Source organism: Paenibacillus sophorae (genome assembly GCF_018966525.1).
In the GTDB taxonomy this organism is placed as follows: Bacteria; Bacillota; Bacilli; order Paenibacillales; family Paenibacillaceae; genus Paenibacillus_AQ; species Paenibacillus_AQ sophorae.
In genome coordinates this window covers 4,716,582-4,773,812 of record NZ_CP076607.1, presented here as the reverse complement: position 1 = coordinate 4,773,812, position 57,231 = coordinate 4,716,582, and the positions used below count along the sequence as shown (strand labels likewise).

The 57,231-nt window shown below is 49.9% G+C and carries 63 protein-coding genes, 1 pseudogene and 1 riboswitch (2 of these 65 running past the window's edge); of the genes and pseudogenes, 54 read left to right on the top strand and 10 right to left on the bottom strand.

Annotated features, from left to right (window positions below; all coding sequences use genetic code 11):
* A protein-coding gene (locus KP014_RS23170; protein ID WP_036589490.1) for a metal ABC transporter permease crosses the window boundary here: on the top strand, positions 1-676 show its 3' portion. 128 nt of this gene lie to the left of the window's left edge; the window shows 676 of its 804 coding nt (coding positions 129-804); its start codon lies off the left edge, out of view; the stop codon is at positions 674-676.
* An 85-nt stretch (positions 677-761) separates the two neighbouring features.
* On the top strand, positions 762-1,475 hold the full coding sequence (locus KP014_RS23165) for a cytochrome c biogenesis CcdA family protein (RefSeq protein WP_036589488.1): 714 nt from the start codon (positions 762-764) through the stop codon (positions 1,473-1,475).
* Positions 1,476-1,481: 6 nt separating this feature from the next.
* On the opposite strand, the gene splB is transcribed toward KP014_RS23165, so the two are convergent.
* Positions 1,482-2,552 (bottom strand): spore photoproduct lyase, encoded by a 1,071-nt coding sequence (gene splB / locus KP014_RS23160; RefSeq protein WP_425517288.1) that lies wholly within the window; start codon positions 2,550-2,552, stop codon positions 1,482-1,484.
* A gap of 205 nt (positions 2,553-2,757) precedes the next feature.
* On the opposite strand from splB, the gene mntR reads away from it, so the two are divergent.
* The 3 genes from mntR (at position 2,758) to KP014_RS23145 (ending at position 6,023) form a co-directional block, all read left to right on the top strand.
* Positions 2,758-3,183 (top strand): transcriptional regulator MntR, encoded by a 426-nt coding sequence (gene mntR / locus KP014_RS23155; protein WP_036589484.1) that lies wholly within the window; start codon positions 2,758-2,760, stop codon positions 3,181-3,183.
* A 133-nt stretch (positions 3,184-3,316) separates the two neighbouring features.
* On the top strand, positions 3,317-4,969 hold the full coding sequence (locus KP014_RS23150; protein WP_036589481.1) for a family 10 glycosylhydrolase: 1,653 nt from the start codon (positions 3,317-3,319) through the stop codon (positions 4,967-4,969).
* Positions 4,970-5,048: 79 nt separating this feature from the next.
* Positions 5,049-6,023: a patatin-like phospholipase family protein gene (locus KP014_RS23145; RefSeq protein WP_036589480.1), complete on the top strand. Its 975-nt coding sequence runs from the start codon at positions 5,049-5,051 to the stop codon at positions 6,021-6,023.
* A gap of 32 nt (positions 6,024-6,055) precedes the next feature.
* On the opposite strand, the gene KP014_RS23140 is transcribed toward KP014_RS23145, so the two are convergent.
* Complete coding sequence (locus KP014_RS23140; RefSeq protein WP_090834141.1) at positions 6,056-6,403, bottom strand: hypothetical protein; 348 nt, start codon at positions 6,401-6,403, stop codon at positions 6,056-6,058.
* A 7-nt stretch (positions 6,404-6,410) separates the two neighbouring features.
* On the bottom strand, positions 6,411-7,355 hold the full coding sequence (locus tag KP014_RS23135; protein WP_090834195.1) for a DUF1385 domain-containing protein: 945 nt from the start codon (positions 7,353-7,355) through the stop codon (positions 6,411-6,413).
* Between the two features lie 227 nt (positions 7,356-7,582).
* On the opposite strand from KP014_RS23135, the gene KP014_RS23130 reads away from it, so the two are divergent.
* From KP014_RS23130 to KP014_RS23115, 4 genes are all read left to right on the top strand, one after another.
* A complete protein-coding gene (locus tag KP014_RS23130; RefSeq protein WP_036590206.1) occupies positions 7,583-8,074 on the top strand; it encodes a YqhR family membrane protein in 492 nt (163 codons plus the stop codon).
* A 75-nt stretch (positions 8,075-8,149) separates the two neighbouring features.
* The gene (locus tag KP014_RS23125) at positions 8,150-9,220 is read left to right on the top strand and encodes a M24 family metallopeptidase (protein ID WP_036590204.1); all 1,071 of its coding nucleotides are present in this window, start codon (positions 8,150-8,152) and stop codon (positions 9,218-9,220) included.
* Between the two features lie 93 nt (positions 9,221-9,313).
* Positions 9,314-9,871, top strand: a complete 558-nt coding sequence (gene efp / locus KP014_RS23120; protein WP_036590201.1) for an elongation factor P — start codon at positions 9,314-9,316, stop codon at positions 9,869-9,871.
* Positions 9,872-10,074: 203 nt separating this feature from the next.
* Positions 10,075-11,328 carry an aspartate kinase gene (locus KP014_RS23115; protein ID WP_036590199.1) on the top strand — a complete coding sequence of 418 codons (1,254 nt, stop codon included), beginning with the start codon at positions 10,075-10,077 and terminating at the stop codon, positions 11,326-11,328.
* Positions 11,329-11,529: 201 nt separating this feature from the next.
* Here the strand turns inward: KP014_RS23115 and KP014_RS23110 are convergent, their stop codons facing one another.
* Positions 11,530-12,390, bottom strand: coding sequence for a YitT family protein (locus tag KP014_RS23110; RefSeq protein WP_051499513.1), 861 nt, complete (start codon positions 12,388-12,390; stop codon positions 11,530-11,532).
* Positions 12,391-12,649: 259 nt separating this feature from the next.
* On the opposite strand from KP014_RS23110, the gene KP014_RS23105 reads away from it, so the two are divergent.
* The 34 genes and pseudogenes from KP014_RS23105 to KP014_RS22940 all read left to right on the top strand — a co-directional run bounded on the left by KP014_RS23105 (position 12,650) and on the right by KP014_RS22940 (position 44,913).
* Positions 12,650-12,913 (top strand): YqhV family protein, encoded by a 264-nt coding sequence (locus KP014_RS23105; RefSeq protein WP_407944236.1) that lies wholly within the window; start codon positions 12,650-12,652, stop codon positions 12,911-12,913.
* Between the two features lie 82 nt (positions 12,914-12,995).
* Positions 12,996-13,994 carry a stage III sporulation protein AA gene (spoIIIAA, locus tag KP014_RS23100; RefSeq protein WP_090834143.1) on the top strand — a complete coding sequence of 333 codons (999 nt, stop codon included), beginning with the start codon at positions 12,996-12,998 and terminating at the stop codon, positions 13,992-13,994.
* Entirely contained in the window at positions 13,987-14,505 is a 519-nt protein-coding gene (gene spoIIIAB / locus KP014_RS23095; protein ID WP_036599434.1) for a stage III sporulation protein SpoIIIAB, read from the top strand. The genes spoIIIAA and spoIIIAB overlap by 8 nt, the downstream gene beginning before the upstream one ends.
* 13 nt (positions 14,506-14,518) lie before the next feature.
* Positions 14,519-14,722 carry a stage III sporulation protein AC gene (spoIIIAC, locus tag KP014_RS23090; protein WP_025335735.1) on the top strand — a complete coding sequence of 68 codons (204 nt, stop codon included), beginning with the start codon at positions 14,519-14,521 and terminating at the stop codon, positions 14,720-14,722.
* Between the two features lie 8 nt (positions 14,723-14,730).
* Positions 14,731-15,120: a stage III sporulation protein AD gene (gene spoIIIAD, locus KP014_RS23085; RefSeq protein WP_036599432.1), complete on the top strand. Its 390-nt coding sequence runs from the start codon at positions 14,731-14,733 to the stop codon at positions 15,118-15,120.
* 48 nt (positions 15,121-15,168) lie between these two features.
* The gene (gene spoIIIAE / locus KP014_RS23080) at positions 15,169-16,551 is read left to right on the top strand and encodes a stage III sporulation protein AE (RefSeq protein ID WP_036599431.1); all 1,383 of its coding nucleotides are present in this window, start codon (positions 15,169-15,171) and stop codon (positions 16,549-16,551) included.
* 22 nt (positions 16,552-16,573) lie between these two features.
* Positions 16,574-17,335, top strand: a complete 762-nt coding sequence (spoIIIAF, locus tag KP014_RS23075) for a stage III sporulation protein AF (RefSeq protein WP_051500376.1) — start codon at positions 16,574-16,576, stop codon at positions 17,333-17,335.
* A gap of 45 nt (positions 17,336-17,380) precedes the next feature.
* Positions 17,381-18,022, top strand: coding sequence for a stage III sporulation protein AG (gene spoIIIAG / locus KP014_RS23070; RefSeq protein ID WP_036599430.1), 642 nt, complete (start codon positions 17,381-17,383; stop codon positions 18,020-18,022).
* Positions 18,023-18,086: 64 nt separating this feature from the next.
* Positions 18,087-18,989, top strand: a complete 903-nt coding sequence (locus KP014_RS23065; RefSeq protein WP_036599429.1) for a SpoIIIAH-like family protein — start codon at positions 18,087-18,089, stop codon at positions 18,987-18,989.
* 246 nt (positions 18,990-19,235) lie between these two features.
* The gene (gene accB / locus KP014_RS23060) at positions 19,236-19,754 is read left to right on the top strand and encodes an acetyl-CoA carboxylase biotin carboxyl carrier protein (protein ID WP_036599428.1); all 519 of its coding nucleotides are present in this window, start codon (positions 19,236-19,238) and stop codon (positions 19,752-19,754) included.
* Between the two features lie 16 nt (positions 19,755-19,770).
* The gene (gene accC, locus KP014_RS23055) at positions 19,771-21,114 is read left to right on the top strand and encodes an acetyl-CoA carboxylase biotin carboxylase subunit (protein ID WP_036599426.1); all 1,344 of its coding nucleotides are present in this window, start codon (positions 19,771-19,773) and stop codon (positions 21,112-21,114) included.
* A gap of 112 nt (positions 21,115-21,226) precedes the next feature.
* Positions 21,227-21,643 (top strand): Asp23/Gls24 family envelope stress response protein, encoded by a 417-nt coding sequence (locus KP014_RS23050; protein WP_036599424.1) that lies wholly within the window; start codon positions 21,227-21,229, stop codon positions 21,641-21,643.
* A gap of 74 nt (positions 21,644-21,717) precedes the next feature.
* Entirely contained in the window at positions 21,718-22,257 is a 540-nt protein-coding gene (amaP, locus tag KP014_RS23045; protein ID WP_036599422.1) for an alkaline shock response membrane anchor protein AmaP, read from the top strand.
* A 15-nt stretch (positions 22,258-22,272) separates the two neighbouring features.
* The gene (locus KP014_RS23040; protein WP_036599420.1) at positions 22,273-22,503 is read left to right on the top strand and encodes a DUF2273 domain-containing protein; all 231 of its coding nucleotides are present in this window, start codon (positions 22,273-22,275) and stop codon (positions 22,501-22,503) included.
* Between the two features lie 319 nt (positions 22,504-22,822).
* Positions 22,823-23,275, top strand: a complete 453-nt coding sequence (gene nusB, locus KP014_RS23035; protein WP_036599435.1) for a transcription antitermination factor NusB — start codon at positions 22,823-22,825, stop codon at positions 23,273-23,275.
* Positions 23,276-23,382: 107 nt separating this feature from the next.
* Positions 23,383-24,240 carry a bifunctional methylenetetrahydrofolate dehydrogenase/methenyltetrahydrofolate cyclohydrolase FolD gene (gene folD, locus KP014_RS23030; protein WP_036599418.1) on the top strand — a complete coding sequence of 286 codons (858 nt, stop codon included), beginning with the start codon at positions 23,383-23,385 and terminating at the stop codon, positions 24,238-24,240.
* 10 nt (positions 24,241-24,250) lie between these two features.
* Positions 24,251-25,636 carry an exodeoxyribonuclease VII large subunit gene (xseA, locus tag KP014_RS23025; RefSeq protein WP_090834145.1) on the top strand — a complete coding sequence of 462 codons (1,386 nt, stop codon included), beginning with the start codon at positions 24,251-24,253 and terminating at the stop codon, positions 25,634-25,636.
* Complete coding sequence (gene xseB / locus KP014_RS23020; protein ID WP_036593475.1) at positions 25,605-25,865, top strand: exodeoxyribonuclease VII small subunit; 261 nt, start codon at positions 25,605-25,607, stop codon at positions 25,863-25,865. Before xseA ends, xseB begins: the two co-directional genes overlap by 32 nt.
* Entirely contained in the window at positions 25,852-26,817 is a 966-nt protein-coding gene (locus KP014_RS23015; RefSeq protein WP_090834146.1) for a polyprenyl synthetase family protein, read from the top strand. The genes xseB and KP014_RS23015 overlap by 14 nt, the downstream gene beginning before the upstream one ends.
* A gap of 89 nt (positions 26,818-26,906) precedes the next feature.
* Entirely contained in the window at positions 26,907-28,811 is a 1,905-nt protein-coding gene (dxs, locus tag KP014_RS23010) for a 1-deoxy-D-xylulose-5-phosphate synthase (RefSeq protein ID WP_090834147.1), read from the top strand.
* 37 nt (positions 28,812-28,848) lie between these two features.
* Positions 28,849-29,784, top strand: coding sequence for a TlyA family RNA methyltransferase (locus KP014_RS23005; protein ID WP_090834148.1), 936 nt, complete (start codon positions 28,849-28,851; stop codon positions 29,782-29,784).
* A gap of 65 nt (positions 29,785-29,849) precedes the next feature.
* Complete coding sequence (locus KP014_RS23000; protein ID WP_036601245.1) at positions 29,850-30,323, top strand: hypothetical protein; 474 nt, start codon at positions 29,850-29,852, stop codon at positions 30,321-30,323.
* A gap of 28 nt (positions 30,324-30,351) precedes the next feature.
* A complete protein-coding gene (ahrC, locus tag KP014_RS22995) occupies positions 30,352-30,798 on the top strand; it encodes a transcriptional regulator AhrC/ArgR (RefSeq protein ID WP_036601243.1) in 447 nt (148 codons plus the stop codon).
* 490 nt (positions 30,799-31,288) lie between these two features.
* Positions 31,289-33,031, top strand: coding sequence for a DNA repair protein RecN (recN, locus tag KP014_RS22990; protein WP_036601241.1), 1,743 nt, complete (start codon positions 31,289-31,291; stop codon positions 33,029-33,031).
* A gap of 122 nt (positions 33,032-33,153) precedes the next feature.
* Complete coding sequence (gene spoIVB, locus KP014_RS22985) at positions 33,154-34,266, top strand: SpoIVB peptidase (RefSeq protein ID WP_090834150.1); 1,113 nt, start codon at positions 33,154-33,156, stop codon at positions 34,264-34,266.
* Between the two features lie 198 nt (positions 34,267-34,464).
* On the top strand, positions 34,465-35,286 hold the full coding sequence (spo0A, locus tag KP014_RS22980) for a sporulation transcription factor Spo0A (RefSeq protein ID WP_036601238.1): 822 nt from the start codon (positions 34,465-34,467) through the stop codon (positions 35,284-35,286).
* Between the two features lie 183 nt (positions 35,287-35,469).
* Entirely contained in the window at positions 35,470-36,444 is a 975-nt protein-coding gene (locus tag KP014_RS22975; protein WP_036601236.1) for a tyrosine-type recombinase/integrase, read from the top strand.
* A 716-nt stretch (positions 36,445-37,160) separates the two neighbouring features.
* Positions 37,161-37,529: a hypothetical protein gene (locus KP014_RS22970; protein WP_216700410.1), complete on the top strand. Its 369-nt coding sequence runs from the start codon at positions 37,161-37,163 to the stop codon at positions 37,527-37,529.
* 479 nt (positions 37,530-38,008) lie between these two features.
* Positions 38,009-38,884: a helix-turn-helix domain-containing protein gene (locus tag KP014_RS22965; protein WP_036601227.1), complete on the top strand. Its 876-nt coding sequence runs from the start codon at positions 38,009-38,011 to the stop codon at positions 38,882-38,884.
* 1,025 nt (positions 38,885-39,909) lie between these two features.
* Positions 39,910-40,629 carry a hypothetical protein gene (locus KP014_RS22960; RefSeq protein ID WP_036601224.1) on the top strand — a complete coding sequence of 240 codons (720 nt, stop codon included), beginning with the start codon at positions 39,910-39,912 and terminating at the stop codon, positions 40,627-40,629.
* Positions 40,630-40,983: 354 nt separating this feature from the next.
* Positions 40,984-41,697: a RusA family crossover junction endodeoxyribonuclease gene (locus tag KP014_RS22955; RefSeq protein WP_036601222.1), complete on the top strand. Its 714-nt coding sequence runs from the start codon at positions 40,984-40,986 to the stop codon at positions 41,695-41,697.
* 80 nt (positions 41,698-41,777) lie between these two features.
* The gene (locus KP014_RS22950; RefSeq protein ID WP_036601219.1) at positions 41,778-42,509 is read left to right on the top strand and encodes a hypothetical protein; all 732 of its coding nucleotides are present in this window, start codon (positions 41,778-41,780) and stop codon (positions 42,507-42,509) included.
* 433 nt (positions 42,510-42,942) lie between these two features.
* Positions 42,943-43,071 (top strand): annotated as a pseudogene (locus KP014_RS22945) (sporulation initiation factor Spo0A C-terminal domain-containing protein); the annotation flags it as partial.
* Positions 43,072-43,467: 396 nt separating this feature from the next.
* Complete coding sequence (locus KP014_RS22940) at positions 43,468-44,913, top strand: FAD-dependent oxidoreductase (protein ID WP_036601217.1); 1,446 nt, start codon at positions 43,468-43,470, stop codon at positions 44,911-44,913.
* A gap of 146 nt (positions 44,914-45,059) precedes the next feature.
* Here the strand turns inward: KP014_RS22940 and KP014_RS22935 are convergent, their stop codons facing one another.
* The 5 genes from KP014_RS22935 to KP014_RS22920 all read right to left on the bottom strand — a co-directional run bounded on the left by KP014_RS22935 (position 45,060) and on the right by KP014_RS22920 (position 47,109).
* Positions 45,060-45,233 (bottom strand): sporulation histidine kinase inhibitor Sda, encoded by a 174-nt coding sequence (locus KP014_RS22935; protein WP_090834153.1) that lies wholly within the window; start codon positions 45,231-45,233, stop codon positions 45,060-45,062.
* 231 nt (positions 45,234-45,464) lie between these two features.
* Positions 45,465-45,794, bottom strand: coding sequence for a LytTR family DNA-binding domain-containing protein (locus KP014_RS22930; protein ID WP_036601215.1), 330 nt, complete (start codon positions 45,792-45,794; stop codon positions 45,465-45,467).
* A 21-nt stretch (positions 45,795-45,815) separates the two neighbouring features.
* Positions 45,816-45,935 (bottom strand): cyclic lactone autoinducer peptide, encoded by a 120-nt coding sequence (locus KP014_RS29425; protein ID WP_425517229.1) that lies wholly within the window; start codon positions 45,933-45,935, stop codon positions 45,816-45,818.
* A gap of 5 nt (positions 45,936-45,940) precedes the next feature.
* The gene (locus KP014_RS29420) at positions 45,941-46,456 is read right to left on the bottom strand and encodes an accessory gene regulator ArgB-like protein (protein ID WP_175491849.1); all 516 of its coding nucleotides are present in this window, start codon (positions 46,454-46,456) and stop codon (positions 45,941-45,943) included.
* 2 nt (positions 46,457-46,458) lie between these two features.
* The gene (locus tag KP014_RS22920) at positions 46,459-47,109 is read right to left on the bottom strand and encodes a hypothetical protein (RefSeq protein WP_036601212.1); all 651 of its coding nucleotides are present in this window, start codon (positions 47,107-47,109) and stop codon (positions 46,459-46,461) included.
* Positions 47,110-47,250: 141 nt separating this feature from the next.
* On the opposite strand from KP014_RS22920, the gene KP014_RS22915 reads away from it, so the two are divergent.
* The 9 genes from KP014_RS22915 to KP014_RS22875 all read left to right on the top strand — a co-directional run bounded on the left by KP014_RS22915 (position 47,251) and on the right by KP014_RS22875 (position 55,868).
* Complete coding sequence (locus KP014_RS22915; protein ID WP_036601211.1) at positions 47,251-47,769, top strand: DinB family protein; 519 nt, start codon at positions 47,251-47,253, stop codon at positions 47,767-47,769.
* A gap of 23 nt (positions 47,770-47,792) precedes the next feature.
* The gene (locus tag KP014_RS22910; protein ID WP_036601208.1) at positions 47,793-48,047 is read left to right on the top strand and encodes a putative signal transducing protein; all 255 of its coding nucleotides are present in this window, start codon (positions 47,793-47,795) and stop codon (positions 48,045-48,047) included.
* Positions 48,048-48,521: 474 nt separating this feature from the next.
* A complete protein-coding gene (locus KP014_RS22905) occupies positions 48,522-49,532 on the top strand; it encodes a LacI family DNA-binding transcriptional regulator (RefSeq protein ID WP_036601205.1) in 1,011 nt (336 codons plus the stop codon).
* Positions 49,533-49,639: 107 nt separating this feature from the next.
* On the top strand, positions 49,640-50,944 hold the full coding sequence (locus KP014_RS22900) for a sugar ABC transporter substrate-binding protein (protein ID WP_036601203.1): 1,305 nt from the start codon (positions 49,640-49,642) through the stop codon (positions 50,942-50,944).
* Between the two features lie 78 nt (positions 50,945-51,022).
* Positions 51,023-52,369: a carbohydrate ABC transporter permease gene (locus KP014_RS22895; protein ID WP_051500470.1), complete on the top strand. Its 1,347-nt coding sequence runs from the start codon at positions 51,023-51,025 to the stop codon at positions 52,367-52,369.
* Positions 52,366-53,199 (top strand): sugar ABC transporter permease, encoded by an 834-nt coding sequence (locus KP014_RS22890; protein ID WP_036601200.1) that lies wholly within the window; start codon positions 52,366-52,368, stop codon positions 53,197-53,199. Before KP014_RS22895 ends, KP014_RS22890 begins: the two co-directional genes overlap by 4 nt.
* A 169-nt stretch (positions 53,200-53,368) precedes the next feature.
* Positions 53,369-53,470, top strand: a riboswitch (purine riboswitch).
* A 120-nt stretch (positions 53,471-53,590) separates the two neighbouring features.
* The gene (locus tag KP014_RS22885) at positions 53,591-54,589 is read left to right on the top strand and encodes an aromatic ring-hydroxylating dioxygenase subunit alpha (RefSeq protein WP_036601196.1); all 999 of its coding nucleotides are present in this window, start codon (positions 53,591-53,593) and stop codon (positions 54,587-54,589) included.
* A gap of 38 nt (positions 54,590-54,627) precedes the next feature.
* Positions 54,628-54,870: a ferredoxin gene (locus KP014_RS22880; RefSeq protein WP_036601193.1), complete on the top strand. Its 243-nt coding sequence runs from the start codon at positions 54,628-54,630 to the stop codon at positions 54,868-54,870.
* Entirely contained in the window at positions 54,867-55,868 is a 1,002-nt protein-coding gene (locus KP014_RS22875; protein WP_036601190.1) for an NAD(P)/FAD-dependent oxidoreductase, read from the top strand. The genes KP014_RS22880 and KP014_RS22875 overlap by 4 nt, the downstream gene beginning before the upstream one ends.
* A gap of 168 nt (positions 55,869-56,036) precedes the next feature.
* Here KP014_RS22875 and KP014_RS22870 read toward each other — a convergent pair whose 3' ends face one another.
* Positions 56,037-56,606, bottom strand: a complete 570-nt coding sequence (locus KP014_RS22870; protein WP_036601188.1) for a thymidine kinase — start codon at positions 56,604-56,606, stop codon at positions 56,037-56,039.
* Between the two features lie 231 nt (positions 56,607-56,837).
* On the opposite strand from KP014_RS22870, the gene KP014_RS22865 reads away from it, so the two are divergent.
* Together KP014_RS22865 and KP014_RS22860 are read left to right on the top strand one after the other, a co-directional pair.
* Positions 56,838-57,047, top strand: a complete 210-nt coding sequence (locus tag KP014_RS22865) for a hypothetical protein (protein ID WP_036601186.1) — start codon at positions 56,838-56,840, stop codon at positions 57,045-57,047.
* A gap of 26 nt (positions 57,048-57,073) precedes the next feature.
* Positions 57,074-57,231: the 5' end (the start) of an ABC transporter ATP-binding protein gene (locus KP014_RS22860; RefSeq protein WP_036601184.1), read on the top strand. The gene runs 1,585 nt beyond the window's last position; 158 of the gene's 1,743 nt are visible here — the first part of the coding sequence; the start codon lies at positions 57,074-57,076; its stop codon lies beyond the right edge, outside the window.

The following is a 57,231-nucleotide window of genomic DNA, read 5'->3' as shown; positions in this document are numbered from 1 at the left end:
CCATGTCACGATCGCCGGGGTGGCGCTCGGATTTTTGACCGGCTTTTACCCGCTGGGGGCGGGACTGATCTTTGCCGTCGCAGCTTCTTTCGGGATAGAGAAGCTCCGTAAAGCCTACAAAAGCTACGCGGAACTATCGATCGCCGTTATTATGTCGGGCGGTGTGGCGCTGGCCTCATTATTTTTTACCTTGGGAAAAGGATATAACGCCGATGTCATCAGCTACCTGTTCGGAAGCATTTATACGCTTGACAATACCGATCTTCTGGTCGTCGGCATCGTAACCCTTGTGGTGGTAACCGTGATGTCGGTGTTTTTCAAGGAATTCTTTCTGCTCAGCTTCGAGGAGGACGCCGCCAGCGTCAGCGGACTGCCAGTTAAGATGCTTAATGTGCTGATCACGGTTCTGACGGCACTCGTCATCAGCACCGCGATCAAAATCGTCGGCTCTCTGCTCGTATCCGCGCTCCTGACTATTCCGGTGGCGATCAGCCTGCTGCTATCGCGCAGCTTTAGGATATCCGTTATTTTATCGGTTGTTATAGCGGAAATCGCCGTTGTCATCGGGCTGGTCATCGCAGGGATCTGGAATCTGGCGCCGGGCGCAACGATTGTTCTGCTGCTGATTGCCCTCCTCGCGCTGACACTGGCTGGTAAAAAGGGAATTCGCCTGTAGAATCTGCCGGGAAGGATGGGAATGCAGCAGCAAAAACCGGAAGCCCGAGGGCTCCCGGCAAAGTGACTGAAGGAGAGATGCCGCTGTGTCCAACATTAACGCGGGAATCGCTTTGGCCGCCGGACTGGCTTCATTCATTTCCCCCTGCTGTCTGCCGCTGTATCCTTCTTATTTATCATACATAACCGGGCTGTCGGTGCAGCAGCTAAGAACGGGAGAACAGAGAAGGGAAGCTCGTCTTCGCACACTCAGCCATACACTGGCGTTTATTCTGGGGTTTTCGGCCGTTTTTTATACGCTAGGCTTCGGCGCCGGAGTATTTGGGCAGTTTTTCATCGAACAGCGCGAGCTGATCCGCCAATTGTCTGCCATCCTGATCATTGTGATGGGACTGTTTCTACTGGGCATTTTTCAGCCCCGCTTCCTTATGCGCGAGCGTAAGCTGGAATTCAGCCGGAGACCGACGGGGTATATCGGCTCCTTCATTTTCGGCATCGGCTTCTCCGCCGGCTGGTCGCCCTGCATCGGTCCGATCCTGACGGCGATTATCGCCCTGTCGGCGAGCGAACCGGGAACCTGGCTGAAGCTGATTACGGCGTACAGCATCGGGTTCGCGCTGCCTTTTTTCGTGCTGGCCTTTTTCGTTGGGGGGGCGAGGCGGCTGCTGAAGTATTCGGGTCCCCTGATGAAAATCGGCGGAGCGCTGATGGTCTTGATGGGCATCCTGCTGTTTACGGATCAGATGTTCCGCATTACCATTTGGCTGCAGGGTATTACTCCAGGTTGGCTTAAGTTCTAGGGAAGCTTAAGTAAAATAATCGATCCGGCCTGCCGGAAAATGCTCAAAAATACGCTCTGTGATAAATTCGCGCAGGGCGTTTTGCTGTTCGTCGGGATAGACGTATTTATTTTGCCCCCAGCGGCCCCATTTCTTTTTGCGTTTCTCTATATCCATCTCGAGCTTGGTCTTTGGATAGCGCTTCTCAATGACTGCTTTGGCTGTCTTGGTGAACCGGTGCTGGATCATTTCGAAGGTCAGGTCTTTCCCAGCTTCGGGAGGGAGCGCCTGCGCGAGCTTCGCCAGCAGTTCGGCATAACCTTCCTGCCAGCCGTCATACCAGATGATCGGCGCGATGATGAATCCCAGCGGATAACCCGCGCGGGCCACTTGTCCGGCAGCCTCTATCCGTTCCTCGAAACGCGCGGTGGCCGGCTCAAAATTACGGATGACATAGCCCGCGTTGACGCTAAACCGGATGCGGGTATGATGGTTATGCGCGATGCCCAGCAGCGGCTGAACATGCTGGAATTTGGTTACAAAGCGCAGCCTGCCCAGCGGCTCCTCAGCCATGAATGCAATAAGTTCCGCAAGCGAGCCGGTAATATGTTCAACCGCAAGCGGGTCCGAGGTACAGGCTGCCTCAAAGGTCGTAATTTCGGGCGCGCGCTCCTCAATATAACGTTTGGCCGCAGCTATGATGTCCCCGGTGTTGACATAAATACGAATATACGGCTTGGCTCCAAGCGTTGTTTGCAAATAACAATAATGGCAATGTCCCATGCAGCCGGTGGCGATGGGAATGGCATAGTCCGCGGAAGGCTTGGATTGATCGAATTTAAGGGTCTTGCGCACGCCGACGACAAGAGTCCGCTTGGCGATTTTGTACTGCTCCAGTTCGCCTTCACCGGGAAGATTGGTAATCCGATTGTGCGAAGTGGTCATACGATAAGGTATACCATGATCCCGCACCCATTCCATGATCTGCTCTCCCTTTGGGTAAGAAAGCGCGTCTGGCTCGAAATATACCAGTTCCGGAATAAACAGGCTCGTCGGTTTCCTTGGCGTTTGGGCGGCTCTACGCTCTGGCGTCAGCACAGTCATGAACTCACACACACTCCTTTTCAAAAAGGGATATGCTTATTTTGCCGAATCCGATTGTCCAAAAATCCTGGCAATACTGTGCAGACTGGGCGCAGCTCATGTGTGCTTTCGACTTGCCAAGCTTGGGGAGAAACATGTATCATTGTTAGAACAAGGTTTGGTCTTCGGGCCATGGTCAATATAGAAAAGAGGTAATTGCATGCCAACACCCAGCATGGAGGATTATTTGGAGCGCATATACAAGCTGATTGATGAAAAAGGATATGCGCGGGTATCGGATATTGCCGAGGGTCTGGAAGTACATCCCTCTTCCGTTACCAAAATGATCCAAAAACTGGATAAGGACGAATATCTCATCTATGAGAAATATCGTGGGCTCGTCCTGACCACTAAAGGAAAAAAAGTAGGGAAACGTCTGGTGGACCGCCACAAGCTGCTGGAAGAGTTTCTCACGATAATTGGCGTCCAGGAGCAGAATATTTACCGGGATGTCGAGGGAATTGAGCATCATTTAAGCTGGGATTCCATTACATGCATTGAGTCGCTCGTGGAATTTTTCCGCCGCGATGAGAGCAGAATTCAGCTGTTAGATCAGATTCATCAGGAATTATACAGCGAATCTTGAGCACAAACCGGAAACGGATATTGTCCTTAAATGGGACGGTAGATCCGTTTCTTTTGTTTTTTCCGCAACCTTTTCCATTTTTCCTCGTCCAAATTTGTAGCATGTTACATAACCGGAGGTTTGGGGAGGAATTATGAAACTGAAGAATTGGGTCATCGGAATGCTGCTTGTCGTTCTCTGTGTACCGCTGCTGTCTTCCGGCGCCGCCCGCGCGGCATCGATGGTCATTACGTTGGAGCTTGACGGAATGACGCTTGCCAGCGACGTGCCTCCGTATATTACTTCTAAGAATGTTACAATGGTCCCGCTTGGGGTGATCAGCAAAGGTCTTGGCGCGCAGGTGGGGTGGAATCAGAGCAGCAAGACCGTTACGATCGTCAAGGACGACAATGAGCTAAAGCTCACGGGGGGTAAAAAAACGGCAGTGGTCAACGGATCCTCCGTTGCTTTGGATAATTCGGTCGTGATCAGGCAGGGGCGGATTATGGTGCCGATTCGGTTCGTAGCGGAGAATCTCGGACTTCAGGTTATATGGAATAAAGCCGCAAAGCAGATTTCGCTATATACAGGCGCTGAGCCGCCGCAAGCCAGCGATCCGGTAAATCCACAGGCACCATCCGTACCGGCCGTACCCATACCCGTTGTTCCGAAGCCAACCGTTCCGAGTATTCCCGGCGCAGTCTCCAAAGAGATGAAAGGGGTTTGGATATCCAGCATATTCAATCTGGACTGGCCCTCTGCGTCTTCGATAGGGAAGATCGATCAGCAGAAAAAAGAGTTCAACAGCCTGCTCGACAAGCTGAAGGCGATCGGCTTCAATGCCGTATTCGTGCAGGTGCGACCAAGCGGTGACAGCCTGTACCCGTCTACGCTTGTTCCCTGGTCCAAGGTGCTGACCGGCACCCAGGGCAAAGACCCGGGCTATGATCCGCTCCATTTTATGATCGACGCGGCGCATGAACGGGGGATGCAGTTTCATGCCTGGTTTAATCCGTTCCGGGCGGCGACGGACGCTTCTACGGCCTCGCTTGCCGCCAATCATGTCGCCAAGGTGCATCCGGAGTGGATTGTTAAGGCGGACGGGAAGCTGTACATTAACCCGGGAATCCCGGAGGCGCGTCAGAGCATCATCGATACGGTACTTGAAGTTGTGAGAGGCTATTCTATCGACGGCGTTCATCTGGACGATTATTTCTACCCGTCTCCCTCTTTTGATGATGACAGCACATTCAATACCTACAACACCAATAATATCGCAAGTAAAGCCGATTGGCGGCGTGATAATATCAACGACTTCGTCCGTGAGCTAGGGGTTCAGATCCATAGGCTCAAGCCCGAAGTATCGTACGGAATCAGCCCCTTCGGCGTCTGGCGCAATATTAAGATGGACAGCACCGGTTCGGATACGACGGCAGGCGTGTCCGCATATGACGATATTTACGCCGACGTCCGGACTTGGATCAAGCAGGGCTGGATCGATTATGTCGCTCCGCAAATTTATTGGAGTCTTTCCTATGACACAGCCAGATACGACAAGCTGGTGGAATGGTGGGTGAACGAGGTTCGGAATACGGGCGTGAAGCTGTATATCGGCCAGGCGGCCTACAAGGTGGGTGCCGCAAACCAAAGTGCGGAATGGCAGAGCGGCGAACAGATTATCAACCAACTGAAATTCAACGATAAATACGCCGAAGTGCAGGGCAGCATCATGTTCCGGGCAAATGATATTGTGGTTCGCAATCCATCGGACTTAAGCAGTTTGCTGACCTTTTATTTTAAGTCCTGATCCGGCTTCCCAGGCATTAAATATCCCCCGTGCTCATAGATAAGCAGTATAAGTCTATGGGAACGGGGGATTGCCGTTTATGGAAATCAATGCGGTGTTTGAAGGAGGGGGCGTAAAGGGCATTTCGCTTGCGGGAGCGGTTCAGGCATCAGAGGACGCGGGTGTTACGTTTGGCAGGGTAGCAGGCACCTCCTCAGGCTCCATCGTCGCCGCGCTGCTTGCAGCCGGGTACAGCGGGGAGGAAATGAGCAGAATTATTCAGGGCACCTCATTCCGATCTTTTTTGAAACGGTCTCCCGTCTTCAATACAAAGCTGATCGGCCCGGCCCTGCGGGTCATGCTGAAAAAGGGGCTTTACTCGGGAGAGGCGCTGGAATCATGGATTCGCGGCATTTTACAGCAGAAGGGAATTGTTTCGTTTCGTGATCTTCCTCCGGGCAAGCTGTCGATCATCGCTTCCGACATTACTGATGGCCGGCTTGTTGTTCTGCCTGAGGGACTTGAGGAGTATGGGATCAACCCCGATTATTTTGAGGTGGCCAAGGCGGTGCGCATGAGCTGCAGCATTCCATATTTCTTCGATCCCGTGATGCTGCGCAGGAGCGGAAAAGCGGCGGAGGGAAAGTCTTTTACCGAACAGTTTGCCTACATGGTGGACGGAGGATTGCTGAGCAATTTTCCGATGTGGCTGTTTGAGGAAAAAGAACCCGGCGGGCAGGGGGCGGTAAAGGTTCCGGTTGTCGGCTATCAGATGGTCGGACGCACAGCACCCCAGGCCCATCGGATCACAGGGCCGTTCAGTATGCTTCAGGCACTGGTCGGAACGATGCTGTCGGCGCATGATGAGCGCTATATCGAGCAGGAAAAGATCGTCCGCACCGTCAAAATTCCCACACTCGGCATCGGTACGGTCCAATTTGAGCTGACTCCTGAAGAGAGTACCGCGCTTTACAATTCCGGATACCATGCGGGAAAGGAGTTTTTCCGGAAGTGGCGGCCGGGCTGGCTTGAGAAGCGGCTGATTGTTAATAAAAAAGCGTCCTCGCATTCTTGATGAATGCGAGGACGCCGAGTAAAGTGCCTAAATCAGTGATATTTGGGCAATTGTTCGTCTTCGTTCTTCCCTTTGCTGCCTTCAATGACCCGAAATGGATAGGTTTTGCGTTTGCCGGCGGGCGGCTGGCTCTTTCGCATGCCTGCGACCTTCGCCAATGTCTTCTGCGAAGGCTTTACCTTGATTTTGGGCTGTCTGCGGCTGCCGCTTCCGGCAAACCGGCGGGGCGGAAACTTATAGAGCAGAAACAAGACAAGGAACAGAACGACGGGAACGACAAAGCCTTTCAGCGAATTAAGGCCACTTGTTGCCAAACCCGATACGAGACCGAAAACCGCTAGCAGTACTGCGCTCCAAAAAATCAAAGCATGCCGTTTCATAGGCCACTCATCCTTTCGCAGGGTCCAATATGCCTCCGGTTACACTTGATTGTTGAAATCCTTTTGCTTCTATTGCCGCATCCAATTCACGCATGCGGTTGAAGGACGCGATCGATACTTCCACCTGATCGTCCTTCGGTTCTTTCGTTGTAAGCAGCTGCAGCCATAGTCCGGGGTAGCCGAGATAGCGCAGCCCTGGAAGTTCGCGTACGGCGTTGGTGCCCTTCAGCACTTCAAAGGAAACACCGATTACGAGTGGCAGCAGGATAAGCCGCTGTACGATCCTCTCCACCAGGTCATGCCAAGGCACAACGGAGTAAATAATAACGCCGAGCACAATCGTCAGCATCATGAAGCTGCTGCCGCAGCGGTAATGCAGGCGGCTGTACTTCTGTACGTTCTCTACCGTCAATTCGTCGCCGGCTTCGAACGCGCTGATGACCTTATGCTCTGCGCCGTGATACTGGAACAATCTTTTAACCACAGGGGTCTGGGAGATGATCCACAGGTAAACAAGCAGCAGGATCAGCTTAATGGCCCCTTCAATGAGGTTGTGCAGAACGTAGTTCTTGAATGCATTGCCGAACAAAAAATGTTCTACAAATACGGGAACGAGGGTGAAAATAATTTTGCCGATAATGAAGGACAAAATGCCCATGACGGCTACGCCCAGCATCATACCAAGACTCCAGCCCTCTTCTTTCTCCTTATGTTTCTTCTGCTTGGCGAGTTCCTCCGTCTCCGTCTCGTCTTCCGCATAAGCCTCGGCGGAATAATTCAAATGCTTGGAGCCTTTGGCGCTGGCATCTATAATACTGACAAGGCCGCGGAGCAGCGGAATCTTGCGCAGTTTCACAACCCAGCTCTTCTCGCTTCTCGGCACCTCCAAAAAAGTAATTTCCTGATTCTTCCGTCGTACGGCTGTCACATTGACATGCTTGCCGCCGAACATAACGCCTTCGATGACGGCCTGACCGCCGTAACTCGGAGTTTCCTGAGACAACCAATTCACCTTCCCGTAAAAATGTAGTGTGCTGCTGTTCTATATTCTTCATTGTAACTAATTTTTGTTAACATTTCTACTTGGAACGATCTTTCCTGCGCATACTAGTCTGTAAGCAGGATCAGCGGCCAATTGTGAGGCCTATATCTATAGTAGAAAGAGGAGAGTGCGTCTAAATGGGCAATGCAGCGAGTCAGCAGCGGCAGAAGACGAATCCGCTGTTTTTTGCGATTGAGACGGGTTTTTTTGCAGGCCTCATCTGGGGCGGATTGCATTGGATATTCTATGTGCTTCAATTTACGAAGGTAATTCCGGGCTTTCTGGGCGAGCCGATCTTTCAACATAAATTCCTGGTGACGGTTGCCGGGCAGCTGGCAGGGTATCTTCTGTTCATCGGCTTCTCGGTTCTTTGTTCTATCTTGTATGTTCTGGTTTTCCGCAAAATTAAAGGGCCTTGGGCTGGTATGATCTATGGAATCGTATGGTGGTCAGTGCTAATTCTGGCCTGCTCATGGCTTTTCCTGATGCAGCGGCCTTTTCGGCTTCCCTGGGATTCGTTAATCAGTGAATTTTGCCTGTTCCTGCTATGGGGACTGTTCATTGGCTATACGGCCGCGACCGAATACACGGATGAGCGCAAGAGGGACAGCAGTACGGGAATGGCCTGACGATCAAAAAAACTTCTCAGTTGGCATGGCCCTATGTTACAATACAATGTGGCTATTTTCGAGAGGAGAATGATCATGGGCAACAACCGGGTCTCCAAACTGCGGAAGGTAGTGCAGGATCGCGGTCTGGATGCGATGTTAATCACAAGCGGCATCAATCGCCGCTATTTGAGCGGATTTACCGGTTCATCCGGCTATGTGCTGATTACGGTCGACGAGAGCTATTTGCTGACCGATTTCCGCTACATGACCCAGGCTTCGGAACAGACGAAGGGGCTTAAGGTGGTGCAGCACGGACCAAAGTTTATTGACACGGTCCGCGAGCTGCTGCCGAAGGGCGGGCAGGCCCGCCTTGGCTTCGAGCAGGACGACGTTTCTTACGGCGCCTATACGTCATACGCGGAAGCGCTGAAGCCGGCCGAGCTCGTTCCGGTATCTCAAGCAGTGGAGAAGCTTCGCATGTTTAAGGATGAAGATGAGCTTGCCGTGATGAGAAAAGCGGCGGATCTTGCGGACGATACGTTCCGGCACATTTTGAATATGATCAAGCCGGGCATGACCGAGCGGGACGTCGATCTGGAAATGGAATTCTATATGCGAAGCCATGGGGCGACCGCATCGTCCTTCGATACGATTGTAGCTTCCGGAGAACGCTCCTCCATGCCGCATGGCGTTGCGAGTCAGAAGGTCATTCAGAACAATGAGTTCGTGACGTTCGACTTTGGCGCGCTGCTGGACGGCTACTGCTCCGATATCACGCGGACGATCGCGCTGGGCAGCCCTGACCCTAAACTTAAAGAAATTTACGACATCGTGCTGGAGGCTCAGCTGTACGCGCTGGAGCATATTAAGCCGGGCATGACCGGCAGGGAATGCGACGCTTTGTCACGGGATATTATTACCCGCTACGGTTACGGAGAGCAGTTCGGGCATAGTCTTGGCCACGGCCTTGGCATGGAAGTTCATGAGTGGCCGCGCTTGTCGAAGCTTAGCGACGATGTGCTTCAGCCGGGCATGGTTGTAACCGTCGAGCCGGGCATTTATGTGCCGGGACTCGGAGGCGTCCGCATCGAGGATGATGTAGTCGTAACGGAGACAGGCGTCGAGAGATTGACCCATTCGTCCAAGGACTACACCGTTCTCTAAATTTCGGTTAAACCGCCCTGCTAGGTTACGGCCGAAATAGTTTAATTGTTCTCATAAGGACAAGTTATTATCGAATTCAGGAGGGGTTTATTAGTGATTTCCGTAAACGATTTTAAAACAGGTCTGACCGTTGAGGTGGACGGCGACATCTTTACCGTGCTGGACTTCCAGCATGTTAAACCGGGTAAGGGCGCGGCGTTCGTCCGTTCCAAGCTGAAGAACCTGCGCAACGGCAACACCGTTGAACGTACTTTCCGTGCGGGCGAGACGATCGGCCGCGCCGTCATCGAGAACCGCGCCGTTCAATATCTGTATGCCAGCGGCTCCGAGCATGTGTTCATGGACAACCAAACCTATGATCAGTTCAGTCTTGAAGCCAGCCAGCTTGAATGGGAACTGAATTTCCTCAAGGAGAACATGACGGTTAACATCGTCAGCTACCAAGGTGAGCTTCTCGGCATCAATTTGCCGACCAGCGTTGACCTCAAGGTCGTTGAAACAGAGCCAAGCGTTAAGGGAAATACCGCTCAAGGCGCGACCAAGTTTGCCAAGCTGGAGACCGGCCTGTCCGTTCAGGTTCCGCTCTTCATTAACGAGGATGACGTTCTCCTGATCGATACACGCGAAGGCAAGTATATTTCCCGCGCGTAAGCCCGCTTCGTTTTGTTACCGCACGATACCGGCCTCCCCGCATGGATGCGGGGAGGTTTTGGCGTTCACGAGCCTTAAGATATGTCGCTATTTTTTGCAAAATAATTAACGCATCCGGTCACTTTCGTATTATACTGTGTAAAAGCGGGAAACCGAATGTATTAACTGCTACATAGAATTTGAATTAGGGAGTGAATGAGGCTTTGTCACTTTATGTCATGAAATTCGGAGGCAGCTCCGTAGGCGATACCGAGCGCATGAAGCGGGTTGCCAAACGCATCGCAGACAAGCAGGATGAGGGCCATCGCTGTGTCGTGGTCGTCTCCGCCATGGGGGACACGACCGACGATCTGATCGATCAGGCCAAGCTGCTCAGCAGCGAGCTGCCTGCGCGCGAGATGGACATGCTGATGACGACAGGGGAGCAGATCTCCATTGCGCTGCTGTCCATCGCCCTTAGCGGCATTGGACGGGACGCTGTGTCCTATACCGGCTGGCAGGCCGGCTTCCGCACGGATGAGACGCACGGACGGGCGCGGATTAACGAGATTGTGCCCCGTCGGGTGCTGGAAGCGCTGGAGAAAGACAAGATTGTGATCGTTGCCGGTTTTCAAGGGATGACGATTGACGGCGAGATTACGACGCTCGGACGCGGCGGCTCCGATACGACGGCGGTTGCGCTGGCTGCGGCGATCAAGGCGGATGTGTGCGAGATTTATACCGACGTTGATGGCGTATATTCCACGGACCCGCGCATCGTGAAGAACGCGCGCAAGCTTAAGGAAATCTCATATGACGAAATGCTGGAGCTCGCCAATCTGGGCGCCGCCGTGCTGCATCCGCGCGCGGTGGAATACGCAAAGCGTTACCAGGTGAAGCTGGTTGTGCGGTCGAGCTTTAATTATAATGAAGGCACTGTGGTGAAGGAGGAAGCAAGCATGGAGCAGGGAGTGGCGGTAAGCGGCATCGCTTACGACAAAAATGTGGCTCGGATCAGCATTTCGGGAGTGGCCGACGTTCCCGGCGTACTGGCCCGGGTGTTCGGAAAGCTGGCCGATGAAGGCATCAACGTGGACATCATCGTACAGAGCGGCGTTCTGAACGGGGAAGCGGACTTCTCCTTCACCGTCTCGCTAGACGAAATGGAAAAGGCCAAGGAGGTTATTCGGCAAATCAGACATGAATTGCCATACCGCGAGGTAACATCCGAAGATAATCTGGTCAAGATCTCCATCGTCGGTGCAGGTATGGTCAGCCATCCCGGTGTAGCGGCGCAGATGTTCGACGTAATTTCAAGTCTTGGAATCAGCATCAAGATGGTCAGCACCTCCGAGATCAAGGTATCTTGCGTTGTGGAATCCGGCAAGCTGAAGGAGATTATCCAGGCGCTTCATACGGCCTATGGGCTGGATACCGACCAGCAGGTATTTGTAGGTGGTCCGCAGGATCGCCGGTAGTCTACCATCAAAGCTTGATAAAGGCTTGATGCGGAATAATCCTCAGATTTCTATACAGCAAGCAATAACAAGGGACTGCCCCGCGAGCCAAGGCTTTCGGAGCAGTCCCTTGTTTGCTTCCCCTTACCGCTGAGTATTTCTCATATCGACTGAACAAGGCCCAGCGCTTCGGCTTGGCAAGCCGGGTAATGGAAGCTGCCTTTATGCCAGCCGTTTGAACCTCCCCAGAATTTCCACTGTCTCCAGCACATTGACGAATGCGGTTGGATCGACCGCAACAACCACCTTGCGAAGCTCCGCAAGCTCGTACCGCGTGGTGACCGTCATCAGCATCGTGTTGCCTTCATGGCTGTATCCCCCTTCCGCATTGACGACGGTCACGCCATGCGGAAGCCGGTTCAGCTGCGTGACCATCTCATCCTTTCGCTTCGTAACGATGAAGCAGGTCAGTTTGACATGCCGGATATGAATGATGTCAACCACCTTGCTCTTCACAAAGGTACACAGCATGGCGTACAGCGCCGAATCCCAGCTTTTCATAAAGCCAAGGGTCAATATGATCACCCCGTCCATAATGAACAGCACCGTTCCCATCGGCACATCCCGCTTGCGCGTGATGATGGAGCCCAGAATATCGAACCCTCCGGACGATCCGCCCGCACGTAAAGAGAAACCGACGCCTCCCGCAATAATAACCCCGCCGAAGATGCTGGCGAGAATCGGATCTTTGGTCACCTGCACCTGGGGAATAATCGTCAGAAACCAGGTCGTGCTGGCGACACAGAGCATGCTGAGGCAGATGTATTTTTTCCCTACGGCAACGAAGCCCCAGAGCAGAATCGGCAGATTGATGCCGAAATAGATGAGCGAAATATACTTGGGATTGGTCAAGTAACCGATGACGGACGCCGTTCCTGCCACTCCTCCACTGAGGAGCTGATGCGGGATTAGGAACAGCTTGAGACCGGCGGCGACCAGCAGGGCGGAAAGAACGACAATCGCTGCTTCTCTGGCCGTTTTGGTAAGACTCTCAAAAGTGTTGGCTACTGCTTGATGACGCATGTGCATGGAAGTATTCCTTTCTTTATCATGACTTGGTTATCATGTTTGCTAAAAAATATTTTATCATACTGATGAGATTTTTCTATCACTTTTTTCACTATGGCTTCTTTTCATATATAGTGGATTCCCGCACCCTTTTTTATGCCGGTTTCTTGTTGTCTAAAGCGGGACAATCCCGCATATCTATGGATATAACAGCCGGAACCGGCGGCTTTCGGAAGACACGCCGAAATTTCGGGCAGAGGGGGCTATAACAAAGGTGGACAAGTATGTAAGCTGGATGGCTATTCTACGGATGCTGTCGGGCAGCGTGGAAATCACTGCTGCGCTGATCATGCTGCGATTGAACCAGGTGGATAAGGCGCTTGCGGTTAATTCGGGGCTCGCGCTGGTCGGCCCGACCGTGCTGATTCTGACGACGGCCATCGGACTAACGGGCATGGCGCAGGATCTCTCTCCCAGCAAGCTGGCCTGGGTGGGTATAGGCGTGGCGTGTCTCTTAATCGGCATTTTGAAAAAATGATAGATTGGTAGTCATATTGCGAACGTACAAGCATAGATATGGAATAAAGCATTCCATAGAGGACAACTTGGGGGTACGGCTTATGGCCAACGAATGGCTTCAATTATTTCCGGAAAAAGTGAAAGCCGCGCTTTCCCGGCTCCCGCTTATGCTGCTGGAGACGGTGGAAGAAATCCGCATCAGGGAAGGACGTCCGCTGGAAATCAATTATGCAGGCAAATACCATTTTGTAGACGCTGCCGGGCGGCTGACCCTGGAACCGGAGGAGGCATACACACCGGACCGCGAAGACAGCCACCGGATGCTTGATCTGATCAGCAACCACTCACTGTATACGATGGAAGAAGAGCTCCGCAAGGGATTCATCACCATCCCGGGCGGACACCGCATCGGACTCGCCGGGCGGGCGGTTCTGAGCGGCGGCAGCGTAGGCCATCTGCGGGACATCGGCGGATACAACGTCCGGATCGCAAGAGAGATTCCCGGAGTCGCCGACCGGCTTCTGCCGCATCTCTTGGACTGGAGCCGCCAGCGGGTCATGCACACGTTGATTCTGTCCCCGCCCCAGCACGGGAAGACAACGCTGCTCCGTGATCTCGCCCGGCAGATTTCCGCCGGGAGCAAGGGTGGGAGGGAAGGGCGCAGGCCCGGTCTCAAGGTAGGCATCGTGGACGAGCGTTCCGAGATCGCCGGAAGCCGAAGGGGGCTTCCCGCCTTCGACATCGGCCCGCGCACGGATGTGCTGGACGGCTGTCCCAAAGCCGAGGGCATGATGATGATGATTCGCTCCCTCTCGCCGGATGTGCTGATTGCGGACGAAATCGGCCGGCCTGAGGATGCCGAGGCGGTAACCGAGGCGCTGCACGCCGGAATTACGGTTCTGGCGGCCGCGCACGGCCGGGAAGTGTCCGAACTGGCTCTAAGGCCCGGTCTGGGCAGGCTTATCGAGCTGGGGATGTTCGAAAGGTATGTCATCCTCCGCCGGTCGGCGGGAGAACTCTCCTTCCGCGTGCTGGACGGCCGCAAACGCTCGCTCCCGGTATACCCCGGACAAGACAAAGGAGGCGAAGCCCATGCTTAAGCTTCTCGGCGCCGCGATGATCCTGCTCGCGGCTACGCTGGCGGGCTTCAGGCGGGCCGGCCAGTACGCAGACCGGCCCCGGCACATCCGCGGTCTTATCGCCGCGCTTCAGCGCCTGGAGACCGAGATCATGTACGGTTATACGCCGCTGCCGGAAGCGATGAAGCGGATCGCCGTCCAGTCGAGGGAGCCGCTGCGGGGTTTCTTCGCCGCAGCCGCCGATAGAATGTGCGCGCCGTGTAACGAGAGCGCGCAAGAAGCGGTGGGCCGGGCGATGGAAACGCACTGGAAGGCGACCGCGATGAAAGCGCCGGAGCAGGAAATTCTCCGGCAGCTCAGCTGCACCCTGGGCACCAGCGACCGAAGCAATCAAGCGAATCATATTGCGCTGGCGCTGCAGCAGCTGAAGCAGGAGGAGATTTCGGCCCGCGAGGACCAGGCCAAGTACGAAAAAGTGAGTAAAAGCCTGGGACTGCTGCTGGGGGCGCTCATCGTCATTTTGATCTTTTAGCGAGGTGCCAGGAATGAATATTGAAGTCAACGCGATCTTTCAAATTGCCGGCATCGGCATCATTATCGCCATGATTCATACCGTGCTCAAGCAGATGGGCAAAGAGGACATTGCCCACTGGGTGACTGTCATCGGCTTTGTCGTCGTGCTGTTCATGGTCATCCGGATGCTGGATGGACTGCTGCAGGAAATTAAGACGATCTTTCTTTTTCAATAGGCCGCGCTATGGAAATCATTCAAATCGTAGGAATCGGGCTGATGTCAACCGTTCTCATTCTTGTGCTGAAAGAACAAAAGCCGATGTTTGCTTTCTTGCTGGCCGCTGCTACGGGCATACTCATCTTCCTGTTTCTGATCGGCAAAATCGGCGGCGTCATATCCACGCTTCAGCGGCTTGCGGAGTCTTCGGGTATGGAGACCGTATATCTGAAGACGGTGTTTAAAATCATCGGCATCTCTTATATCGCAGAGTTTGGCGCCCAGATCGTACGCGACGCGGGCCAGGAATCTATCGCTTCCAAAATCGAACTGGCTGGCAAGGTGCTGATTATGACGCTGGCTGTGCCGATCATCGGCATTATTATTGAGACGGTTATGAAGCTGCTGCCGGCGTAAAGCGCGCCTAAAGGTCTGGCTCATCCGAAGACGAAAGGAGCAATGGCAATGGAAAAGCGCGGCATATTCCGTCCTCCCAAACTTGGTGCCGCGCTGCTGCTGCTCTGTCTCGTGTTCATCGGATGTAGCCGGGCCGCTGCCGCATCGCCTGCGGACAAGGCCGGAATGACCGCAGGCCAATTCGGGAATAACCCGGGCCAAACGGAGGCTTATACGGACCCAGCCGGCAATAGTCCGGTCGAATCCGGGAATTCAGCCGATCGAGCCGGAACAACGGCGGAGCCGGCCGGGACTTCTGCGGCGTCAAGCGGGGCGCAAACCGGCCAGACCGGAACGCCAATAGACCAGTGGGTAAAGAGCCAGGTGGACGAACTGCCCAAAGACGAGGTCGAGAGGTACTGGGATCAGCTGATGAAGGATTACGGCGGTTTTTTTCCGGATGGGGCCACTCCTTCGCTCATGGATATGCTGCTGCCGGGCGGGAAAGGGCTCAGCCTGCAAAATGTGCTGTCGGGACTCTTCTCTTACATGTGGCATGAAGTGCTCTACAACGGCAAGCTGCTCGTTACGATTGTTATGATCAGCGTGCTGAGCATGATTCTGGAGACGCTGCAGACGGCGTTTGAGCGCAAGACGGTCAGCAAGGTAGCCTACACTCTATGCTTCATGGTGGTGCTGGTCATCGCAGTCAACAGCTTTAATATAGCCATCGGCTATGCCAAGGACGCCATCGACCGGATGATCGACTTCATGATGGCGATGATTCCACTTCTGTTCGCTCTGCTTGCTTCCATGGGCAACATCGTAACCGTCTCGGTGACTCATCCCCTGATCGTATTTATGATCCATACGGTCAGCACTCTGATCCATACCATGGTCTTTCCGCTGTTGTTCTTCTCGGCGGTTCTGCATCTGGTCAGCTCCATATCGGACAAATATAAGCTAACCCACCTTGCGAATTTACTGCGTAACATCGGCATGGGGGTTCTTGGGGTTCTGCTGACCGTCTTTCTGGGCGTCATCTCCGTCAGGGGTATTACGAGCTCGGTTACGGACGGGGTAACGTTAAAGGCGGCAAAGTACATTACCGGCAATTTCGTACCCGTTATAGGCAAAATGTTCGCGGACGCCACCGATACCGTCATATCCGCCTCACTGCTGGTGAAGAATGCAATCGGGCTGTCGGGCGTAATCATCATCCTGTTCCTATGTGCGTTTCCGGCGATCAAAATCCTTGTGCTGGCTATCATTTACAATGTAGCCGGAGCCGTGATGCAGCCGCTCGGCGACACGCCGATCGTATCCTGCCTGCAGACGATCGGAAAGAGCATGATCTATGTGTTCGCTGCCCTGGCCGCCGTGTCGCTCATGTTCTTTCTAGCGGTTACCATCATGCTGACGGCAGGAAATGTTACGGTCATGATGAGATGACGCTATACAAGGGAGGTGAATCATGAGCTGGCTTGGAGGATGGCTGCGGGAGATCATATTAATTGTGCTGCTGGCTACGTTCGTTGAACTTCTGCTTCCGAGCAAGTCGATGGAGCGCTATGCCAGGCTTGTGCTCAGCCTGCTGATTCTGCTGACGCTGCTCAGCCCCATCGTCTCGCTGCTGAAAGGCAATGCTGCGTCCGAGCTCAGCCTGGCCTTTAGCCGAGCGGATGGCGGGACGTCCGGGCAGAGCGGGGCGGCAGATGCAGAGCTTCAAAAAATTTTGGCCGACGGGCGAAAGCTCGCCGCGGGCGGCAGGGACCAAAGCTTAAAGCTGGCCGCGCAGCAAATCGCCGCACAGATGAGAGAGCAGATTGCCGCAGAGACGGGGAAGCGCGGAGCGAATGTGAACGTAACGCTCGCTCTGACAAATGAAGCGGACAGCACCTGGGCTCCGGCCATAACTCAGGTGGTTGTCACACTTCCCGGTGAAGCCGGTGCCGCACAAGGAAATGCACCCCGTAGATCCGGCAGCGGCGGAAGCACTCAGGTAACGGTTGAGCCCGTGGAGGATATCAAAGTTGAACTTGGCGAGGGAGAGAACAGGCTGAAGGAACAGGGCGCAAGCGCAGGTAGGGCGGCAGATCCGGCGGCGGCAGGGACCCACGAAGGAAGCGGACCAGGCGGTGCGGACGCCAAAGCGGTAACGGCGCTGTTGGAGAAGAACTGGAGCCTTGATCCTGGAAAGATAAAAGTAGTGGACGGCAGCGCGGATAAATTGTAACGACAGGTTCAGCTGACTGGAAATTATGAAGGAGGGCAAACGATAGTGGGCAACTGGCTGAAGAAGCTGGAGCAGCTGGTCGGCGGCGGGCCGGGCAATCCGAAGCGAAACCACACGTTCCGCTGGCTGATCATCCTGGGTCTCTTGGGCGCGGCGATCATGCTGTTCAATTCCTTTGTCAATGTGAAGAAGCTCGACAGCGAGAATACGGGGAGAGAACCGCCGCAATCCCAGAACTCGCAGGCGGCAATGCAGGAGGAGACGAGCGATAGCGCCAGTTCGTTTGACGGCATTGAGCATGAAATGGAGAACCGGATGAAGGGGATTCTGGAACAAATTGTCGGAGTCGGCACGGTGGACATTATGGTGACCGTGGATTCCACAGAGGAGGTCGTCGTCCAGCGTAATGTGAACGATTCCCAGCAGCTCAGTGAGGAGACCGACGCGAACGGCGGCAAGCGCCATACGACCACATACACGAGAGACGGTGAAATCGTCACCTACAGTCAATCCGGAGACGAGACGCCGATTATTACCAAAAGAATCAAGCCCCAGGTTCGCGGCGTGCTCATTGTCGCCAAGGGAGCCGAGAACAAGGTGGTGAGAGGGTTGATCGAGCAGGCGGTGGAAAAAGCGCTTAATGTACCAAGCTACCGCATTTCCGTTGTGCCGCGCAAGCAGGAATAAGAAGCGCGAAAGGCTATGGCTTCGGCGGTCGAATCTGAAGGAACAGCAAAAAGGAGGAAAAGTAATGAACGGCAAAAGACAAACAATCTGGTTGGTGTCCATGCTCAGCTTGATGGTGGTTCTCTCCGCTTACTATTTGTTCACGGAGGACTCGGGCGTCTCTTCTCCCAAGGAAACGGCCGGCACGATTCAGGTGGATTCGGTTAAGGATACGGGCGCTGCTCCGTCGACGGCTGACAGCGGCGCGACTGCAAGTGAAGTGACTCCGCAGGGCGGCGATACCGCCGTTGATCCGAATGCGTCCTCCGATTCGGCTGCGGGCGCCGCTCCGAATGCCGCAGACCCGAACGCCGCCGCAGACCCAAATGCTGCGGCAAGCTCGGCGGAAGGCGGTTCGAGTTTCGTGACGGCGGGAACGGATGACGGCAATTCTGCGGCAGACCCGGCAGCGAATGCCGACAAGGACCAAGCATCGGCCTCCGCTCCCGCCGCTTCTGCGAAACCGGACACGGCCACATCGGATAGCGGTAAGGATGCCGCATCGGCAGACAGCGGCGTATCGAAGGACGACGCTGCCGTTCTGAATGAAGTCGCATCGCAAAGCACTTCGGCCTCCAGTCTGTTCACCAACTACCTGTACGAACGAGAGCAAAAGAACCTGAAGGAACAACATGATCTGCTGGCTGCGATCAACGATATGGATAAATCGCCGGCGGACAGCGCGGCTGCGCAGGAGCAGCTGCATCAGTTGGAAGAGAAGGAATCCAAAATCAACGGAATCGAAGAAAAGCTTCAACAGCAGTACAGCGAAGCGATCATCAAGGAAGAGAACAACGATTCCTATAAGGTGGTTGTGCTCAGCGACAAGCTGGATGTGAAACAGGCGGCCTTGATCATCGATCTGGTCATGAAAGAGCTGAGCGTTTCACAGGATAAAGTAAGCGTACAGCATGTATCGGAGCAGTAAAACGAACATAAATAACGCAGGAATTGGCGAAAGAGCTCGGGTTATCCCGGGCTCTTTCTATTTCCTACGTTTATGATATAATACATAAAGTTATCATGGAAAATAAGTGGATTAGCTTTGTAACTGATCCTTTGTCCTATGTTTTATGAGTGACGGTTGACGTCCCCAAAAGGGCGGCGAAGCCGTTTCATCTTATCCGCCGAGTTGGTGGGTTCGAGAGAAAGCTGAAGGAGTGAACTGATCGAAATGTTCAAATTAAGTGAAATTAAGGAATTGATCGAATTGCTGGACCAGACCTCTTCCGTGCATGAGCTGGAGATTGAAAGCGAAGGAATGAAGCTGGCTATCCGCAAACCGGACCGTTCCGAGGCCGCGGAAGCGCACGTAGTTCCGGCGGCGCCGTTTCCTTACCCCTTTACGCCAGCTCCACAGCCGCCCGTTCCGCAGCAGATTGCCGGGCATGCTGCCGCCAGTCCCGCCGCTCCGCAAGCGGAGACGATCTCTACTCCCGCAGAGGGAACCTTACATAAAATCGTTTCTCCGATGGTGGGAACGTTCTACACCGCAGCTTCGCCGGATTTGCCTTCGTTCGTAAGCGTTGGCGACCGGGTGACCGAAAAGTCAACGGTGTGCATTATCGAAGCGATGAAGCTGATGAACGAGCTTGAAGCGGAAGTCCGCGGAGAAATCGTGTCCGTCCTTGCCGAGAACGGCCAGCTTGTGGAGTACGGCCAGCCCTTGTTCCTGGTGAAGCCGGAATCTTAGAATCGGGAGGAAAGTAATGAATATACAAAAAGTACTGATCGCTAACCGGGGGGAAATTGCGGTTCGGATAATTCGCGCCTGCCGTGAATTGGGTATTTCCACCGTTGCGGTCTATTCGGAGCCCGACCGCGATTCGCTGCATGTCCGGCTGGCCGATGAAGCGTACTGCATCGGACCGACAGCTTCCAAGGACAGCTATTTGAATTTTACGAATATTATGAGCGCCGCCACCCTGACCGAATGCGATGCCATCCATCCAGGTTACGGCTTCCTTGCCGAGAACGCTGATTTCGCTGAGATTTGCGGTTCCTGCAATATCATATTTATCGGTCCGTCTCCTGAAGCTATCACCCGGATGGGTGACAAGGCTATGGCTAAAGATACGATGAAGCAGGCCGGCGTTCCGGTCATTCCCGGTTCGGACGGTCTTGTGGACGATGTGGAGGAAGCGGTGCTGCTTGCCAGAGAGATCGGCTACCCCATTATCATCAAGGCTACCGCCGGAGGCGGTGGTAAAGGCATCCGTATTGCCGAAGACGAGGAATCGCTGATCAAGCAGATTACTGCCGCCCAGCAAGAAGCTCAGAAGGCATTCGGCAACGCCGGAGTCTATCTGGAGAAATATCTGACCGGCATGAAGCATGTCGAAATCCAGATTATCGCCGATAACCACGGCAACGTGGTCCATCTCGGGGAACGGGACTGTTCTGTGCAGCGCCGCCGCCAGAAGCTTGTGGAGGAGGCTCCTTGCTCCGTGCTGACGCCTGATATCCGCCAGGCGATGGGAGAAGCGGCTGTCCGCGCCGCGCTTGCCGTGAATTATTCCGGTGCGGGAACGTTGGAATTTCTGCTTGGCGCAGACGGGCAGTTTTATTTTATGGAAATGAACACTCGTATTCAGGTTGAGCATCCGGTTACCGAAATGGTAACGGGAGTAGATCTGATCAAGGAAATGATCTCGGTGGCCGAGGGCAATCCCCTTTCATTCACCCAGGAGGATATCGTTATTAACGGCTGGTCGATCGAGTGCCGCATCAATGCGGAAGACCCGGACAAGAATTTCATGCCTTCTCCGGGTAAGATCGGCTTTTACCTGCCACCGGGCGGACTTGGCGTCCGTGTGGACAGCGCAGCGTATCCTGGCGGAACGATATCGCCTTTTTATGATTCCATGATTGCGAAGCTCATTGTCTGGGCGCCTACGCGCCAGGAAGCGATTCTCAAGATGAAGAGGGCTCTGGGCGAGTTCGCCATAGAAGGAATACATACCACAATCCCTTTTCATCAAAAATTGCTGGAGCATCCCGTATTCCTGGACGGCCATTTCGATATCAAGTTCCTTGAAGAAAATGAAATTTAAGACGAAACCGCATCGTTTGTCATAAACTTCGCCAAATGATATAGTATGTTTAATGGAGAGACGTGCTTTAAGCTTGCCATCATGAACAAATGTGAAAGGTGTGGGGGACAAAATGAGTACACTGCCGACAGAATTTGAACGTACGGAAATCGGTGAAATCCAGATCGCTCCCGAAGTGATTGAAGTGATCGCGGGCCTTGCGACCGTTGAGGTTAAAGGCGTAGCGGGCATGAGCGGCGGATTTGCCGGAGGCATTGTCGAGCTGCTTGGACGCAAGAACCTTTCAAAAGGCGTTAAGGTGGAAGTCGGACAACGCGAGGCTGCGGTGGATGTCTCCGTAATTATCGAATATGGAACCCGTCTTCCGGAAGTGGCGGCGGAAATTCAGCGAAACGTCAAACGGTCGATCGAAACGATGACAGGCCTGACGGTAGTAGAAGTGAATGTGCACATTCACGACGTTCAGTTCAAGACTGCGGAAAAGAACACCGCTGCCGACGATACCGATTTTGCCCTTCGTGTGAAATAAGGACTTCCGGTCTTCATTAAACCCCCGACGGTCAAGTCGAGGGTTTAGTCTACTTTGAGGAGGTTACGAGGCTCGTGGCTAAAATTTTAGACAGACTTTTGCTGTTCATTTACAGCTTGAGCATTGGAACATTATCTGTTATTGCCATCCTCCTGTTAAGCGGCGTTCTTCCGAGGAATCTGGAGATCAGGAATTGGGAAGCCGCTTATATCGGCATGATTGTCGCGGCGGTGATTTTGTTCCTGCTCAGCATCCGGTTCTTCTATATCTCCATTCGCCGGGAACGGACATCCAGTCTATCGGTTGATCAGCGGACGGAGTACGGAGATATTCAGATTTCTATGGAAACGATTGAGAATCTCAGCCTCAAGGCCGCCGGAAGGGTCAAGGGCATCCGCGACCTGAGATCGCGCATTCGCGTCTCCCAGGCGGGACTTGAAATTATGATCCGCGGCGTAGTGGACGGCGAGCATTCGCTGCCGCTTCTGACCTCGGAAGTACAGCGGCAGGTGCATGAATATGTGCAGGATACGACGGGTGTTCCGGTTGCCGACGTGTCCGTCTATATTGCCAACCTTGCCCAGTCCCCAAGCTTCAAAAGTCGAGTGGAATAGAGGTGAGTTTCCCTTATGCCTTGGAGAGAAATATGGGAAAGTCACGGTGGTAGAATCGCCGGAGTGGCCTTTGGCTTTATTCTTGGCATCATTTATTTAATCAGCGGTTTCTGGGATATGCTGTTCTTTGCACTGGTTGTGTTCATCGGATATACGCTTGGCGGAAGAAAAGACGCGCAGGCTCCACTGTTCCCATGGCGGGAGCTGCTGGAGCAGCTGTCGGCCCGCTGGCGTCCCTTCAAGTGAACCGCGCTAAAGCCTTTCTTTCGGAGCGAACTGGTCATTTGCGTTTCTTTGCCCGAAAGAAGGGCGGTGCGGTTTTTTTGCGTCTGATTGCGGTTGATGAGTGGAAAATCTCCATCTAATTTGAGTATTTCGGATGAGAACGGGGTATTATGCTGAAATTATAGGGAGTTTTTCCATCTATCTAAATCTTATGCGATACAGCGAGGGACAAGTCCCGCCGGACCGGCCAGTCGGCATCGGTCAACTGGTTAGCCTGCCCCAAAAGGGAGCTCGGGTTCAAGGTACAAGCGGAAATTGGATTAATTTAAAGGAGGAACAAATGAAAAGACGTGTAGCGAGAGAAATTATAGTGCAAAGCCTGTATCAAATGGAGATGAACGAGGTTGAAAGCGGCGAGGCGGTGGAAATGCTGCTGGAAGAGGCGTCGGAGGAAAATGAGACGGAACGCGTCATTTCAGACGAGCTTCAGCTAAAAGATTATGTGCTGGACCATGTGAACGGCATCTGGGAAGCCAAGCCTGCGATTGACGATATGCTGGAGCATTACTTGAAAGGCTGGCAGATGAGCCGGCTGTCCCGCGTTGACCGCCAGATTTTAAGGCTTGCCGCCTATGAAATGATTTACCGGAATGATGTTCCGGCAAAGGTTGCCGTCAATGAGGCGATTGAGCTCGCCAAGCATTTCGGCACTGAGGATTCCGGCAAATTCGTCAACGGCGTTCTGGGAAAAATGATTCAGGATCTGGAAGAACTGAAGACAAACCGTCCCTAAAAACGAAGCTGGTTCAGTAAAAGATGCAACGATGCGCCTGGTGCGCCCTTTTTCACGAATAGACAGCCAAACAACGATCAAAGATCACTAAAGGGGAGATAAGTGTCATGACAGCAGCAATCATCAGCGGTAAACTGGTTTCCGAAGAGATTCGTGTGGATATTGCCCGAGAGGTCGAGGCGCTTGCGGAGCGCGGAGTCAAGCCTGGTCTGGCTGTGGTGCTTGTAGGAGAGGACCCAGGTTCGCAGGTATATGTGAACAGCAAGGAAAAAACCTGTATCAGCCTTGGCTTCGATTCGGTAGTACACCGGCTGCCCGCTTCGACTTCCCAGGAAGATTTGCTCTCGTTGGTTGAAGAACTGAACCATGCGGACGAGATCGACGGTATTCTGGTGCAGCTTCCGCTGCCGAAGCATATCAATGAAAAAGCTGTTATCGACGCCATTTCCGTAGAGAAGGATGTCGACGGCTTCCATCCGGTTAATGTGGGCAATCTGGTCATCGGCGATGACAGCCTGCTGCCCTGCACGCCTGCCGGCGTAATCGAACTGATCAAGCGCACCGGCATCGATCTTTCTGGCAAGCATGCCGTCGTTATCGGCCGCAGCAATATTGTCGGTAAGCCGGTATCTCTGCTGCTGCAGCGGGAGAACGCGACGGTCACCATGTGCCATTCCCGCACAAGCAATATGGCCGAGCTGTGCCGGATGGCCGATGTGCTGGTCGTGGCGATCGGCCGCGCTAACTTTATCGATGCTTCCTATGTGAAGCCGGGAGCGGTTGTCATCGACGTGGGTATGAACCGGCTTGATAACGGCAAACTGGCCGGAGACGTTGACTACGACAGCGCCAAGGAAGTAGCCGGCTACATCACACCGGTACCCGGTGGCGTTGGGCCGATGACCATTACGATGCTGATGGTTAACACGCTGACTGCGGCGAAACGCCGCCGCGGACTGGAATAGGACAGGTATCATGGCGGAGCGGAAGGTATATTCCATTAAAGATCTCAACCGTTATATCCGCATGAAGCTGGATTCGGACCAAGTGCTCTCCGATGTGTGGATTCGGGGGGAGATTTCCAATTTTACGCATCACGGCAGCGGCCATATGTATTTTACGCTAAAGGATGAGAGCAGCCGCATCAAGGCGATTATGTTCGCTTCCCATAACCAACGGCTGCCTTTTGTGCCGAAGGAAGGTTCGCGGGTCATCGCCAGGGGCAATGTGACGGTTTACGAAAGGGACGGGCAGTACCAGTTCTACGCCACGCACATGCAGCCCGACGGCATCGGCAGCCTGTACCTGGCCTATGAGCAGCTGAAGAAAAAGCTGGAGCAGGAAGGACTGTTCGCGGCGGAGCTGAAGCGTCCGCTCCCCCGTTATCCGCACTGCATCGGCGTCGTCACGTCGCCGACGGGCGCGGCGGTTCGGGATATTCTGATTACGCTGCGCAGACGGTTTCCGCAGGTGGCCATTGTGCTCTATCCCGTGCTTGTGCAGGGCAAGGGGGCTGCCCCTTCCATCGTGAAGGCCATCCGCGATCTGAACGCCATGGGCGAAGCCGATGTGCTCATCGTCGGCCGGGGCGGCGGCTCGCTGGAGGAGCTGTGGGCGTTCAACGAAGAAGCGGTGGCGAGGGCCATTGCGGCGTCGGATATTCCGGTTATCTCGGCCGTTGGCCATGAGACCGACTTTACGATCGCCGATTTCGCGGCCGACCTTCGCGCCGCGACGCCCACGGCCGCCGCGGAGCTGGCCGTGCCGCATGCCGCGGAGCTGGCTGCGCAGCTCCGCCAGCAGCAGCGCCTGCTGCGCCAGGGGCTGCAGCGCCGCGCGCAGCGCGGGCGCGAGCGGCTCGCAGCGCTGCAGCGCTCGCCGGTGCTGGCCAGCCCGCGCCGGCACCTGCTCCAGCATGCGCAGCGGCTGGACATGCTGCGCATGCGGCTGAGCCGCGCCGCCGAGGCGCGGCAGGCGCGGGCGCGTGAGCGGCAGGCGGTGCTGCATCACCGCCTGGAGCGGTACAGCCCGCGCGAAGGTGTAACCGCCGCGCGGCGCCGGAGCGACGCGGCAAGGCGCGAGCTGGCCGCCGCCATGAGAGCGCGTCTTGCGGACAAGCGCTCCCGCTTTGCGGCGGAGCTTAAGGCGCTGGACGCGCTCAGCCCGCTGAAGGTCATGGCGCGTGGGTACAGTCTTGTCTATGACGAGACGGAAAGGCATTTGATCAAATCGCTGAACGAGGTCCAGCTCGGCGACCTGGTGGTCGTCAAGCTGGCCGATGGCCAGCTGGATTGCCAGGTATGGGGAATGAAGGAGGATGCGAAGGATCATGGCGAAGGAAGAAGCGGAACTGGGGTTTGAGGAGGCAATGGACCAGCTGGAGCTGATCGTGCGTGAACTGGAGCAGGGCGACGTTCCGCTGGAGAAAGCGATCGATCTGTTTCAGCAGGGGATGAAGCTCTCGCAGCTGTGCGGAGCCAAGCTTGAGCAGGTGGAGCGCAAAATCGAAATGATTGTGGAAGAAGACGGAGAACTGCGCAAGAAGCCGTTTGGCTCCACGCTGGAAGGGGACGGCGATGACTCCTTATAATAACGGTCTCCCCGAAAATGAACCGGCTGAAGCTCAGGGTCCGGATTCTGGAAACCGCGAATCTTTAAATGAATATATCGCCGGTGTGGGTGATCTTGTCACGGGTGAGTTCGCGTGTATTTTCCCACCGCATTGGGAGGTTCCTTCCAAGCTGGCGGAGGCGATGAGCTATTCGCTTCTCGCCGGAGGCAAGCGCCTCCGCCCTCTGCTCGTTATCGCAGCGTGCGAAGCAATCGGAGGAAACCGGGAAGCGGCGCTTCCAGTAGCCGCAGCGATTGAAATGGTGCATACGTATTCATTGATTCATGATGATCTGCCCGCAATGGACGATGACGATTACCGGCGGGGAAGGCTGACGAATCATAAAGTGTACGGCGAAGCGGCAGCCATATTAGCGGGAGACGCACTGCTGGCGCATGCTTTTTACAGCGTCGTACAGGCCTCCCGTCGGCATGGGGTGCCTGCTGAGAACGTTTTGTCCATTGTTGAGGACCTGGCGGAAATGGCCGGTCCGCGCGGTATGGTCGGCGGGCAGGCGGCTGACATGGAAGGCGAGCAGGGACTGACCGATCTCGAGAGCCTGCGCTACATTCATCTACATAAGACTGGCGATCTGATCGTCTTCTCGCTGCTCGCAGGAGGGCGGATAGGTGGAGCTTCGGAGGAGCAGCTTGAGGCCTTGCGCCGATTCGGCGTCAGCATCGGGCTTGCTTTTCAGGTTCAGGACGACATCCTTGACCTCGTGGGCGACGAAAGCAAGCTTGGCAAGAAGACGGGCAGCGACGTCAGGCAGCAGAAGGTAACCTACCCCTATTTCATCGGGCTGGAAGCCTCGCGCCGGGAAGTGAAGCGGTTGACGGAAGAAGCCAAGTCCGCCGTACGGGCAGGCGGATTTGCGGATGGGGCGCGGCTGCTCGAAATCGCTGATTACTTAATGTCCAGAGATCACTAAGCTCACGGAAACGGCTGATTTCGATAGCCGTTTCGTTTATGTTATAATGAGGGCTATACTTTACAACATCAGGAAAGCGGGGAGATCACGTGCTGCTTCCACAACTGAATGATCCTAAGCAACTGAAATCGCTATCGATCGAACAATTGAACACTCTGGCGGAGGAAATCCGCGGGTTTTTGATTGAGAAGCTGTCTGCGACCGGCGGACATCTCGCCTCTAATCTGGGAGTAGTGGAACTCACGCTGGCCCTGCATTACTGCTACAACAGTCCACGGGACAAATTTATTTTTGATGTCGGACATCAGGCGTATGTCCACAAAATATTGACTGGCCGCAAGGACCGGTTCGATTCGCTGCGCAAGCAGAACGGTCTATGCGGCTTTGTCAAGCGTGCCGAAAGCGAACATGACGTATGGGAAGCTGGTCATAGCAGCACCTCCCTCTCTGCAGCGATGGGCATGGCGATGGCCCGCGATTTCAAGGGAGAGGACAACAAGGTTGTCGCGGTGATCGGCGACGGGGCTCTCACCGGCGGCATGGCGTTCGAGGCGCTGAATCATATCGGACATGAGCGCCGCAAGCTGATGGTTATTCTTAACGATAATGAAATGTCCATCGCACCCAATGTCGGAGCTATGCATAACTATTTAAGCCGGATTCGCTCTGACCGTCATTATTTGCGTGCCAAAGACGAAGTGGAAGGGCTACTAAGGAAGATTCCGGCGATCGGCGGCCGGCTGGCGAAGACTGCGGAACGGATGAAAGACCGCCTCAAATATATGATGGTCCCCGGCGTTCTGTTCGAGGAACTGGGCTTTACATATCTTGGACCTGTGGATGGACATGATCTTGCGACCATGATTGATACGTTCCATCAGGCCGACAATGTGGCGGGTCCCGTGCTGGTGCACGTGCTCACCACGAAGGGCAAAGGCTATAAGCCGGCGGAAGCCGATTCCTATAAATGGCACGGCATCACGCCGTATAAGATCGAATCCGGCCAGGTGCTGAAGGCTGTCGGGAACCCGATGTATACGGAAGTATTCGGCGAGACCCTGATTGAGCTTGGGCGCCAGGACGAGCGGCTGATCGCCGTAACTCCGGCGATGCCGGGAGGCTCCGGCCTGTTTCCGTTCTCGAAGGAATTTCCAGGCCGGATGATTGATGTGGGTATCGCGGAGCAGCATGCGGCGACGCTGTGCGCCGCGCTGGCGATGGAGGGAATGAAGCCGGTATTTGCGGTCTATTCCACCTTCATGCAGCGCGCTTACGACCAGATCGTACACGACATCTGCCGCCATAACGCCAATGTGATGTTCGCCATCGACAGGGCTGGATTTGTCGGAGCAGACGGGGAGACGCATCAGGGGGTATACGATATCGCTTTTATGCGGCATATCCCGAATATCGTGCTGATGATGCCCAAGGATGAGAACGAGCTGCGCCATATGATGAAGACGGCGCTGGAATATAACGAGGGTCCGATTGCATACCGTTATCCCCGTGTGAACGGTACCGGAGTAGCGCTTGATCAAGAGCTTCGCTGCCTGCCGATCGGCTCGTGGGAGCGGCTTCGTCCGGGTGATGACATTGCCGTTCTCGCGTGCGGCCCGATGGTGCAGTTGGCCGAAGAGGCGGCGGACCAGCTCAAACGTGAAGGAATCCAGGTTAGCATTGTCAATGCCCGGTTCCTGAAGCCTTTGGACGGCTCTATGCTGCAGGGTCTTGCCCGGGCCGGAACGAAGATGGTCGTGCTCGAAGAAGCGAGCCAGGCGGGGAGCCTGGGCAGCGCTGTACTCGAGTATTATTCTGAGCATGGGCTGAGTGTCAACGTGGGGCTGATGGGTGTGCCGGATATATTTGTCGAGCACGGCTCCATTAAGGAGCAGCGCCAGTTGACGGGACTTACTGTTGAAGAGCTGTGCGGACGGATCAAATCGATGAGGGCGGCAAGCTCTTACCCTTACGGCAAGACGACTACATCTTCTTAAGTTTATCAAGACGCGAGAATAGAAGTTGGAGATGATTATGGAGCACGGTAAAGAAAAAGAACGGAGCCCGAAGGAAAGAATTGACGTTCTGCTCGTCGAGCAGGGCTTCTATGAAAGCCGAGAAAAGGCCAAAGCGGCCATTATGGCTGGTTTGGTTCTAGCCAATGAAGAACGTATCGAGAAGGCCGGCATGAAGGTGCCGCGAAGTGCTGTCCTTAAGGTGAAAGGCGCCGTACACCCTTACGTCAGCCGGGGAGGGCTCAAGCTTGAAAAGGCGCTGCGCCTTTTTGGTATCGACGTAGAGGGCCGAACCATGCTGGATATCGGCGCTTCCACCGGAGGATTCACCGATTGTGCTCTTCAGAACGGAGCAAGCTATGTTTATGCAATCGATGTAGGCTATAACCAGTTGGACTGGTCGCTGAGGGAAGATGAACGGGTATACGTCATGGAGCGGACGAATTTTCGGTATATGACGCCGCCCGATCTCAAAGGCCCCGTTCCGGATTTCGCCAGTATCGATGTTTCTTTCATCTCCCTAAAGATCATTCTTCCTCCGCTCATGGCGCTGCTGGACCGCCCAGCCGACATTGTGGCGCTGATTAAGCCCCAATTCGAGGCCGGACGGGAAAAGGTTGGCAAATCCGGGGTTGTACGCGATCCGGCGGTTCATCGGGAAGTGCTGGAAAATGTGCTGACAATGGCGCGTGACCTTGGCTTTAATCTCAAGGGCCTGACTTTCTCGCCGATCACGGGCGGTGAGGGCAACATCGAATTTCTGGCTCACTGGCGTCTTGAACAGGAAGGCGTACACAATAGCGGCGAAGCCGCTGACCGGGGGGAAGCGTCTCCCGATCAGGCTTCCTCCGAGTCTTACGGCGATTTTGCCGCAATCGCGAAAGACGTGGTGGCGGAAGCCGCAGGCACGTTCGGCGGTCAGGCTTCCACTCATGGAAACTCATCGAGAAGATGAGTTTCTTTTGGCTATTAGGAGGGATTTTGCCCTATCTGCTCGAATAAATCACCGAGGTGATTCGGATGACGGGTAGCCCGGACAAGGCGGTTATGGCGCTGATCGGCGTTGGGCTGGCGGTATGGGTCGTCTACCGCATTTATGTATGGCTCCAGAGCTCGCCGCGTTCCTTTTTGCAGGATCATATTCCGCTGAATGAAGAGATTAACCCCCACCCGGCTGTAAGTTTGCTGGAAGATGCAGGCTACGAGGTTGTCGGCGGCAAGCTGAAAATTCCGCTGTCCTTTAACATTGACGGCGCTCCGCTGTACAGCCGGCTGTTTGTCGATTACATCGCTGCGGCTGAGGATGGCACACAGTATCTCGTCGTGCTTGCCCGTCCGCGTCGTCCGGTGGAGTGGACCGGAAGCGGAGTGCGGGATATACTGCTTCCGTATCTCCTGATTTATCCGGGGGTTGGGGGTCTGCTCTATGTGAATGCTCCGGCCGCCACGGTCAACGTGATCACATTTGGCAGGGATGATGGAGAGAATGATTAGCACTTTTTAAATATACGGGAGGCTATTAATGAAAGGTCAAAGACATATCAAGATACGTGAAATCATTACCCATAGGGATATTGAAACACAGGATGAACTGGTTGAAGCGCTTCGAAGCGCGGGTTTCCAGGTTACCCAGGCGACCGTATCCCGGGATATCAAGGAACTGCTTCTGATTAAGGTTCCGATGGATGACGGGAGATATAAATATTCGCTGCCAACTGATCAGCGCTACAATCCGACGCAGAAGCTGAGACGGGTGCTCGTGGACAACTTTGTGCACATCGACTATTCGGGCAATCTTGTTGTCATGAAATGTCTGCCTGGAACGGCCAACTCCGTCGCCGCGCTGATCGACAGTATCGAATGGCCTCAAATCATGGGGACAATCTCCGGTGATGATACGATCCTGATTATCTGCCGGGAGGCGGAGGACAGTAAAAAAGTAGTATCGCAAATTATGGGTTACATTTAACTAATTATCAGCAATAGAACAGAACCCCTTTTCCTCTATATGCATGGGATGAATCGACTTCGGACAAGGGAGGGTCTTTGCCCTCTTCATTGTCCGCCATCTTCAAGCATCTTGTTCGATCTATACAGTAGCCATTCTTGCGCCCCTCTTCGGCTGCACTTCACATGCAACGCATTATTTTCCTTCCCTCCGCCTAACAGTAACTTTTTTACTGGAAACCCCTTGACTCCGAACCTATGTTCGGTCATACTTTGAGCATGGCCCGTTTACTGGACAGGCATTGACAGAGACTTGAACACACCTGAACATCCTGGCCGAAGGCAATATAATGCTGACGGTGTAAATTTTAATGAATTGTCGGAAAGACGGGATTAGCTTAGGTAACGTCTTTTCTAGTAGAATGATCCACCCAAGAGCTTCCTTTCCCTAAGCATCTGTTGAGGGGAGAGCTCAAAAGGCATGGCATTTATGCGTCGGAGGTGCAATATTTGTGCTTGAAACATTATCCATTCGCAACCTGGCGGTTGTCGAGTCGGTAGATGTCTACTTTTATCCGGGCTTTCATGTGCTTACCGGCGAGACAGGCGCAGGCAAGTCAATCATAATCGATGCGCTCGGATTGATTGCCGGGGCCAGGGGCTCGGCGGAATCCATTCGCTACGGCTGCGAGAAGGCGGAGATGGAAGCCCTTTTTAGCCTGCCTAGCGGGCATTCGGTCTGGAACACGCTGGAGAAGCTCGGAATCAGGGCGCAGAAAGAGGAGCATTTAATTATACGCCGGGAGCTGAACTCCCAGGGAAAGAGCACTTCCCGTGTTAACGGCCAAATGGTGAATCTGACGATGCTGCGCGAAATCGGCGAGCAGCTTGTCAATATCCACGGCCAGCACGAGCACCAGAATCTGCTGAGACCGGAGCGGCATTTGGGGCTGCTGGATACTTACGGAGAATCTGTAATCGGACCGCTGAAGGCGGAATATCAGGAGAGATATTCAAAGTTTGCCCAGGTGGAGAAAGAACTGCGCGAGCTGCAGGATTCGAGCCAAAAAAGCTATCAGATGCTTGATCTGTACCGGTTTCAACTGGAGGAGATCTCTTCTGCTGCCTTAAAGCCGGGAGAAGATGAATTACTTTCCGAGGAAAGGGTCAAACTATCCTATAGCGAGAAAATGATGGATTCCATCTCCGGCGCTTACGAGCTCCTCAATGGCCGCCAGGGGCTTGAAGCGATCAGCAACGTCATTTCCACCTTGGAAGAAGTTGTCCGTTATGACGAAAAAGCGCTGAAGCCTGTTCTGGAACAGCTTCAGTCGTCTTTTTATCAGCTTGAGGACGCCTCTTTTCAGCTGCGCGACTACCGCGAAGACATTGAGTTCAACCCGGCAAGGCTGGAAGAAGTGGAGAACCGGCTTGATCTCATCTCCGGCCTGCGGCGTAAATACGGCGACAGCGTGGAGCAAATTCTAGGGTATTACGAGCAGATTTCCCGTGAAACCGATTTGCTTGAGAACAAGGACGAACATTTGGACAAACTTACGGTTAAACGGAATGCCCTGCTTGGTGAGCTGATGGAGGCAGCGATGCAGCTTAGCGAAGCCCGGCGTCAGTGTGCGGCGGATTTGGCGTCACAGGTCGAAGGCGAGCTGAAGGACCTTCAAATGGAACGGACTTCCCTTGAAGTTAAGATAGATGTGCTTGATGATCCACGGGGAGTGGAATACGAAGGAAGCCGCATCCGGTTAACCCGGCAGGGTATCGACAGCGCCGAGTTCATGATTTCTCCCAATCCAGGCGAGCCGCTGCGTCCGTTGAGCAAAATCGCTTCGGGAGGCGAGCTGTCGCGCATCATGCTGGCAATGAAGAGCATCTTCGCAAGGCATGAGGATATCCCTGTTCTGATATTCGACGAAGTGGACACGGGGGTTAGCGGACGTGCGGCTCAATCCATCGCCGATAAGCTGTACCGGCTGTCCTCAACATGCCAGGTCTTCTCCATTACTCACTTGCCGCAGGTGGCCTGCATGGCGGACCATCAGTACCTTATCCGCAAAAAGGTGCAGGACGGCCGTACAATGACCGAGGTGGAGGCCCTGTCCGAAGAAGGACGGGTTAAGGAGCTGGCCAGAATGCTGGGCGGTGTGGAGATTACCGAAAAAACGCTGCATCATGCGCAGGAAATGCTTAATCTGGCGGAGGCCAGCAAAGCTGAGGAAACCCAAGCGGTTAAGTATTGACAGTAATAAAAGCCTGGGGGCAGGGTTATCTTATAGGTACGCAATTGGCGACCACTTTTTTCGTCAAGCGAAAGAAGCAAAAGGGAGCGTGACAGCCTTTGAAGCCCAACCTCAGGAAGTTAATGCCAGGTCTTTTATTTGCCTTCTTTCTTAGTGTTTCAGGATTGACCGTTCCAGGTTCCGGCTATGCCTCGAATGCCGAAATGATTCATGGGCACGCAGCGGCCCAGAATGGAGCGGAGCAGGATATCAGGGTGTATCCCGGTGGACAGACAATCGGCGTTAAGGTGAAGTCGGCAGGCGTGCTGGTTGTGGGACATCATCTTGTCGACGTGACGGGGCAAACTAAAATATCACCGGGCGAGACGAGCGGACTTCTGCCGGGCGATCTTATGGTATCCATTGATGGCGTCAAGCTGAACGAGATAAGCAGGGTGTCGGATCTGGTAAAGCGGGCAGGAGATACCGGCAGCGAACTCAACATCCGTTATATTCGTGAAGGTAAGGAACGAACGGCCAGACTCAAACCGGCGTACGATCGAAATGACAAGGTATGGCGGCTTGGACTGTATATCAGGGATTCTGCCGCGGGCGTTGGAACACTAACTTTTTATGCACCCCGCGAAGGCGTTTATGGAGCGCTGGGACATGTTATTACGGATATGAATACCGGTACTCCGATTGTTGTCGGGAGCGGTCATATCGTCGAATCGAACGTAACCTCCATCTCTAAAAGCCAAGATGGCGATCCCGGAGAGAAACGTGCGGTTTTCATGAAGGAAGGCCAAGTGCTCGGCAACGTTGAGAGCAACACGGATTTCGGGATTTTCGGTAAAATGGGGCGTAATCCAGATCACAGTTTATACCGTGAACCCATTCCTGTGGCTATGAGCAGCGAGGTCAAGGAAGGTGCGGCTCAAATTCTTACCGTAGTCGAAGGCCAGCGGGTCGAGCGGTTCAACGTTGAAATTATCCATGTATCCCGTCAACAGGAGCCGGCAACTAAAGGAATGGTCCTGCGGATCACCGATTCCAGACTGATTGATAAGACTGGAGGCATAGTGCAGGGCATGAGCGGCAGCCCTATTCTTCAGCAAGGCAAGCTGGTCGGTGCAGTGACGCATGTCTTCGTTAATGATCCTAGATCCGGCTACGGTTGTTTCATCGAATGGATGCTCAAAGATTCGGGGGCCGCACAGCAGCATAGTTTTCATCCAAATCTTAAGGCGGTTTAGCCTTAAGATTTTTTTGTCGAACGTTCATGAAGATAATCGAATGGTGTAATAAAATTATTAATTATAAATCATGGCTAAAAAAAAATAAAGAAAAATAATTTTCGACAGAAGGAAATTCATTCCACATGTCGAAATCATTAAGCAGAGAAGATAAAACGCTGTTTGAAAAAGCAGATATTCATAAGGAGGAAACAACCAGTGCAAAATATTGAAGTGTTATTGGCTGATGATAACCGGGAATTCACCAATTTGCTTGCTGAGTATATTTCCGAGCAGGAAGATATGACCGTGACTGGAATTGCGTACAATGGCGAAGAAGTGGTTCAATTATTGAGCCAAGCTCGCAAGATTCCCGACGTTCTCATCCTTGATATCATTATGCCGCATCTTGATGGACTAGGTGTTCTCGAACGCCTGCGGGAGCTGGATCTGAACCCCCAGCCTAAGATCATTATGCTGACGGCCTTCGGCCAAGAGAACATTACACAAAGAGCGGTACAGCTCGGAGCGTCGTATTATATCTTGAAACCGTTTGATATGGAAGTGCTCGCGAATCGCGTGCGGCAGCTTGTGGGAACCCAGAGCAGCAACGTCACGGCCAGTTCTGCTTCAGGTTTTCCGATCTTCTCGTCGGTCAAATCCAATGTCGTACCGCTGTCCAAAGGTAAAAATCTGGATGCTAATATCACTTCGATCATACATGAAATCGGTGTTCCTGCGCATATTAAGGGATATCAGTATTTGCGTGAGGCCATTACGATGGTATACAACAACATTGAAATTCTCGGCGCCATCACGAAGACGCTCTATCCAGCCATCGCCGAAAAATTCAAGACAACGCCGTCCCGCGTAGAACGTGCCATCCGCCACGCCATCGAGGTTGCCTGGACGCGCGGCAACATCGACTCGATAAGCCACTTGTTCGGCTACACGATCAATATCTCCAAATCCAAGCCCACTAATAGCGAATTCATCGCGATGGTGGCAGACAAGCTGCGGATTGAGCATAAGGTGTCGTGAAAGGGTAAGGATCAGTGAGGGATAAGGGATTTCGGGCTTTGGCATCTGTCAATGTCAAATGCAGGGATGGCTATAAATATCCGAAACAGCCGCCCGCATACCGATAAAGTTCTGAGCATTAACTCAACTAATACCGCTTATCTATTGGGGGCCACTACACCCAATAGAAAGGCGGTATTTTTTATGACTGATTTTGATTTCCAATTAGACAATTTTATGCTTTATTGTTCTTCAAAGAATCTTTCACGAAAAACATTAGCAAGTTATGAACAGACCTTAAAGCTACTTGGCATGTATTTGCGGGAGACGTATCAGATTGAGGAAGTGAAGAAGGTACAATCAGGGCATATCCGGCAGTACATCAAGTATTTGCGGGAACGGGGTAAGTATACGGTTGTTAATAAACCAGAGTCCAAAGAGAAAAACTACCCGGAACAGCGAACCGACTACAAAAAAGATATCTCGATGACCACGATTGCCAACTATGTACGGAATATCAAGGTGTTCTTTAATTACCTGTACGAAGTGGAACGTGAGATATCGAAAAATCCAGTAGAAAGTATCGAGAACCCAAAGGTAGAACGTAAGGTAAAGAAAACCTTAACTACAGAGGAAATCAAGAAGGTATTGGGGCAGTTTGATACCGCCGCATTCCACGGCTACCGTAACTATGTGATTACGCGGCTTTTACTGGACACAGGTATGCGAATTGGAGAATGTCTCAGTCTTCAGCCGGAGAACTTTGACTTCAAACATAAAAGCATTCTTATTAAGAATCCGAAGAACGGGCAGGAGCGGTATGTTTACTTCTCATTTAAGTCCGCCAACGAGATTAAAAGCTGGATGAGGTATAAAGACCGCTACTCCGATAGTCCGTTTCTGTTCCCTACTACCAGAGGGACACAACTCGAAATCAGAAATTTTGAACACGCATTAAGAGAAGCAGGGAGGAAGGTAAGCATTTCAATTCATCCCCACCAGCTTCGGAACAACTTCGCCAAGTATTACATTCTGAACAATGGCGACTGGTTCAGCCTGTGCCGGATTTTGGGTCATTCCTCCGTTGAGGTTACGCAGAAGGCTTATCTTGACTTCACAGATGAAGAGATTGGGCGGAAATATCAGAAACATAGTCCGCTTGCACATTTGGAGGTATAGGTCATGGAGACTAAGCCTCTTCCTTCTGTCGCCGCCCAAAAAAATAGATATTCGTATAAAACTATAATCCGCCGCCTAAATTTTTGCACCAAAAAATTAAACAAATACAGCCAGCAGCGTTATGACTACTTGTTACGACGCATAGATAAACAGCCGCCAGCCAGCCGGATTATGCGACTGCAATTATATAAATCGCTTATGTATCATCAAATTTCAAGGGGGTAATTAAGATGGTTGTTCAAATTGAAGGATATAAAAATGAAATATTCAACGTAGTGGAAAACATGCTACTAGATAACGAACTGACAATAGCACAATACAGCAGCATTTGCGATGACTACTATCATTGGGAGGACAACGTAAGTTTTACCTTGATAATCCTATTTCCTAGTCCTAATCCACGCCTAATAATATACTAATACCTATACAGAGCCTCTATGAGGCGTATAGAGTCGCTATAGCCAATTAAACCGTCTTGTACACCGAGACGGTTTTTTTCTTTGCCTTGGGACTTATAGAAGCTGTTTAAAGCTAGGCACTATTGGCGGCTTATGGTTTAGCTACATATCTACGCTTATATACATATAGCATTTTTTTTGCGGGATGGCGAAGTCTCTATTATATCCTCATTCCTTCATCCTTCTTGAGGTCCTTCCTTATCAAGCCCGGGGCGGCAGGAGAACCGCCCTAGGCTTTTTAAAATTTTAATAAAAAAGGTGACCAAATTGAACGAATATCATATTAAGGACACAGTTAGAACACCTGACGGTCTTACCGTACATCTAGCCCGGGAGCGGCGGCAGATAACAGGCAGATTTGATTATTATATTGACTTTGCTTGCCTTCCCGCTGTTATGGACGTAAGCGAGAAACTAATTAATCAAGCAATTAAGTGGCATATGCCGCTAAGGGCTGCTTACGGCGTCGCCATTATGCCGGACAATACGCGCATTAGGCTGTTTAAGCTCAGCGCGATAAAGGAGCTAATTATCTCTCTGGGCGCAGAGATAAAGCAGCCGCAAGAAGCGCTAGCAATATGTAACACAGCGGAAAACTATGTTAAGGAGCGGGGTCATGAACACTAAACAGCAACTTAGTACAACAATCAGCGACTACGATTACCAGTATCTGCGGTTCCTGTCCTACTACAACGGTCTACCTGTTAACGCGATCATAACATCGCTGCTAGAGGATGATCGTGCGGAAAATATACAGCTAGCACGAATATTCGATGGCCTCTACAGACAGCAGCAAGGACAATAAAGCTATAATCCTTGACTTCCATGATATACTATAGTATATACCATCTGATATACCCCTCGTATAGGGGGATTTTTTTAAGATGGTATGTTGCATATTTTTGTGAAAGGAGGTTAGATATGGACAATCTAGTTACGGCTAAACGAGTGTGTGAAAAATATAATATCTGCCGCCGGACTCTTAATTATTGGCTAAATGATGGACTGCCGTGTTATCGACTAGGGTATCGCTTACTGCGATTCGACATGGAAGCGGTTAACGGATGGATTAGACAAAACAAACAGGTAAGTTAGGAGCAATGTAATTGGCAGATAGGATTATTGTCCTCGACGCAGAAACATCCGAGGTCAAACTAGATGTAACAAATGATACACATTCAATAATCGATAACGAAGCAAGACAAAGGCAGTTACAGGGCCTTCGGGATCACAATGATAACGAGAGGATTAGACAGACTCGCGGCAAAAACTTTGTCAATTGCTTTGATAAGCGAGTCAAGGAACTGTCCACGGATGCTAAAGGCAACGACCTAGGCGCTTTATTTTTTCTACTGCAATACATGCAGCTTAACAAAGATGAATTGCTTATCAGAAAAGGCAAACCAGCTTCAGTTAACGATATAGCTGAAATGTTGGGCAAAAGCAAACGCACTACAATTGATATTCTTGACCGTCTAGTGCAAATGGGAGCCATTATCAAAGGCGGCACTAACAGCAGGAATACTACCTATAGTATCAGTCCAAAAATTGCAGTTATGGGAACGTTCGATACAGGAAAGGAGGGCTTAGGCTTGTACTCGCGTATTTATCAGGTTTATACTCGCGCTAAGTTAAAAGAAATCACACTAGAGGATGCAGACGTTTTAATGAGGATAATTCCACACTTCCACCACGAAAAGTATTATTTGTGCTCTAATCCATGGGAGGACGAAGAGGCGGTAGCTCCTCTGAACGAAACGGAACTAGCCCAGTTAATTAACATTAACCGTAGGACGCTTAATCGCCGTTTAGGGAACCTTGTTAAGGCAGGCTTTCTCTTGCCGCTTAAACATGACAATGCCTCAACATATAAGATTCATCCTGATGTCATGACACGCGAGAAAAGCGTCTCGTCTGCGTACGCTAAGGTATTGCGGGAGGACTTTAGGGTATATAGAGCGGTCTTGGATAAGGCGGAATAATCTCTATTGGCCATATTCTGCACCGATATTGGCCATATTCTGCACCGATAAAAAGTGCCTCAAACCCTTGTGGCTCTAAGGCTCAGGCCACTTTTGGGGCAATTTGGATTATTATATAATAGTTTAAAATATTAATTAAAGTGGTAATATGCAAACAACTCTATTTACGGGGTCAATGGATATCATAGTGAGCAAATATAAGTTATTGATTACCCGCTAGGGTGATCTAGTATCTGTCCCTAGGATAACTCTAATATATATGTCTATCCCTCCTCTATACTACACATAACAACGTGATAACGAGGAGGGACGACCCCTAGGGGGAGTCTAAATATATTCGGGGTCAGGTGAAATTAGCTTGATAAATGAGGAGCCTTCCAGCGACGAATAACAAAGATTTATTATCTTGCCTTCGGGCAAGAGCCGATGTAATCGGCTATATAATACTTGTTTATTATTTATATATAGACTGCCTCCGCAGTCCTTTTGCCAAGCAAAAGGATAAAACATTCTTATTACTCACTTAGGTGAGTATATGATCTTATTATAGTTGTCGAAAAATGACCCTTAGCGGATGTTGTCATTTTTCTTTATATATATTCACTGACTCCGCATGGTCTTAACATATATAACCTTAATGGCACTCGGAAATTTTCCCGAGTCCATTGGGAAAATAGATGAGCGCAATTATACGCTAATCCCCCGCATATGCCGTATCGTCATGTACAGAGACCACTATGGGGTTGTATCACAAATGTAGTACCCATTTTTGCCCACGTATGGGTACGGGCGGCGTAGTAAGGCTTATGTGTCAAGCTATTAATATGATATGTTCAACTATCAGCGTTCACCCTAATGTTTAATATGATATATTAAAATTTCAGCTTTCAACTTAATGTTGAATATACTATCCGGGAGCAACGAACACCAGTTAATACAATTAATATTGCTTACGCAATACGCTGTTTACAGCGTATAATCATTTCTTTAATTCAATAAGCACTTGTACACGAAAGAGGTCAAAAATGAACCCTAATCAAACAAGTCCGTTAATGGGCTACAAAAAGATAAGTATTACCCTTGCTAACATTGATAAGAATATTACCAATACAGATACACATCAGTTTTACCCGGACCTAATGTATACTCGTTTTATTCTGTGTCATGAAGGAGACAACGCAAACGGCGACTTCTTTACAAAAGATGTCTTGTATGCGGCGCAGAAAACGCCTAAGACGAAGCCTATTAACTGGGAGCATGGTCAGCCGATTATTGGTACTATCCTTGATAGCGTATATAAGGAGGATACCAGCGGGAAAGGATATATTGAGGCTGAAGGCGCAATATGGAAATATGTATACCCGGAGCAAGCAAAAAAGATAAAGGATAAGTTTTCAACTGGAAGCTTAAAGGTGTCAATGGAGTGTTATTATAAAGATGCAAGTTACAAGGTAGGTAATACTTTATACACTCAACATCAAGCTGAAAGCTTAGGGTTGATACCTTATGTAGGGCGCGAATATATGGGCCAAAAGGTATATCGTGTGTTCAATGAGGTCATTTTCGGCGGTGTAGGAGTTGTTGCGAATCCGGCAGATAAGGCAGCTGTGTTTCTGTCTGTGGCTAAGGATAATAATGATAGACCTTTTGCACACCTTCAATTGTCGGCGGCACAGCAAGGCCCTGAGAAGCTCAGTAAAGCTAAGGCAAAAGAAGCATTTGCACACTTGAAGCTTAAAGCTTAAGTTTATTATCACTGAACGCGTTAAGCCGCCAAACGGCGGCAATACATAAGGATTATCGTTCGGATAATCAATGCTTTATGAATTGATAAAATAAAGTAACACACAAAATTTTCTTTCGGATAATTGTATATTTATAAAAATGTGATTGTATATTTTAAGATGCTTCAAGCCTAAAAAATTTGTAATTAGCAGAATGATATTTTTGATATAAAAAATAAATGTTCATAATTATAATTCAGACGAGAACATTAAAGGGGATAGTCGAGAAAGACCAAGATCAAATAAGTATATAGCTTCTATTGGATTCTATAGACATCCTTATTAGTTATTACAGATAAATCAGAGGTGGTTTTTGTGTACGAAGAAGGGCAGATTTTTGAGATTGAAAATTCAGGATATAAGGCTGGAAATAACCCTCTATTTGGTAAATATCATAAAACCTTTAATTTTGCACCTGTTCCATACGGCAGTCCAGCTAGACAGGCTTTTAAGGCTAGAATTGCTTCCGAATTGGATGTGAATTATTTGTTATTTGGTGAAGTAAAGGTTGAAGTAATACTCTATTTAAGTGAACAAAAACGATTTGAAACACCAGAACTAGCTGATTTAGATAACTATGCGAAATTAATATGTGATTCTATTAAAGGATCTGAAGGATTACTAATTGACGACTCTCAAATTCAATCCCTAAATATTTCATGGATTGATACTACTGAAGATCCCTATTTTGAAATTAATATACTTGGTGCTCCTGACGAATTTGTTATGAAGCCATTAAAACTCTATGAGATGCCAAACAATCTTTTTTACCCGATATCTTCAAAAACTTGGACTACTGAAGGTATAAATGATACTAAACAGAGCTTAAAACCTATACTTGAAGCGATTGAGAAAATGACAAAGAATAGTCATAAGTTCAGACATGAATTAAGACAAAAAGGATTTGAGTTGAGTAGAGCATTTTTCCTAAGCCAAGGCATTAGTCCAATCTTGCCGGGATTTCATAAGAATCGAGTAATCGACGGGGGATTTGAACTTGTACTAAAAGAGCAATGGAAAAGATTATGAATTTTTCTAATGCCATTCATCCTTTGGATTGTGTATCATTTGATCGGGTATAAGTACTGTATTTGAGAGTAGGGAGTAAAATGATATTTAAAAAACATATAACAAAATATTTTAGTAGCAACGGAAGAATTGACGATTTAAAAAGAATTGAAGAGGCAATTAAGGAACATAAAAAACACTTTATTATAAAAACACAATCCAAGTTAGAAAAACCCGAGAGGTTATTAGGGGAGAATGGATTACTTTATATACAAAGAACTTTATACCGATCTCAGGTAATAATTGAAGGAGTAGTATTATCTCTGAATAATAGAAATGTGTTAATGGCGATTTTAGGAGTTCGTTCTCATATTGAAATTACTGGAACACTCACTTATTTGCACAAACGCCTTAAAAGTTTTTACGCTGGTAACATTTCTTATGAAGATCTTGATAGGTCGTTATACAGGTTATCACTTGGTGGGAAAGTTAAAGATCATTCTGATATGCCTGATCCTATTGGTGTAATGGATTTAATTGATTCAATTGATGACTACTACAAAAAGATAAGTGGAAGCAAAGAAAAGATGTTTAGAGTAGCTTATGATAACTTGTCAGAATTTTGTCATCCAAACTGTTTTGGATTATTTATGGGCAGCGATGTTTTTCCGGAAACACGGGAGGTAATTTACCATAAACCCGGTGAAATAAATGAGGAAAATTACTGGTTTGTAAGCTTATTTTTAATGTCTATAGCCACCACAATTCCTATATATAACAATATATTCGAGATGCTGGAGAAAAATGAAGTATTACCAAATATTTTTCGTTAGAGTAGTTTGAAATGATCAAATCATCACGAACTCTTAACTTAGATACTTTATTTCGGTAATCTAAGAGCGTCAGAAGGAATAAATCAACTACAAATTATAAGAAATTTCTCTTTTTGCTGTTTTTAAGGAAAATCGATATATTATATATGTGAACCTGCGTAAGTGCAAAATGGCTTGGTCTGTTGTGCTGGCGTTGAATATCCCCCTACCCCTTTACTCCCCGCTGTTTCTCGGGGCGGGGAAAAAAGAGAAAAAAATCAGACTAATACGGTTGACAATTATTCCTAGAAAGGATATCTTTCTCTTAGGCATTTATGCCTGTAAATATTTAAAGTGAAACCCGATAAATAATCGGTGTCTCGTTAAGTTTTGCTTAGATAACAATCCCTACTTATACTTATCTCACCTTGCGCAAACCCTTGATAGACAAGGGCGCGGTAACATCGACAGCATCAGCCACCTGTTCGGCTACACGATCAATATCTCCAAATCCAAGCCCACTAATAGCGAATTCATCGCGATGGTGGCAGACAAGCTGCGGATTGAGCATAAGGTGTCGTGAAAGGGTAAGGATCAGTGAGCTGAATGTGAATATTCGAAATTAGCGATTTTAAGCCGTTAAAGCTTCTATGTATCATACGAAAATGAATACCACTATTTATTGGGTTTGACATAAATCCAATAAATAGCGGTATTTTTTGTTATCAGATATTAAGAGTTTTTCAATTCTGCTCATTTTGTAAATAGACTTTGTCTGTCATCAACACAGTTGTCTGAATGTACGGAAGCATTAATGGAAATATAAATAAATGAAGATGCTAATCTGATCATGCCAATTAAAATAATCCAAACGTATATAATTCCATCAGTTAGTTGTCGATATTACATTAAGAAGATGAGAAGTTTACCTATACATATTTATTTTTCATCAATTTAAACAGGATAGGAGTAAGAAGCATTGAATGTAGTCAAGAGATCCGAACGTTTTCAGAGTTTTAGGAAAGATTGGAGTATTGTCCTTATTACCATGCTGCTCTTTTTGTTCTGCTTTCCTATGAGCATGGCCGGGGCGGCGCCAGCTACTACCATTGAGTCGTATGATGTGATTGTCTTCGGCAGTGAGATTCAAGGGATGCTGCTCGCACAGGAAGCGCGGACGCTCGGTTTGAACGTGTTAGTGCTGGACCCGCGCAGCCGGCCGGGAGGAGAGCTGATTCAGGGTCAGATGTTTTTTTTGGATGATGTGAACGATAACCGGAAAAATAGCCTCGTACAGGGCGAGATTAAGCATCTGTTCGATGGGTATAAAGCTGGAACCATTCGCAAAGCCGATGAATTTCAGCAATATTACGACCGGATTGCCAAAGGTATTCCTCTCAAGAGCAGTATCGTTATTGAATCCGTAAATATTAGCGCCAATAATGGCATGAAGTCGCTGAAGACCTTGACCTATCGCGATAAAGCTGGGGTACGGCATACCGTACAAGCTAAATATTGGGTGGAGAACTCCGATTTCTCCGGTCTGACCGGCAAGCTGGGCGAAAAGCGCATTCCAGGCATGGAAAGTCTGTATAACAGCAAAAAGCCGGATTACATGGCCGCCACGTACATGCTGAATTTTAAAAAGGTCAATTGGAGCAAGCTGCATCAAGCGATATTGGAGGATTACCCGCTGACTCACGTCCGAGCCAAATACGGCCCGAATACTTATGTGGATTGGCATTTTGCGACCGGGTTCAGTAATCTCACCCAAAATTTTGCCACCAATGACCCTCAGCTCAGATTGCGGGGGTTAAATGCGGTATACCAAAGGGATGGACAGGTTATTATAAACGCGCTGCTTATTTACAACGTCGACCCCTCAAACCCGGCATTGATCAAGTCGGCATTGCGGAAGGGCCGGGCCCAGGCTCCCCAAATTCTTGCTTTCTTACGCAAAAATATTCCAGGCTTCTCCAATGCTGAATTGAACGGTTATCCCGAATACTTATATATCCGCGACTATAACCGCTACCAAACCAAATATGTGCTCGATTATCCCGATCTGACTTCGGGCAAAATGTTTTGGGATAATGTCAGCATTGGCGGGTACTCCATTGATTTGCAGGGCACTTCGGCCATTCCTACAGGGATTGGTTTTGGAAAACCGAACCGGTATGGCATACCTTTACGGTCCTTTGAACTTAGATCTTATGATAACGTACTGGTGATCGGCAAAAACATAGGCGCAACGATTAAGGCATACGGCAGCGCGCGGATCATGCCGACCAACGCTTTGGCCGCCCAAACGATCGGCATCATTCTCGGAAGGGAGCGAAACAAACAACTTGACGAATTGACCGAATCGGATTTCAAAAGAATTCACAGCTATCTGAAAAAAGATTACCATATTGTCTTGAAGTAGCGGGGACATTTTATAAGTAGTGGCCTTTAGGTAAGAGGATGGATTCAGGCGAAGAACGTAAAATAATCTACCAGAATGGAAGCAACTACCTCTTGCATAGAGGAAGCAGCTCCTATCTGGTATTCATTCTTTATTTGCAGCGCATGCTATAAACTTTCGTAGTGCTCCGGTCTTCTTTTCGTCAGAACGTCTTCGATAATTTCTATAAATTCGGGAGATGCCTTCGCCTGTACCGCCAATTCATAGATGTTAAAAAGCTGTTCATCGGTTAACATTTCAAGTGAGGAGGGGCGCGGAGAAGGAGTAAAATGATAGTTCATTAGATTCCTCCATCAGTTAATTAGTATCTTGAAAATACATCCTTTCCAAATGGTACCATCTATCCCTCTCCTTGTCTCCCCTGATTCCCCCTCTCAATTTATCTTTACAAATGATGGATAATATGGCATAATAATTATTCTTCGTAAAACAGCTATATATCTAAAAAAGCAGCGCGATAAATTGACCAGCAATTTATCGCGCTGCTTTTTAATTGGGTGAAGCGGTTATTCTTACGGGTTTTTGTCTACCGCTGCCAGGAACCTTTGGATGCGTCTTTCGTTTGCCTCCGAAACTGTTGCGAATTGTTCTCCCGATTGGAAGAGCACAACTTTGCGACTAGCATCGTAGTCGTTAATATTATTCATATTGACGACATTGCTGCGGTCAAGACGCTCAAATCCCCGACTTCCATAAGCGGCAAACAGGTCAGACAAAGTTGTGGGGAGAACAAACTCGCCTTCTTTCGTATGGACGAATATTGTATTCTTGTAGTTGGAGAAGTACAATATTTCTTCCTCTCTGACTTCCAGGGAGGAACCGTCTTTTAGTAGAACACGCATGTTTTCCCCATCCTTAATCGATTACTTGCGCAGTTCTTGCGGGATTTCCGGGCTGTGGTACAAAGGCTTCAATACAGCTGCGAAAACTCTCGCCGAGCGAGCTAATACTGAAGAAGAGTGTTTAGCTATGGTTTTCTTCATTTCTTTCACCTCCTTCTCAGTGGTATAACTGTTAAGGACTGGATAAAAAAAGCCAGTCCAATTACAGGCGAATTGTTACACAAACTAAATAATACCAAAATTACAGATGCTATTTTTAAATAGGGATAAAGGCGTTTTGGGATTTGGCTATTAACATCTGGATTAGGGGCGAAAAGAATCATTATAACTAAGCTTGTAAGATTACAGATCCAAATTATCTCTGTTAAGTAGTTTGATAAAATTGGAATTGAGACGCATAAAAAAATTGAGAATAGGTTACAGGCTCGAGATGTTTTAAAATGTACACCACCTGAGCACAGACGCAGTAAAGACAGACTGAAAAAAACAGTGATAGTCTGAAGTAAAGTTCCAAAAAATAAACTTAATATTGCGGATGATAAAAATATAAACAGTGTATTAATAATAATGCTTAGAGAATATTGCATTATTTCAATAGATTGTGTCTCAAGAGGATTTGCTTTCTTAATTGCTTTTGCAATTTTATAAGATAATATTTCCAATGTTATCCCCGATCTCTCTTGTATGATAAATAAAGATAGCCGTATAGAATAGAGGCATAGCAAAATGGAAGCAATAAGTAAAAACTCATAAGTTGCTGTGTCAAAAATAATGTGAAGACGACTATAATAAATGATGGCAAGTTTAAGGCGAACAAAATCTTTTCACGTAGACTTACTTTAATTTTTCCTGCTGGTTTATCAGGAATAAAGTCAAAACCTTTTCTCCTATTTTCAATGATAACGCCTACGAGAATTGCAGTAGAAGCAGTTGAAATTTGTAATAAATATGTAGGGAATTCAGAAAGAAAAGTGAGATGAATTGACATAATCCCTAATCTCTCAAATAAAAAGTAGTAAACAGTTTGAAAAAAAGAGTATCCTTGATACGCCATTCCAGTCATAATTGCTGCATAAAAGACGTGTATACGAAATAAAAACCAGAAAAAGAAAAAAATTAGTGTATACTGGAGAACGATATCTACTTGGGGTAATTGGTAATCTTTTCGAATAATAAACGAGAAAAAACTCATGATTGAAGCTGCAAAAATCATTTCTTTAATGAATAAATCAATTTTAAACACTTTAAAAGCCAAGAAAAACAGGGCAAAAGTCTCTATGACAGACAAAAGCATATATAGTCCGAATTCAACCACTTCATACACTCCTAGGATATCATTATATCCATTTTCCTAATTCTTGAAATTAGTATAGCGAATAATATACAATTCAACAACAGATAATTACACTTTTCACCAAATATTTCTTTTTATTTTAAATTCGAGAGGAGATATGTTATGAATCAGCGTCCGTTAAGAGGCGAATATGCCGAAAGTAACGAAAAGTACCTCAAATTGGTGCCGGAAAAGGGAGAGCTTGCCGATGTGCTGCTGGAACAATCGAAGGCTGCGTTTGCCTTGTTTGAAGGATTGACCGAGGAGCAGGGGAATTACCGGTATGCCCCGGAAAAATGGAGCCTCAAGCAGCTGCTCGGTCATTTGACCGACAGTGACCGGATTTTCTCCTATCGCGTGCTGCGGATATCAAGGGGAGATCAGACATCGCTTCCCGGGTATGATGAGAATGATTTCGTGAATGCAGCCGGGTTCGATTCCTATTCGCTGGAGGAGTTGATCGGGCAATTTAAAGCCTCGCGCCAATCGACGCTGGCTTTGCTTGCAGCCATTCCGGAAGAAGCGTGGACCCGTAAAGGCTCCTCGAATGGCCATCGTATTACGGCAAGGGCGCAGGCCTGCTTGTTGATCGGTCATGAGCTTCATCATCTGAATATCATCAAGGAACGCTATTTGTATTAATCAAAGCCTAGGGGGAGAACGAAATGGGCTTCTTCAAAGGAATACTGAGGCTGTTTGTAGAAAGTGAGCGGATGCTGGTGTGTAATACTTTTGATCAGATCATTTATATCAGAGCCAAAAGCATCCTTGCCGCTGAGGGAATCCGTCACCGTACGCGAATCTCCGGATCAACTGGCGCGGCGGATCAACGGGCGAATATTGGAGGCAAAATACCCGTCCAATATGAGATTTTTGTGGCTGAAGAGGATGAGGCCCGTGCGCTCAAGGTGCTGCGTTAGGCAAGGCCGAGATGATCACACATTATGACCGTCTGAATGTCTGGATTCGGTGAAAGCTGGAGTAGTCCCTATGGAGGCATTGGAAACGGAGGCGATCCGTTTCTTTTTTTTTGCTTATAAATATGACATGTACATAACACCGAAATATTTAGAGAAACCGATTTCATTTCAACAATAGCTACAAAAATAGTGCGCGTTGCATAATGAAATCGACGAAAATTGTCGAATTAAACAATTAAATGTAATGTTAGTTGACCTATTTCTCGGCTTCATGTACATTTTGCTTACACAAACGAAGTGATATTTATCACACTATTTATCGATTTAAGTGTCAATGTATGCACAGGAAATCGATTTCCCGAAGGTGCCAGCAGCTTGTTTTTTTCAAGGTATCGGGAAACCGGTTTCCTGAATGTGGGAAGTTCGTCACTATTCGGCTGGCCGTTTCTCTGCTGCGGAGGGTTGGAGGAAGTCATGAATATCACGATAAGAGATGTAGCCATGAGAGCTAATGTGTCACCGGCCACCGTATCACGGGTTCTCAATCAGAGCAAACCAGTCAGCAAAGCGGTACGGGAGAAAGTCCTGAGGGTTGTGGAAGAGCTTAATTTCAATCCCAATTCGGTTGCGCGCAGTCTCGCTATGAAGGAAAGCAAGCTTATCGGTGTGGTTGTTCCAAGCATTGACAGTGTATTTCTTTCAAAATTTGTCAACATCATAGAAGAGGAGTTCTTCAAGCACAACTACACAACGCTGCTCTGCAATACAAGATGCGATGATGATGTTGAGAAGGATTATTTGAGGCTCTTGAAAGACAAGTACGTGGATGGCATAGTGCTGATGACCTCACATCCCAAGCCGCATCAGATTGAGTTTTTTGAGCAGGTGGAAATTCCCGCTGTGTTTGCCGGGCATACCGACCCGACCAAGCAGTTCTCGTCCGTCAATATTGATAATTATCAGGCAATGTATGATGCGACAAGGTATTTGCTTGAGAACGGTCATCGAAGAATCGCTTTTTTTGGCGGCCCTCTTATCTATCGTCAAGCGATGGAGAGGTTGTCCGGTTACAAGCAGGCACTGGCCGAATACGGGGTCAAGTACGAAGAATCGCTGATGTTTGCAAATGATTATGACATCGAGCACGGCTATGCGAACGGTATGGAGCTATTCCAAAGAGCGGACAAGCCCACAGCTGTTTGCTGTGTGAGCGATATGGTTGCTGTCGGCGCGATTAAGGCGGCGGAAGAGGGCGGTCTCAGCGTGCCTGGGGATATTTCCATCATGGGCTTCGATGATATCGGCTTGGCGAAAGCTTACCGTCCCGGTATTACGACGATCCGGCAGCCGATTCAAGAGCTCAGCGTTCAGGCGGCAGAAATGCTCCTTAATCAAATCAAGCAAAAGGAAGATTATGTAAAGGAGACGAGGATTCTTTCCCATGAAATTATCGTAAGGGGGAGTTGCATGGCAGTGAATGGCTGAAGCTGAGTTAGAATAACTGGTTCTGGAAAGGGTACGTACACACACGCTTCATAGCATCGCAGGTTTTTAAAACGACTGATTATTTTATACAGAGGGGTAGATTATCCATGAAAAAGAAGCTGGGCGCTGTATTGCTTTCTACATTAATGATGTTCACTCTGGCTGCTTGCGGCGGCAATGCGGGCACGAATTCGGCCAATCCGGCCAGTAATGCGGAAGGCACTCCTGCAAATACCGCTGAGCCTGCCGCGAACGATGAGCTGAAGCCGGAACCAGGGGCGGAATTAAGATTCTGGACATTCACCACCGACCTGAAGCCTTTTACAGACTATGCAATTAAGGAATTTGAGCAAAAGTATAACATTAAAGTCACGGTTGAAGACGTAGGCTACTGGGATAGCATTGGCCGGTTGTCAACCGACGGGCCGGCCGGCGTAGGCGCCGACGTGTTCGGTCTTCAGACCCCCGATGTGGCGAATGCAGCCCAATCCGGCCTCATACTGCCGAATGATTATTTTGAAGAAGAGACGAAAAGCATTAATAAACCGGACACGGTCGCTGCGGCTACCCATGACGGTATTCTGTACGGTTATCCCTGGAATGTGTACACGTTCAGCCTGTACTACAATAAAGATCTCGTCAAAGATGCGAAGCTTGAGACATGGGATGATATCATCGCCTTCTCCAAGAAATTCAATGATGTGAAGAACAATAAGTATGGCTTCTTGTATGAACCGAAAACCTCTGCTTTTGATGTCGCCTTTATGACAGGTTATGGCGGTTACATCTTCGGCGACAACGAAACCAATGTGAATGACATCGGAATCAATAACGAAGGTTCCGTCAAAGGCTTGAAGTTTATCCAGTCTCTCAAAGATATTATTCCGCTTGAACTGGCCGATGCCACTACCAATCTGAAAGAAGGTCTATGGGGACAAGGCAAGCTCGCGATTAATATGGACGGGAGCTGGGCAATCGGCGAACACAGCAAGCAGCCGTTTCCTGTAGGCGTGCTTCCAATGCCGAAGCTGCCGGGCGGAGACAATGCGATGCCGCTTGCGGGAAGCACCGGATACTATGTAAGCTCTTATACCAAATATCCGAACGCGGCGAAAATTTTTGCGAACTTTATTACAACCAAGGAAATGCAAATTAAAAACAATGAGCTGACCGGCGCTCTTCCTGCCGCGGATATCACCGGAACCGAACAGGGCATACGTAATGACGAATTGACTCAAGGCTTCCTTAAGCAGATTGCAAGCAGCCACAGATTCCCGGGCCTGTTTGAAACCCAGTATGTATGGCCGGCGCTGGATGCCGCTGTAGCTGAAGTGTGGAATGGCGGGGACCCCAAGGCTGCTCTGGACAAGGCTGCGGACAAATTAAAGAGCAATATCGCTAACCAGAAATAAGGCTGAATGTTGGAAAGGGCAGGCGGTCACCCGTTTGGTTAAGGGTGGCCGCAGTTTATTAAAGGAGGTTAAAGGGTGATGCAGGAGCTCATAGCGAAGCAGAGCAAATCCGGGGCAGCCAAACCTTACAGCACAATCGCTACGATATTATCGGTGCTGGCCATGGGATTGGGACAATTGTATAATCGCCAGTTTATGAAGGGTGTTATTTTGCTGGCGGTCCATGCGTTTACGTTGTATACAGTCATTTTTCAGCTGCCTCATGCGGTATGGGGACTTGCGACCCTTGGCGAAACCCAGACACAGCTGAAAAAAGTGGGCAGGCTTTATCAGCAAGTCATGGGGGACCATTCCGTGTTCCTGATGATTGAAGGTCTGGTGACGATATTTGCCGTAATCATTCTGTTGTGGATTTACGTGCTGGGTATCAAGGATTCCTACCGGACCGGCAAATTGCGGGAACAAGGAGGGGTTCCCAATACCTTCAGACAGACGGTCAGCTTTGTGCTGTCCTACCGTTTCCCTTATCTTATCCTTGCGCTTCCGCTGGCGGGCGTCTTCTTCTTTACGATTATGCCGATCGTATTCATGATTTTGATTGCCTTTACCGACTACACCGCCAAGAATATGCCTCCGGCGCATCTGCTGAGTTGGACGGGCTTTGATGCCTTCAGGGACGTCTTCCAGATGAAAGGATGGAACACCACCTTTTACAAAGTTACGCTCTGGACCTTCCTTTGGGCGATTCTGGCGACGCTCACCGGTTATTTTGGCGGATTTGGGGCTGCGCTTCTCGTACAGCAAAAACGGATTCGGTTTAAATCGTTCTGGCGCACGCTGTTTATTCTTCCATACGCCATTCCGATGTTTGTCTCTATGCTGATTCTGCAAAATATGTTTAACGGCCAGTTCGGCCCGATTAACCAATACCTTGAGCTTCTGGGCTTCAACCGAATTCCGTGGCTGTCCGACCCGACCTGGGCAAAGGTCACGCTCGTGATTGCGAATTTCTGGGTAGCCTTTCCGGTATCCATGCTCATGATTATCGGAATTATGTCAACGATTCCGAAAGATATGTACGAAGCGGCCGATATTGACGGCGCGAGTTCCTTTCAGAAGACCCGTCTCATTACTTTCCCTAGTGTTATGTATTCGATGGCGCCGCTGCTTATCATGTCTTTCGTGGGCAATATGAACAATTTCAATGTGATTTTTCTGCTGACGAACGGCAATCCGATCAATAGCGACCTGCAGTTTGCCGGGGATACCGATATTCTGATCACTTGGCTCTACAAGCTTTCCATGGGCTATGGACAGTACAACTACGCATCCGTCATTGGCATCATTATCTTTATTATTCTGTCCGTGTTCGCGATTTGGAATGTTCGCCGGACCAAGGCATTTAAGGAGGACACCTCATCATGAGCCGTAAACTAAGAGGATCGGTCTGGCTGTCAATCAGTTATGTGCTGCTTGCTGTTATCGGTGTCTTCTCCGTATATCCCGCTCTTTGGGTCGTTTTGTCTTCCTTCCGGACAGGCAACTCGTTATTCAGCGAAACGCTATTTCCGACAGCCTTTACGTTAGAGCACTATGCGAATCTGTTTAGCAAATATGATTTTGCCCTGTGGTATACCAATACCTTGAAGATTGCCCTGACTACCACAGTTATCGGCACTGTTCTGACGCTGCTTCCCGGCTATGCGTTCTCGATCTTCCGGTTTACCGGAAGGAAAACGATGATGAGCACATTGATGGTGCTGGGCTTGTTCCCCGGATTTATGAGTATGATCGCCATATTCATTCTGCTGAATCTGCTGAACCTGTTGAACACGCATTTAGCGGTCATTCTCGTCTATGCGGCGGGAGCGCCTCTGTTCTTTCTCTTTGCCAAGAGCTACTTCGACACGATTCCCAAAAGCCTGGTGGAAGCGGCGCGTATTGACGGGGCGGGCCACTTAAGCATTTTCTTCCGGATTGTCATGCCGCTGTCCACGCCGCTGATTGTGTATACGGCGCTGAGTATTTTTGCCGGCTCGTTCACCGATTTCCTCTTTGCCAAGCTCGTGCTGCGGACGCCGGAGACGAAGACGCTGGCTGTCGGGCTATTCGATATGATCAGTTCACGGCAGTCTACGGACTTTACCAGTTTTGCGGCCGGATGCGTCCTCATTGCGGTACCGATTACGTTCCTGTTCATTCTGCTGCAGCGTCTCTTGACCGAAGGATTGACAGCGGGCGCGGAGAAAGGATAATCCTTTTACGAACCGCTCCGCCAGCCTCATATAGCTTGGGGGCAATTTACGGCTTCTTGTAAATAAAGTGAGACAAACGCCCTATTTTCGTTGATAAAATTTATATGGCCGAAGTTTTTGTTGACACTGTTTTTTTGTGATGTTAGGATACTTAAAAAATGCATGTTATGATAAATGTCATTGCAAATCTTGTATAAGCTCGTTAATCAGGTATGAGCGTTTCTACAGGCAACCATAATTGCCACAGGCTACAAGAGGAAGCAGATTCAGGATATTCGCTTTTTCGGGATAACGTGTGTTTGCGCCCCGGCGAAAGCATTCCGTCTGCTCCCTTTGTTCCTGGGGCTATTTGCATTTCTACTATAAAAATCAAATATAAAGCGAGGGACACATGATGAAAGATCAAGTATTGGCAAAAGATTGGATATCGGTAGCTTATTCCCAGGATATCGGAAGTGAACCGGTGCCCGTTATTGTCTTGGAAGAGAGGATCGTCCTTTTTCGAACCCAAGAAGGGGTACACGCTTTTAAGGATTTATGCATTCACCGGGGGGCAGCGTTGTCGCTTGGCAAAGTGGTGGACGATTGTATTGTGTGTCCTTATCACGGTTGGAGATATGATGCAGAGGGGAAATGCGTTCGAATCCCCCAACAGCCCGCGGAGCAGACCATTCCGCCAAAGGCAAAAGCGATTCCTTATGCATGTGTGGAGAGATATGGCGTGATCTGGGTGAAGCTTGACGGGGACGCTGCGGAGACTCCGGTTCCTTTTTATGAGGAGTATGAGGACCCTTCCTTTAGAACGGTTCATGCCGAACCGTATATCCTGCACGCAGCTGCGCCGAGAGTCGTTGAAAATTTTCTGGATGCGAGCCATTTGGCATTTGTCCACGACGGGCTACTCGGTGACTCGGCCTTCCCGGAAATCCCTGATTACGGTGTGAATTGGAAGGAATACCGCTACGTTTCCGACGAGATTCCCGTTTATGCCGATGCGGACGGTTCCGGTAATTATGCAACGATCTATTATACCTTTGAAATTCTGCGCCCCATGACCGCAAGGCTGAAAAAAGTAAACTATGCCAACAATCAGATTCTTTCGATGTTATTTACGGCGCTTCCGCATGAAGAGAGAAAAACTACGGTGTTCGCACTGGTCACCAGAAATTACGCGCTGGATCAGCCGGATGAATATTTCCGGGATTTTCAGAAGAAGGTTATTGAACAAGACGCAGGGATTGTTGAAAGTCAGAAACCGGAGGAGCTGCCTCTAGATTTACAAGCGGAACTCCATCTGAAAGCCGACAGGGTCAGCATAGCATACCGGCGATGGTTGGGAGAGCTTGGTGTGACCTACGGCAGCGATGTTACGGGTGTTAAGAAGCAGTAAGGAAAGATTTAAACTGAAATGGATTGGGGGAGAATATATTGACTAAGTATTCATGGGTTGAGAAAAGCACATGCATTGCCTGCGGATCTTGCGCAGCTGCCGCTCCTGACATTTTCGATTATGATGACGAAGGTCTCGCGGAGGTTATTTACAACGGTGATAGCAATCAAGGGGCAGTAGCAATACCAGAAGATTTGCATGACGACCTTCAAGACGCTTGCGACGGATGCCCGACCGACTCTATCAAAATTGTTTCGAAACAGGAGGATGCTGTATTGTGAGTCAAGTTCAATTATCTGTTGAACCGGTAGATATCGTCATTATTGGCGGTGGTCCGGCCGGAATGTTTGCCGCCTTTTACGGCGGAATCCGTCAAGCTTCTGTTAAAATAATCGAGAGCATGCCCCAGCTGGGGGGACAGCTTGCCGCCCTTTATCCGGAAAAATATATATACGATGTAGCCGGATTTCCGAAAGTAACGGCCCAAGAGCTCGTCGATTCGCTGCAGCGGCAGTTGAATCACTTTTCGCCGGAAGTCTGCCTGGAGGAAAAAGTAGTCGAACTGATCAAGCTGGAGGAGCGGCTGTTCGAGATTCGTACGGACAAGGCGGTTCACTTTGCGCGCTCAGTCCTCATTACCGCTGGCGTCGGCGCGTTTGAGCCCCGCCGTCTGGAGCTGCCGGAAGCGGCAAAATACGAAAAGAAAAATCTGTATTATTTTATAAGTGATCTGCATCAGTTCAAAGGACAAAAGGTGCTGATCAGCGGAGGCGGAGATTCCGCAGTCGACTGGGCGCTCATGCTGGAGCCGATTGCGGAAAGCGTAACGCTCATTCACCGCCGGGACAAATTCCGGGCACACGAGCACAGCGTGGAAAAACTGATGAAATCAAGCGTAAACGTACTGGTTCCGATGGAAATCGCGGCGTTTGAGGGGGAATGCGAAATCGAGAAAGTTACCCTGCGCAACGTGAAAACGAAAGAAACCATGAATCTTGACGTCGATGCCGTCATTGTTAATTTCGGATTTGTCTCTTCACTCGGACCGATTAGCGAATGGGGGCTGGACATTGTGAACGGCTCGATTGTAGTTGACTCCCGGATGGAGACGAGCATTCCGGGCATCTTCGCCGCAGGCGACGTGACTACCTATCCCGGTAAAATCAAGCTGATTGCCGTCGGATTCGGTGAAGCTCCAACCGCCGTCAACAACGCCAAGGTGTATATCGACCCGAACGCTAAGCTGTCTCCTGGCCATAGCAGCAATATGAAGCTGTAATTGGTATAAAGGCCGTAATTCTCTACGAAAGTAGAAAGTTACGGCCTTTTTAAGTACCTTCGTACTAAAGAATCGGTTTATTTCATGCAGCCTCTGTCGCACCGCTGTCCCCAAAATGGCTATTGCACCGGAGGCTATGCTTTAATCATGTCTTTTGTCTTGGCAGATTTACAGCGGTGGATTCTTATGGCATTTACGGCATACCGGATAATAGGCTTCATTCCCGCCGATCTGGATTTGCTTGCCGCTGTAGACAGGCTTTCCGTTCTCGACCCTTAGCGTCATCGTCGCCTTGCGCTCGCAGAACCAGCAGATCGTCTTCATTTCCTCGATTTTGTCGGCATAAATGAGCATATACTTGCTGCCCTCGAACAGATTGTTCTGAAAATCATTCTTGAGGCCGAAGGCCATCACCGGAATGTCAAGTTCGTCGACGATGCGAACCAGTTGGAGAATGCTTTCTTTATTCAGAAACTGGCATTCATCGATCAGCACGCAGTGGGGCTTCGGCTGGCCCGCGCTCACAATACCGAAAATATCCGTGTCCTCGTCAATGGCAATAGCCTGTCTGCGGAGCCCGATCCGCGAGGAGACATACCCGACTTCATCCCGGTTGTCGATGGCCGAGGTGAAGATCTGCACCGATTTGCCCTGTTCTTCATAATTGTGAGCAACTTTAAGAATCTCGATCGATTTTCCGCTGTTCATTGACCCGTATTTAAAAAATAATTGTGCCACTGTCCATCTGTCCTTTCTCAAAGAAGACCTTAAATCCAATATCCGAAAATGCGACCTTAATAGATTAGCACACTCCCGACCGCCGAGGCCAGCCGAAAAAGCGCCGCTCTGGTTATTTGTTTACGCTATCTGTTAATATATCGGTATGGGAACCTGCCGGTCTTTGACAGTGCGGGTTATTTTGCGCGAAGTGAATCGTATGGTGAAAATCGGAGAAAGGAGCGGATAAGAATGGCGGAGAAGCTTGATTCATATCACGCACGAATTGCGAAGCTGAAAGAGGATGGCAAGCTGACGGCTGAGGCCGAAGCGCTGCTGGAAGAATTGATGGTGGACCTTGCGGAGATGGAGCGGAGCAACAGGGCGCTGCGGAAGGCTGCGGTGAAGGCGGCCGGAGGACAGACGATGTCCAGCCGTTTGCGCGATGCGCTGTACGAATAGGAAGAAGAGATTGTGGAGGAACACGGATGTCCATTATTTTTCCTTTTTTGAAAAAATACCGGGTCGCTGCTGGTTTGGCCCTGCTTATGATGCTGGTTGAACTGACGGTGGAACTGTCACAGCCCTTGCTGATTTCCAAAATTATTGATGGCGGCATCCGGCAGCGGAATCTTTCCGTGGTCTG

What these genes read in the sequence shown, in the direction of transcription:
- mntR (WP_036589484.1), top strand. Translation starts at nt 2,758, where the DNA reads ATGCCAACACCCAGCATGGAGGATTATTTGGAGCGCATATACAAGCTG.
- KP014_RS23150 (WP_036589481.1), top strand. Translation starts at nt 3,317, where the DNA reads ATGAAACTGAAGAATTGGGTCATCGGAATGCTGCTTGTCGTTCTCTGT.
- KP014_RS23145 (WP_036589480.1), top strand. Translation starts at nt 5,049, where the DNA reads ATGGAAATCAATGCGGTGTTTGAAGGAGGGGGCGTAAAGGGCATTTCG.
- KP014_RS23140 (WP_090834141.1), bottom strand. Translation starts at nt 6,403, where the DNA reads ATGAAACGGCATGCTTTGATTTTTTGGAGCGCAGTACTGCTAGCGGTT.
- KP014_RS23135 (WP_090834195.1), bottom strand. Translation starts at nt 7,355, where the DNA reads ATGTTCGGCGGCAAGCATGTCAATGTGACAGCCGTACGACGGAAGAAT.
- KP014_RS23130 (WP_036590206.1), top strand. Translation starts at nt 7,583, where the DNA reads ATGGGCAATGCAGCGAGTCAGCAGCGGCAGAAGACGAATCCGCTGTTT.
- KP014_RS23125 (WP_036590204.1), top strand. Translation starts at nt 8,150, where the DNA reads ATGGGCAACAACCGGGTCTCCAAACTGCGGAAGGTAGTGCAGGATCGC.
- KP014_RS23110 (WP_051499513.1), bottom strand. Translation starts at nt 12,390, where the DNA reads ATGCGTCATCAAGCAGTAGCCAACACTTTTGAGAGTCTTACCAAAACG.
- spoIIIAA (WP_090834143.1), top strand. Translation starts at nt 12,996, where the DNA reads ATGGCCAACGAATGGCTTCAATTATTTCCGGAAAAAGTGAAAGCCGCG.
- spoIIIAB (WP_036599434.1), top strand. Translation starts at nt 13,987, where the DNA reads ATGCTTAAGCTTCTCGGCGCCGCGATGATCCTGCTCGCGGCTACGCTG.
- spoIIIAC (WP_025335735.1), top strand. Translation starts at nt 14,519, where the DNA reads ATGAATATTGAAGTCAACGCGATCTTTCAAATTGCCGGCATCGGCATC.
- spoIIIAD (WP_036599432.1), top strand. Translation starts at nt 14,731, where the DNA reads ATGGAAATCATTCAAATCGTAGGAATCGGGCTGATGTCAACCGTTCTC.
- spoIIIAE (WP_036599431.1), top strand. Translation starts at nt 15,169, where the DNA reads ATGGAAAAGCGCGGCATATTCCGTCCTCCCAAACTTGGTGCCGCGCTG.
- spoIIIAF (WP_051500376.1), top strand. Translation starts at nt 16,574, where the DNA reads ATGAGCTGGCTTGGAGGATGGCTGCGGGAGATCATATTAATTGTGCTG.
- KP014_RS23065 (WP_036599429.1), top strand. Translation starts at nt 18,087, where the DNA reads ATGAACGGCAAAAGACAAACAATCTGGTTGGTGTCCATGCTCAGCTTG.
- accB (WP_036599428.1), top strand. Translation starts at nt 19,236, where the DNA reads ATGTTCAAATTAAGTGAAATTAAGGAATTGATCGAATTGCTGGACCAG.
- accC (WP_036599426.1), top strand. Translation starts at nt 19,771, where the DNA reads ATGAATATACAAAAAGTACTGATCGCTAACCGGGGGGAAATTGCGGTT.
- KP014_RS23050 (WP_036599424.1), top strand. Translation starts at nt 21,227, where the DNA reads ATGAGTACACTGCCGACAGAATTTGAACGTACGGAAATCGGTGAAATC.
- KP014_RS23040 (WP_036599420.1), top strand. Translation starts at nt 22,273, where the DNA reads ATGCCTTGGAGAGAAATATGGGAAAGTCACGGTGGTAGAATCGCCGGA.
- nusB (WP_036599435.1), top strand. Translation starts at nt 22,823, where the DNA reads ATGAAAAGACGTGTAGCGAGAGAAATTATAGTGCAAAGCCTGTATCAA.
- folD (WP_036599418.1), top strand. Translation starts at nt 23,383, where the DNA reads ATGACAGCAGCAATCATCAGCGGTAAACTGGTTTCCGAAGAGATTCGT.
- xseA (WP_090834145.1), top strand. Translation starts at nt 24,251, where the DNA reads ATGGCGGAGCGGAAGGTATATTCCATTAAAGATCTCAACCGTTATATC.
- xseB (WP_036593475.1), top strand. Translation starts at nt 25,605, where the DNA reads ATGGCGAAGGAAGAAGCGGAACTGGGGTTTGAGGAGGCAATGGACCAG.
- KP014_RS23015 (WP_090834146.1), top strand. Translation starts at nt 25,852, where the DNA reads ATGACTCCTTATAATAACGGTCTCCCCGAAAATGAACCGGCTGAAGCT.
- KP014_RS23005 (WP_090834148.1), top strand. Translation starts at nt 28,849, where the DNA reads ATGGAGCACGGTAAAGAAAAAGAACGGAGCCCGAAGGAAAGAATTGAC.
- KP014_RS23000 (WP_036601245.1), top strand. Translation starts at nt 29,850, where the DNA reads ATGACGGGTAGCCCGGACAAGGCGGTTATGGCGCTGATCGGCGTTGGG.
- ahrC (WP_036601243.1), top strand. Translation starts at nt 30,352, where the DNA reads ATGAAAGGTCAAAGACATATCAAGATACGTGAAATCATTACCCATAGG.
- spoIVB (WP_090834150.1), top strand. Translation starts at nt 33,154, where the DNA reads ATGCCAGGTCTTTTATTTGCCTTCTTTCTTAGTGTTTCAGGATTGACC.
- KP014_RS22975 (WP_036601236.1), top strand. Translation starts at nt 35,470, where the DNA reads ATGACTGATTTTGATTTCCAATTAGACAATTTTATGCTTTATTGTTCT.
- KP014_RS22960 (WP_036601224.1), top strand. Translation starts at nt 39,910, where the DNA reads ATGAACCCTAATCAAACAAGTCCGTTAATGGGCTACAAAAAGATAAGT.
- KP014_RS22950 (WP_036601219.1), top strand. Translation starts at nt 41,778, where the DNA reads ATGATATTTAAAAAACATATAACAAAATATTTTAGTAGCAACGGAAGA.
- KP014_RS22935 (WP_090834153.1), bottom strand. Translation starts at nt 45,233, where the DNA reads ATGAACTATCATTTTACTCCTTCTCCGCGCCCCTCCTCACTTGAAATG.
- KP014_RS22930 (WP_036601215.1), bottom strand. Translation starts at nt 45,794, where the DNA reads ATGCGTGTTCTACTAAAAGACGGTTCCTCCCTGGAAGTCAGAGAGGAA.
- KP014_RS29425 (WP_425517229.1), bottom strand. Translation starts at nt 45,935, where the DNA reads ATGAAGAAAACCATAGCTAAACACTCTTCTTCAGTATTAGCTCGCTCG.
- KP014_RS22915 (WP_036601211.1), top strand. Translation starts at nt 47,251, where the DNA reads ATGAATCAGCGTCCGTTAAGAGGCGAATATGCCGAAAGTAACGAAAAG.
- KP014_RS22910 (WP_036601208.1), top strand. Translation starts at nt 47,793, where the DNA reads ATGGGCTTCTTCAAAGGAATACTGAGGCTGTTTGTAGAAAGTGAGCGG.
- KP014_RS22905 (WP_036601205.1), top strand. Translation starts at nt 48,522, where the DNA reads ATGAATATCACGATAAGAGATGTAGCCATGAGAGCTAATGTGTCACCG.
- KP014_RS22900 (WP_036601203.1), top strand. Translation starts at nt 49,640, where the DNA reads ATGAAAAAGAAGCTGGGCGCTGTATTGCTTTCTACATTAATGATGTTC.
- KP014_RS22895 (WP_051500470.1), top strand. Translation starts at nt 51,023, where the DNA reads ATGCAGGAGCTCATAGCGAAGCAGAGCAAATCCGGGGCAGCCAAACCT.
- KP014_RS22890 (WP_036601200.1), top strand. Translation starts at nt 52,366, where the DNA reads ATGAGCCGTAAACTAAGAGGATCGGTCTGGCTGTCAATCAGTTATGTG.
- KP014_RS22885 (WP_036601196.1), top strand. Translation starts at nt 53,591, where the DNA reads ATGATGAAAGATCAAGTATTGGCAAAAGATTGGATATCGGTAGCTTAT.
- KP014_RS22865 (WP_036601186.1), top strand. Translation starts at nt 56,838, where the DNA reads ATGGCGGAGAAGCTTGATTCATATCACGCACGAATTGCGAAGCTGAAA.